Here is a 55,432-nt window from a genome sequence, read left to right as displayed (position 1 = left end):
GCGGCGGCCTATGCGCTCCTGTCGCGGCGCATCGAAGCGTCGATCGTGACGCTGCCGATGATCTTCACCGCGCTGGGGCTGGCAATCGGCTCGGCGGGTCTCGACATGGTGCCCGAGCAGATCGATCAGGATGCGATCCACCTGATCGCCGAGATCACGCTGATCCTGCTTTTGTTCTCCGACGCATCGGGCGTGCGCCGCCAGGACCTCGCCGGCAATGCGGCGATCCCCGCGCGCATGCTGCTGATCGGCATGGGCATGGCGATCGTTCTGGGCACGCTGGTTGCGCGCTGGGTGTCGCCCGACCAGCCCTGGACGCTGGCGCTGCTGGTCGCCGCCATCCTGACGCCGACCGATGCGGCGCTCGGCCAGGGCGTTCTGACCAACAGCAAGGTGCCCAAACGCATCGGCCAGTCGATCAATGTCGAAAGCGGACTCAATGACGGGCTGGCGCTCCCAGTGGTGCTGGTTGCGGCGATCATGGCCGCCGACGGCATGGCCAGCCATGCCGGCGCCGTGCCGGACAATATCGCGCTTTTCGCGCTGGGGCAGGTGACGCTCGGCCCGCTCGCAGGCCTGGTGATCGGGTTCGGCGCGGCCAGGCTGCTCGACCTGGCCGTCGACCGGAACGCGACAACGACGGTGGCGCAGGGACTGTACTTTCTGGCGGTCGCCTTTTTCAGCTTTTTTGCGGCAGAGGCGGTCGGCGGCAACGGCTTTATCGCCGCCTTCGTCGGCGGCTTTGTCTTCGGCAACACGCTGCGCGCGCCGTCCTTGTTCATCCGCGAATTCATGGAAGGCGAAGGCCAGTTGCTGACGCTGCTCACATTCCTGATCTTCGGAGCGGTGCTCGCGCCGGTCGGGCTCGAACATGCAACATGGCAGACCGCGACCCTGTCGGTCCTGTTCCTGACGGTGGTGCGCATGCTGCCGATCTGGCTGTGTCTTGCCGGCACCGGGCTCAGCACCTACGAGAAGCTGTTCCTGGGCTGGTTCGGCCCACGCGGGCTGGCATCGATCCTGTTCGCATTGCTGGTGCTGGAGCGGTTCGACATTCCCGGCGGCGAGGAACTTGTCGCCTGTGTCGTGCTGACGGTCCTGATGAGCATCGTGCTGCACGGGCTGACGGCGACGCCGCTGTCCAACCGCTTCGCAAGGACCGCCGCGCCGGCCCGATGAGCTTGCGGGGCGCCGCCAACGCAAATCGGCGCGGTTCCGCTTGAGCTTTGCTGCGCCGCCCCATACAAGCGGGCGACACCGCTTGAGGGGACGACACGCATGGCCAGGGCGATTCGCCTGCACAAGGGCGATCTGAGCGAAGAGGCGGCGGAGCGCTATGGCGACCGCATCGCCGTCGATACCGAAACGCTTGGCCTGAACCCGCATCGCGACCGGCTGTGCGTCGTCCAGCTTTCGCCCGGCGACGGCACCGCCGACGTGGTCCAGATCGCCAAGGGGCAGAAGAAGGCGCCCAACCTTGCCCGCCTGATGCGCGACCGCAAAAAGACCAAGATCTTCCATTTCGGGCGGTTCGACATCGCCGTGCTCGAACATGCGTTTGGCGTGACCACGCAGCCCGTCTTCTGCACCAAGATCGCTTCGAAGCTGACGCGGACCTACACCGACCGGCACGGCCTCAAGGAGCTGACGCGCGAATTGCTGGACATCGACATTTCCAAGCAGCAGCAATCGTCCGACTGGGCGGCCGAAACGCTGACGGACGCGCAGCTCGACTATGCGGCCAGCGATGTCCTGCATCTGCACGCGCTGATGGATGGGCTGGTCGTGCGGCTCGAGCGCGAGGGCCGGACGAAGGAGGCCGAAGCGTGCTTCCGGTTCCTGCCCACGCGCGCGCGCCTCGACCTGATGGGCTGGCCCGAAACCGACCTTTTCGCCCACAGCTGACTGGACCGATAATGGACGATCCCCTGCTGATCTTCGATTGCGACGGCGTGCTCATCGACTCCGAGGCGATCTATCTGGAGGTCGAGTTCGACTTCCTGCGCTCCAAGGACATCGAGGTCGAGCGCGACTGGTATGTCGGCCAGTTCATGGCGCTGGCGCAGGACAAGTGGCGGGCCAAACTGTCCGATCTGTTGCTCGAAAAGACCGGCACGCCGCTGACCGACGACGACTACACGGCGCTCAAAAGCGTCTCGCGCCGCCGCGTTCTGGAGGAAGTCCGGCCGATCGCCGGGGTCGACACGCTCCTGAAGGCGATGGCCGCGCCACGCTGCGTCGCCTCGTCGACGCAGATGCCCTTCCTGCCGCTTAAGCTGGAGCAGGCCGGGCTGGCGAGGTTTTTCGGCGACGGCGTGTATTCGGGCGACATGGTCGAAAACGGCAAGCCAGCGCCCGACCTGTTCGCTTATGCCGCTGAAAAGATGGGCTACGCCGCCGAGGCGTGCATCACCGTCGAGGACAGCGCCAACGGGGTGCGCGGCGCCAAGGCCGCCGGCCAGTTCGTGATCGGCTTCACCGGCGGCGGGCACTGGACTGACAAGAGCGGCGCGGCACTCAGTGACGCCGGCGCCGACCATGTGGTCACCAGCCATGCGGAACTGGCCGACTGGCTCGCCGCCAACACCGGCGCGATGCGCGCCTGAACGCCAGATCGCCTGCCCCTCGCAGCAGCCCGACCGAGAGTGCTTTGTGAGCCGTTCCGGCTCGCCGCAGCGGCCAATACTATCGGGTACATTTGGAGCTCAGGAGTATCGAGCACTGGGAAGGGCTATTTGAATTAAATCAAAAAGCCCGAGAAAGCTGCGTAGTCGCACCGGCACTGACAAGCGCATCCGAGGCGACTGGCTCCAACAACTGATCACGCAAATCCCGTTTGAATTTGCATTATTTCTGAAATACGCTCTAATACTTTATCTTTTTGTTTTATGTTTAGGGGCGCGTGATGAGAATTTTTCGTAGTCTGGCCACTGTATGCGGCACACTTGGTCTGATGGCGGTAGCCACTGCCCCGGTCGGAGCTGAGGAATCTAAGGCGATATGCCAGATCACCGCGGGTTCTTCGTCGCACAGCAAATTCGCGGTGCTGAAATGCGCGAAGGAATCCTCTCCGCGCAACTTCATTATTCGCAATACCATTTTTGAGCGCGATGACCGCGACGGGTATCGCGATCTTGCTCGCTTCGCCGGCCGATCGTTCAACTGCACACTGACACGGGCCGGCACATCATCCCGCGGCGGCACTGCGTACACTCACTACACGGTCAGCGAATGTAGATAGAGAACAACCAGTGTGCGCAAGGATCGATGGCTGCAAATCACGCCTCGCAAGCGCGATCTTTCCTGAGGCGCGCGTGAACATCTGGTCATGGATTCGTTCAAGCGGCGTGCTTGTTCAATGTGCTCCCCGAGGGCCCGTCCATCTCGATCAGCGTTGATCGCAGTGATGGACCGCCCGACGGCGCCGTCGGCCTGGACGCCAGATCGCCTGTCCTTCGCCTCGATCCGAGCGACGGTTAGGTCAAGGCAAGACCGTTAGCCGCCCCGGCGGCTTTTGGCGAAGACGCCGACCCTGATCATCACTTCACGCGGGATCTTGTAAGTGCCGGTCAGATGATGATCGGAGCGCAGGCCGAGAAAGTCGCGCTGGATGAACAGCGCCCAGGCGCAATCCGCCGCCTCCTGCACCAGTTCGTCGCGGTCGCGATTGGCTCCTGGCGTCGCATCGTGGCGTTCGAGCGCGGCGAGCGCCGCCTCCAGTTTCCTTCCGGCACGGCCGAGCGCAGCCGCCGTTTCGGCGGCGGCTTCATGGGCAAAGGCGTCAAGGGTTGCCTGGCCGTTGGCCAACCTGCGCAATTGCGGCGGCTTGAGCATCGCATCCTTTCCGGCGTGTCGTGCCGGACATAGCGGCACAGGAACCCGCGTCGAGGCAAGAAAAAACCCGCCGGTCGCAACGACCGGCGGGCTGTCTGATGGAGACAGTCAGAGGCGCTTACTTGTCGCCATCGTCCTGCTTCTTGAGGGCCGCGCCGAGAATGTCGCCCAGCGAAGCGCCCGAGTCGGTCGAACCGAACTGGGCAACCGCTTCCTTCTCCTCGGCGATTTCCAGCGCCTTGATGGAGAGCGAGAGGCGGCGGTCCTTCTTGTTGAACTGGGTAACACGCGCATCGACCCGCTGGCCGACCGAGAAGCGCTCGGGGCGCTGCTCGTCACGGTCACGCGACAGGTCCGAACGGCGTATGAAGGCGTCAAGATCGTGGTCGACCAGCTTCACCTCGATGCCGCCATCGTTCACCGCGGTGACTTCGCAGGTGACGACGGCGTTCTTGCGCAGCGCGCCGGACGAAGCCGCATCGCCAACCGCATCGCCGGTCAACTGCTTGATGCCCAGCGAGATGCGCTCCTTGTCGACATCGACGTCGAGCACGACGGCCTTGACCACATCGCCCTTGTTGTAATCCTCGATGGCGTCCTCACCGGAGCGGTTCCAGTCGAGGTCCGACAGGTGGACCATGCCGTCGACATCGCCTTCCAGGCCGATGAACAGACCGAACTCGGTCTTGTTCTTGACCTCGCCCTCGACGACCTGGCCGACCGGGAAGTGCTGTTCGAACTCTTCCCAGGGGTTGTTGAGCGTCTGCTTGAGGCCAAGCGAGATGCGACGCTTGTCCGGATCGACCTCCAGCACCACCACTTCGACTTCCTGGCTGGTCGACAGGATCTTGCCGGGATGGACGTTCTTTTTGGTCCACGACATTTCCGAGACGTGGATCAGGCCTTCGATGCCCGGCTCGACTTCGACGAACGCACCATAGTCGGTGATGTTGGTCACGCGGCCGGTGATCTTCTTGCCGATCGGGTATTTGGTGCCGATGCCGTCCCACGGGTCCGCCTCGAGTTGCTTCATGCCGAGCGAGATACGGTGCGTTTCCTGGTTGATGCGTACGATCTGGATCTTGACCGTCTGGCCGATCTGCAGGATCTCGGTCGGGTGGTTGACGCGGCGCCATGCCATGTCGGTGACATGCAGCAGGCCGTCAATGCCGCCCAGATCGACGAATGCGCCGTAGTCGGTGATGTTCTTGACGACACCCTCGACCACCTGGCCTTCTTCGAGGTTCTGGACGATTTCCGAACGCTGCTCGGCCCGGCTTTCCTCGAGAACCGTGCGGCGCGAGACAACGATGTTGCCGCGGCGCTTGTCCATCTTGAGGATTTCGAAGGGCTGCGGCGTATGCATCAGCGGGGTGACATCGCGGATCGGCCGGATATCGACCTGCGAACGCGGCAGGAAGGCAACGGCGCCGTCCAGATCGACGGTGAAGCCGCCCTTGACCTGGTTGAAGATCTGGCCTTCGACACGCTCGCCGGCCTCGAACTTGGCCTCGAGCTTGACCCAGGCTTCCTCGCGGCGGGCCTTGTCGCGCGACAGGACCGCTTCGCCAAGCGCGTTCTCGACGCGCTCGACATAGACCTCGACGGTATCGCCGACATTGAGCGTGCCGTCCTTGGCTTTCGCTCCGAATTCCTTGAGTGCGATGCGGCCTTCAACCTTCAGGCCGACATCGACAATGGCCATGTCCTTTTCGATGGCCGTCACCGTGCCGTTGACGACACGGCCCTCGATCGTATCCTGATCGGCGAACGAGGCTTCGAGGAGGCTCGCAAAGTCCTCCCGCGTGGGGTTCAGTTCTGACATTTATGCTCCTGATGCGCGGGCGGCATCGATCTGGTCATCGCCTCGCGCGGGCGCCGGGGTTTGTGTTTGTCTGCCAACAACGATCCGGCCCTTGAAGGGCGGTCCGGCGCGGGATCGATGCTGGACGGTTCAGTTGCGTTCAATTGCCCGGTCGATTTTGGCACGGGCGGCCTGAAACGCCGTCTCTATAGTCATATCGGACGTGTCAAGCAAGTGGGCGTCGATCGCGGGCCGCAACGGCGAATCGGCGCGGCCCATGTCGCGCGCGTCGCGCCGTTCGATATCGGCGAGGATTGCTGCCTCGTCCGCAACGCCGCCACCGGCCAATATCTCGTGATAGCGGCGTTTCGCGCGAACTTCCGGGCTCGCGGTGACATAGAGCTTGGCCGTCGCGTCGGGGCACACGACGGTGCCAATGTCCCGCCCGTCGAGTACGGCGCCGGGCGGCGTTTCGGCGAAGCGGCGCTGTCGTTCCACCAGAGCCCGGCGCACCGCCGGTATCACGGCCACCTTCGATGCCGCCTCGCCGACGGCGTGCGCGGCCAGGACAGTGCGATCCATGGCCGAAAGGTCGAGCCGCTCGGCTGCGGCAACCGCTTCAGCCTCATCGTCGAGCGGCTTTCCGGTGGCGACGAGCGCATGGGCAACGGCGCGATAGGTCAGGCCGGTGTCGAGGTGCCGCAGGCCGTAATGGGCCGCGATGCGGCGCGCGAGCGTGCCCTTGCCCGATGCCGCCGGACCGTCGATCGCGATGACCGGAATCATGCTCTGTCCTCCTGCGTGCGGGTATCGGCAGGCGCGCGAATATCCGTCTGACCCGTCACGGCCAGCGACCAGCGGCGATCGGTGGCGGCGATGTCGATCACGGCGCCGAACCGGACGAAGATTTCGGCCAATCCCGCAGGGTTGCGGGGCAGATGCCCGACCCGGGTGATGCCGGGCGTGCCGAGCGCAGCGAGCATGACGGCGGCAACCGCGGCATCGCTCCAACCGCCGGCGTCGTGGATGGCGGGATTGGCTGTCGCCTGTCCCGCAAAGACGATCGCGTCGCGTCCGTCCGCCTCGGCCTGAATGCCCATCGCCGCGAATGCGGCAAGCAGCGATGCAACGGCATCGCCATTCAGGCCAACGGCGCATTGGACGCGTGTTGCCATGTCATGGGGCGCGACCAAGCCTGCCACGAGCAACGCGTCTTCGGGCGAATTCAGTGCCAGCGGCGCCCCAGATTGCAGCAGGCAGCCATTGCCGGCGCCCGCGATCATTGTCGCGCCGTTCCGGCCAGCACGAATCCGCGCTCCCAGAGCATTCATGGCGCCGAGCATCGCCATGCAGTCATCGTCTGCCGGCACGTGCTCGCAGATCGTCTCGCCGGCGGCGAGGCCGGCAAGGATGATGGCAAGGTGCGTGTCGGGTGCGATCATGATGTCCATCCGGTACCGGACGAGCAGTCACGGCGTCCGGGCGCATACGCCAGCCGGTGCGGCCGGTCAAATCGCCGACCGAACGGGACATTGTGCGGCGATGTGCGGCCCGTCTTCAAATCACCGGAACCGGCGCCAGAAATGGCTTTGACAGGGTAGGTCATTGCCGTTATGGACCGGTCCACCCTGAACACCTTGCGGGATAGATGCGCAAAGGCCGTTTGCGTTTCCCATACATGTCTTGATGAGGCCCTGCCGTGGCAAAACCTGACCTTGGAACCAAGCGCGTGTGCCCCGAGACGGGCCGCAAGTTCTACGATCTGAACAAGGACCCGATCGTCTCTCCCTATACGGGCAAGTCCTACCCGCTCTCCTTCTTCGAGGATGATGGCGCCGACGTCGTCGAGGCCAAGCCCGAAAAGGTCAAAGAGGACGTCTCGGAGACAACCGAGGAAGAGACCGAGACCGAGGGCCCGGAAGTGCTGTCGCTCGAGGATGCCGACGAGGAAAACGCCGAGGAAGGCGACGACAATCTGCCGGACCTTGGCGACAATACCGACGACGAAGTCCTGGACGATGACGAGGAAGAAGACGACACGTTTCTTCCCAGCGACGATGAAGACGAGGACGATGTCAGCGGCATCGTCGAAATCAATCCGGACGAAGACGACTGATCGTCCGCTGCGGCACAAAAGACCTTGATTAGGCGCCGGTGAGATTGTATCGAGCGCCGGTTCGCTCAAGCGGACCATCCTTTACGGGGCCATAGCTCAGCTGGGAGAGCGCTTGCATGGCATGCAAGAGGTCAGGGGTTCGATTCCCCTTGGCTCCACCAATTTTTTTGCGGGTTGCCGCCCGCCAACCCAACCCGCCGGTTCGAGGATTATCCTCTCACCTCCACCATTTTCCTGATCAATCGAGCGTGCGGGTCGGGCTCAGCGCGCGCGGGTCGGTGACGATCTCGATCAGGCTGGCGCCATCGCTCGCAAGGGCGCGCTGCATCGCCTGGGCGAACTGGCCGGTTTCGGCGACGCGTTCGGCTTCAAGACCATAGGCGCGTGCAAGCGCGACGAAATCGGGATTGTCCAGGGACGTGCCCGAGATGCGGCCCGGATAGTGCATCTCCTGATGCATGCGGATCGTGCCATACATGGAATTGTTGACGACCAGAACGATGATGCCGAGCCTTTCCTGGGCCACCGTCCCCAGTTCCTGAATGGTCATTTGCAGGCATCCGTCGCCGGCCAGCGCGACCACCGGCCTGCCAGGTTCGGCGAGCTTGGCGGCGACCGCGGCCGGCAAGCCATAGCCCATCGACCCCGAGGTCGGCGCGACCTGCGTGCGGTAACGCCGGTGGCGGTAGAAGCGATGCAGCCAGGCGGCATAGTTGCCGGCCCCATTGGTCAGGATCGCGTCGTCCGGCAGGTTCTCGCGGAGCCAGATGATCGCTTCGCCCAGATTGAACGTGCCGGGCATGGCGGTGGCTTCGTCCGTCCAGCCGCGATAAGCCGCGTTGCGCTCGGCAGTCCATTTTGCCCAGACGGGATCGCGCGGCGCCTCAAGCCCTTCGGCAGCGTCGAGGAACGCGCCGACCGAAGCGGCGACCGGCAGGGCCGGCTGGAATACATGGCCCAACTCATCGGGCTCGGGATGGATGTGGACAAGCGTCTGGCGCGGCACCGGGGCGTCGAACAGCGTGTAGCCGGACGTCGTGCAGTCGCCTAGCCGCGCGCCGAGCGCTATGACCAGATCGCTGTTGCGGATCGCATCGGCCAGCGCAGGATTGATGCCGAGACCTGCGTCGCCGGCATAGTTGGCATGGGTGTTGGGAAACCGGTCCTGCGCCCGGAACGCGCAGGACACCGGCAACGACCAGCGCTCGGCGAAGGCGACAAAGCGATCGACCAGACCTGCATCCCAGCCCGGCCCGCCGGCAATGACCAGCGGCCGTTCGGCCGCGTGAAGCATTTCTCCAAGCCGTTTGATGGCGTCGGGGTCCGGATGGGCGCTGATGGGCTGTGACATGGGCGCGGCGACGGTGTCGGCGGTGCCGGACAGCACGTCCTCGGGCAACGCCAGCACGACGGGGCCGGGCCGGCCGGACTGCGCCACGGAGAAGGCGCGCGCCATGTATTCGGGCAGGCGTTCGGTCTGGTTGACCTGCGACGCCCATTTGACCTGATCGCCAAACATAGCCTTGACGTCGACTTCCTGGAACGCCTCGCGATCCATGTCGCCGCGCGCCACCTGACCCATCAGCACGATCATCGGCGTTGAATCCTGCGCAGCGGCATGCACGCCCGCATAGGCATTGGCCGCGCCCGGCCCGCGCGTCACCAGACAGATGCCGGGCCGGCCGGTCAGCTTGGCGTGCGCATCGGCCATCATCGCCGCCCCACCCTCCTGGCGGGCGATGGTCAACCGGATTTGCGGCGCATCGTGCAGCGCATCGAGCACCGGCAGGTAGCTCTCGCCGGGCACGCCAAAAACTTGCGTGACGCCATTTTCGATCAGAGCGTCGACGACCAGTTGCCCGCCGGATTTGGCCATGTCCCGATCCCGATCCTATGCCGTTGCGGCGGATGGTGTGTGCGCTCAGCCGGGATTCGTCAAGACCGGGCGCAGCCGTGCAACGGCGCCCGACAGGCGCGCACGGACCAGATGGGCCAGCGCGTCGCCCGCGATGGCGAGCGGGCCGCTATTGTCGATGGTCACCGCCGTATCGGCGCCGCGATAGGCGGGCACGGAGCGGCGGAGACGGCCGGCGATCTGTTCTGCCGTTTCGCGTCCGCGCGCGGCAAGGCGCGCTGCGATCACCTCGGGGTCGGCGACGATCTCGACCACCTGAACGTGCGGAAACCGGTCAAACAGCCGGTCGAGCGCCTGGCGCGATCCGTTGACGATGGCAACGCCGCCGGTCTCGACATGGTCGAGAACCGCCGTCGGGATGCCGTAATGCAGGCCGTGCGCCTGCCATTCGGCACAGAAGGCGCCTTCAGCCAGCAGCCGGCGAAACTGGTCTTCGGTGACCGGCTCATGGTCTTCGCCCCGGCTGTCGGCGGGACGGCTGATGACGCGGCGCACGAACAGGACACGGTGGTCGCAGGCCAGCGCGGCGCGCGCATGGTTGATGACACTGTCCTTGCCGACGCCGCTGCGCCCGACGACAGCAAAGAGCATGCCGGTCGCAGGATCGACGCCGCCCATCAGGCCACCCGGCGCCCCTCGCGCCAGACCTGGCGGACGACCGGAATCGTGTCCTGACGGCCCACACGCACCAGATCGGCGCGCAGGCCGGGCGCCAGCCGGCCCCGGTCTTCGAGCCCCACCTGACGTGCCGGATTGGCCGTCACCATGGCGATCGCGTCCGGCAGGTCGATATGGTCGATCTCCTCGGCCAGAACGAACGGCGCGTAGACCAGCGAGAACGGCACATAGTCGGACGACAGCACGTCGAGAACGCCTTCGCGCGCCAGTTCGCGGGCGGCAATGTTGCCCGAGTGCGACTTGCCGCGCACAACATTGGGCGCGCCCATCAGAACGCCCATGCCCGCATCGTGGCTCGCCTTGGCCGCGGTCATCGATGTCGGGAACTCGGCGACGGTGACGTTGAACTGCTTGGCTTCCTCGACATGATCGAGCGTCGCATCGTCATGGCTGGCAATGGCAATGCCGCGTGCCGCGCAGATCGCGGCCAGCGCGTGCCGGTGCTTGTCCGAATAGATCGCCGACTGCATCTGCCGGCGTTCGACAAAGGCGCGGAACTCCTCGTCGGACAGGCCGCGCTTGGTCTTGTAGTAGAGCTCGTACTGGTCAAGCGTCTGGAACTGACGCTGGCCGGGCGCGTGATCCATCAGCGAGATCAAGCCGACGGCCTCATCGTCCTCGAATTCGGAAAAATGGTCCATCACGTCGGCGGCGGACACCTCGCAGCGCAAATGGATGCGGTGCTCGGCGCGCAACCGGCCCTCGCGCTGCGCCTCCTGGATGGCGCCTGACATGGCCCGCATCTCGCCTTTTTCGAAGCCGCCATCCTCGTCGGAACCCAGCCGCAGGCAATCGAACACGGTGGTGATGCCGGAAGCCGCGATCTGCGAATCATGGGCCTGAATGGCGGCGGTCAGCGGCCAGCGAACGCCGGGACGCGGCGCGAAATGCTGCTCGAGATGGTCGGTGTGCAGCTCGATCAGCCCGGGGACGACATAGTCGCCATCCATGTCCTCGCCATGGGCCACGGCGCCGGCATCGATGTCGGTGATCACGCCATCTTCGATGACGATCGTGCCGTGCAGGACCTGATCTTCAAGAACGAGGTTGGCGTTGGTCAGAACGGTTTGCGGCGTCATCGGATGCGTTTCTCTTTGTCGGGGAATCGGCGCATTGGCGCCGGCCTTCCTATGGTCCGTCTTTATGACGTTTGCGTGACCGTCTCAACGCAGACACGCGGCGATCAAGCCGTCAGCCCGCCTGGCGGCCGACCAGCCGTGCCCGCAAGGCGCCGGAGACGTTGTCGAAGATGAAGACGACGATCAGGATCAGGATGACCATGTAGAAGACGTTTTCCCAGTCCTGATTGGTGCGCATGGCTTCCCAGAGCTTGAGGCCGATGCCGCCGGCCCCGACAGCGCCGATGATCGTCGCAGACCGCGTGTTGGACTCCCAGAAATAGAGCGCCTGGCTGGCAAAGATGGGCAGCACCTGCGGCACCACGCCGAAACGCTGGACAGCCGCCGGGCCCGCGCCGACCGAGCGGACGCCTTCGCGCTGCTTGTCGTCGATGTTTTCGAGCGCTTCGGAATAGAGTTTGCCGAGTGTGCCCGTGTCGGTGAAAAAGATCGCCGAGATGCCGGCCAGCGGTCCCGGCCCGAAGGCACGGGTGAAGAACAGGGCCCAGATCAGCATGTCGACCGAGCGCAGGAAGTCGAAGAAGCGTTTGAGGATCTGGTTGACGAAACGGTTCGGCGTGATGTTGCGGGCGGCGGCAAAGGACAGCGGAAAGGCGATGAAGACCGCAAAGAGCGTGCCGACGAAGGCCATCACGATGGTCTGCAGCAGTTTGATCCAGACATCTCCGTGCTGCCATTCCGCATTGTAGACGATGTTCTGCCACATGATGCCGAAATTGGACCGCCCCTCCTCGATCGGCGGGCCGAACGCCTTGCCCATGACCTCGCCGAAGCCCAGGCCCCAATAGGGCGAGGCGGGATCGAAGACGAAATTCTCCCAGCCCAGGAAGCGGCGATTGACCTTGACCTCGCGGTGACGGATTTCTGCACGCCCGTAAAAGCCGAAGTCGATGAAGACCTTGGCGCCCGGCGCGCGCTGGCTTGCCCACTCTGGCAGCGGCCCCTGCGGCAGGACCTGCTCGTTCTCCCGGTCGATCAGAACGTCAAGCGTGCCATTGTAGCGGGTAACGATGACGCGGTCGGGGGTCACGTCGATGGTTCCGCGCTCATAGATGGTCACCAGAGCGCGCGCGACGCCCTGCCGCGTTTCCGTGACGACCGCCTCGTCCGCCGCCGGCGCCGCGCCGCCAAGGGCATTGTCTTCGGCCGTCAATGTCGCATCGGAGTTGGGCGACATGAAAGAGCCCGACGCCGGTGCGGCCGATGCCGAATTGTCCGTCGGGCGGTCGACGATGACTGTGACGGTTCCCTGTTCGGTCTCGATCCAGTCGGGATCGGGGTTCTCGCCGAGCGGCGAAAAGCGCGGGAAGGTCACCTCGATCTCGCCGTCGCGATATTCGATGTCCGGCCGCACCTCATAGGACACCCAGTCGGCCAGATAGGTGCCGGCAATGTTCCAGTTGCCGTTGGCAAAGACCTGGCCGATCGAGAAGAACCAGAAGGCGTAGATGCAGTAGGCGGTCACTGCGGCGACGGCCAGCGGCGCGGCGAAACGCTTGTGGAAGGGCCGCCGGAACACGTCGGGCTGGCGAGCCATGATCTCGTCGATCCGGGCGGTGGAAAGCGGTTGGGCGGACATGGTCATGGCATCATCTCCACTAGGCGCCGAACTGGAAGGCCTGGTCGCCGACGATCTTGCGGCGCAGCCAGGCCGAAAGCTGATCGACGGCGACGATGGTGACGAAAAGAAGGAGTATGATCGCCAGCGTCTTGGCCTCGTGGCCGCGGCTGATCGACAGGCGCAGCACTTCGCCAATGCCGCCCGCGCCCACCGCACCGATGATGGTGGAGGCGCGCACATTGATCTCAAGCCGCAGCAGCGTGTAGCTGAGAAAGTTCGGCATGATCTGCGGCACGATGCCGAACCAGACGCGTTCGGTCCAGTTGGCGCCGACCGCCCGCAGGCCCTCATCGGGTTTCATGTCGGCGTTTTCGACCACCTCGAAGAACATCTTGCCGAGCGCGCCGATCGTGTGGATCGACACGGCGATGATCGCCGGCACCGGGCCAAGCGAGAAGATGGCAAGGAAGAAGCCGGCGATGACGATCTCCGGGAAGGCGCGCAGGAACTCCATGAAGCGGCGCACGACAAAGCGCAGCCAGCGGGTCGTGGTCAGGTTGGTGGCGGCCAGAAAGCAGAGAAGGAAGCCGAAGATGAAGCCGATCAGGGTCGACAGGATGGCGATGTTGAGCGTCTCGACCATCTTGTGGATGTATTCGGGGACGTACCAGGTGCCCCAGAAATAGACGCGGCCATCGGGATAATCATATTTGAACGAGCCGTCATAATAGGGGCTCTCAAGATCGAACAGCGCCCGCCACACCTCCCAGCCGTCGCGCGGGATCATGCCGCCGGCAAAGTCGAAGAAGTGCGGCAGCCGGTCGAAGAACTTGCCTGCATTGGTCTGGTTGGCGAACCATAGCGACGCGAACAGCGCAACGAACAGGATGCCCAGGCTCAACGCCGTGTAGAGACGGCGCTGGCGGACGAGATCGCGCCAGTGGCGATCGACATCGTATTGCCCGTTTCGGACATACGCGTCGGGATCGTGCAAGTCTGTCGATGCCATGGGAAAAGGTCCGCCAGATGATGACGCGCCGCGCCCCTTTCGGAACGCGGCGCGGCATGGTGTCGATCAGGCTCAGGAGCCGATCTTGGACTTACGGGCGGCGACGATGGTCTCGTAGAACGAGTGGTCCACGTCGATGAAGCCGGCGAAATCGCCGCCCTGGACCGAGCGGAAGCAGTCCGGATGGTTTTCGGGCATGGCCTTGAAGAACTCGATGAACCTGGCGCGCACGTCCTGATCGAGCTGGTTGGAGACGACGATCGGGCCGTTCGGGATCAGCGGCGAGCGCCACACTTCGTTGACCTCGTCCATGTCCAGAAGGCCCTTGTCGACCATCTTGCGGATGTTGCCCGAGGTGTAGCCGTCGGCGAACTCGCCAACGCCCGACGACCAGGTCACCTGAACGTCGAAATTGCCCTTCAGCATTTCGAGAACGCCATTCTCATGGCCGCCGCCGAAGCCGGTTTCGGAGAAGTATTCGTCGATCGGCATGCCGAGCTGTGCCGGCAGGGCGACGGACGGAACGAGGAAGCCGGAGGTGGAGTCCGGGTCGGCAAAGCCGAGCCGCTTGCCCCGTGCGTCCTCGATCGACTCGATGCCCGAATCCTTGCGGGCCAGCATGATCGAATAATAGCCGGTGGCGCCATCCACCTGCTGGGTGGTCAGGACCGGGTCAACAGCTTCGGGGTCTTCGAGATAGACCTTGGCATAGGCCGAGGCGCCCAGTTCGGCATAGTCGAGCGTGCCGCCAAGCAGGCCCTGGACGACGCCGTCATAGTCGGCGGCGGGGAAAAGCTGAACTTCCTTGACGCCGATGGCTTCGGGCAGAAGGTCGATCAGGCACTGGTTGTTGCGCAGGCGGTCGGCTTCGTTTTCACCGCCCAGAATGCCGACGCGGAACACGTCCTGTGCATGGGCGCTGGTGGCAACGAGAGCGACGGCAGCGGTCGCGAGCAGGGTCTTCTTCAGCATGTTTGGTCTCCCGGAAGTGGCATGAAGATCGGGCATGGCCCGGTTGGCCGTGTTGAAACAAAAAACCGCCCGTCCGGCCCGGCGAGCGGCTAAACCTGTCAGGCGCCAACCAGCGCCGGTTCCTTGGTTTCCTTGGCGCGTGCGGGCCTTGCCGGCGCGAGGCTGGTCGAGGTGACGGCTTCGGAGAACGCATCCTCGAGCCCGTCCGCGCCATAGATCGAACGGGCGGCGGCCTCTGTCAGATCGTCCGGTCCGCCATCGAACACGACCTTGCCCGCCTGCATGCCGATGATGCGCTCGCAGAAGGTGCGGGCGGTGTCGAGCGTGTGCAGATTGGTGACGACGGTGATGCCGTCATTGCGGTTGATGTCGCGCAGCGACTGCATGACGATCTGAGCGTTGCGCGGATCGAGCGACGCGATCGGCTCGTCGGCGAGAATGACCTTGGGCTGCTGCATCAGGGCGCGGGCGATCGCGACCCGCTGCTGCTGGCCGCCCGACAGGGTTCCGGCGCGCTGCATCGCGGCGCGCTCGATGCCCAGCCGTTCGAGCGCCGCGATCGCCATGGCGCGTTCCTGATCGGAGAAGATGTTCAACAGGCTTGCCACCGACGAGCGGTGGTTGAGCCGCCCGAGCATCACATTGGTCAGAACGTCGAGGCGTGGCACCAGATTGAACTGCTGGAAGATCATGGCGCAGTCGCGCTGCCAGTTGCGCAGCTTCTGCCCGCGCAGCGCCGACACGTTCGTGCCGGAGAAGACGATCTTGCCCTCGGTCGTGTCGATCAGCCGGTTGATCATCCGCAGCAGCGTCGACTTGCCCGCGCCAGAGGCGCCGATAACGCCCACCATCTGCCCTTCGGGAATGCCGATCGTCACATTGTCGACGGCGACATTGGTCCCGAAACGACGGGTGACCTGGCTGACTTCGAGCATTCGCAAAGGACCTTTTCGCAACCGCACACGTTTCGCGGCCTATCGGCCCGATGTGAATGTCCAATGTCAGTTCGGTGTCAGTTGTGTAACAGTCCACAGCCCCGAACCAGGCTTGTCAGCCGCCATGTCTGGCGAGAAAGGCCTCGGCCTCAAGCGTCCGGAAATCGTCGAGTGCGCCGCGCAGATCGGCATGGCTCCAGTCCCACCAGGCCAGTTTCTCCATGCGTTCGGCGATGTTCGGGGTGAACCGGTCGCGGATCGGCCGGGCGGGCACACCGCCGACGATGGCGTAGGATGCAACGTCTTTGGTGACCACCGCGCCGGAGCCGACGACGGCGCCGTTGCCGACCGTGACGCCGGGCAAAATGATCGCGCCGTGGCCGATCCAGACATCGTGGCCGATCACGACCCGGTGGTCGCGGCGCCAGGCGAAGAACTCGGGTTCGTTGTCGGCGTCGTCGAAATAGTCGCCCGCCCGGTAGGTGAAATGGTGCTGGGTCGCCCGCCAGGTCGGATGGTTGGTGGCGTTGATGCGCACATGACTGGCGATGTTGGCGAACTTGCCGATGGTTGCGCACCAGGCCTCGGTCTGGCGGATCAGATAGGAATAGTCGCCGATCTCGCACTCGGTGACGACGCAACCCTCGTCGATCTCGGTGTAGCGGCCAAGCGTCGAGCCGGTGACGCGCGCTGTTGCATGGACCATCGGCTGTTCGGACAGTTTGGGCATTGGCTCAGGCGGCCTTTTGCGGGGCAAAGCCGGTGACGTCGATGATCCGGTCCGCCACCGCCTCGCGCAGGTCGGCGTCGTGGAAGATGCCGAGGAGAGCGACGCCGTCGGCCTTCTTCTCACCGATCATCGCAACGACGACGGCGCGGTTGGCGGCGTCGAGCGATGCAGTCGGCTCGTCCAGCAGGAGGATCGGATGGTCGGTGATGAAGCCGCGGGCGATGTTGACCCGCTGCTGCTCGCCGCCCGAGAAGGTGGCCGGCGGCAAGTCCCACAGCTTTTCGGGCAGATTGAGGCGGGCAAACAGGTCCGCGGCGCGGCGGCGCGCCGTATCGGGATCGGCGCCGCGCTGCACCAGCGGTTCGGCGGCGACATCGAGCGCGGAAACGCGCGGCACTGCGCGCAGGAACTGGCTGACATAGCCGATCGTGTCGCGCCGCACGGCCATCACCTGACGCGGCTCGGCCCGCGCGAGGTCGATCAGCGTGCCATTGTGGCGGATCAGGATCTGGCCGACATCGACGGCATAGTTGCCATAGAGCATCTTCAGGATGGACGACTTGCCGACGCCGGACGGCCCGCTCAGCACCGCGCACTGGCCGGTCTCGATCGAGAAATGCACCGCGTCGACCACCGGAATGCGGACGCCGCCGCGCAGATGCATGGTGAAGCTCTTGGAGACACCGGAAACGATCAGGGGAACGGCCATCGCATCATGCCTGCAGGATCGAGGAAACGAGAAGCTGGGTGTAGGGCGCGCGCGGATCGTCGAGCACGCGGTCGGTCAGGCCGGTCTCGATGACCCGGCCGTCCTTCATGACGACCATGCGGTGCGACAGGAGCCGCGCGACGGCCAGATCGTGGGTGACGACGACGACCGCCAGACCCAGATCGGTGACCAGCCCTCGCAACAGGTCGAGAAGGCGCGCCTGCACCGACACGTCGAGGCCGCCGGTCGGCTCGTCCATGAAGACAAGGCGCGGACCCGTGACCAGATTGCGCGCGATCTGAAGGCGCTGGCGCATGCCGCCCGAAAAGGCGCGCGGCTGGTCGTCGATCCGATCCTCGGCAATTTCGACGCGGCCGAGCCAGTCGCCGGCGGTGGCGCGGATGTCGCCATAATGCCGGGCACCGGTCGCCATCAGCCGCTCACCGACATTGGCGCCCGCCGACACGGTCATGCGCAGGCCGTCCGCGGGGTTCTGGTGGACAAAGCCCCAGTCGGTGCGCATCAGGAAACGCCGTTCCGCTTCGCCCATCCGGTAGAGATCGCGGATGTGGCCGTCGCGCATGCGGTAGGTCACCGTGCCCGTCGTCGGCATCAGCCTTGTCGAGATGCAGTTGAGCAGGGTCGTCTTGCCCGATCCGCTCTCGCCGACCACCGCCAGAACCTCGCCCGGCCAGATGTCGATGCTGACATCCTCGCAGCCGATGCGGCTGCCATAGAATTTCGACACGCCGCTGGCGGACAGAAGCGGTTTGTCTTCATCGAAGGCCGGCAAGCCCTTACCCTGCGCTTGTTGAAGGGGCGGGTTTGCGGTTTCACCTCGTCCATTGGCCGGCTCAGGGTAAGGTGAAACACTGTCGCTTTGTGTCATCATGTTGCCGCTCCTTCACTTGCCATCGAGCCTTTGTGGCCGGCGGCACGGCGCTTTTCGCAATGGTCGGTGTCCGAGCACGCGAACATGCGCCCGCCGCGATCGTCGAGAACCACCTCGTCGAGATAGACGCCTTCGGCGCCGCACAGGGCGCAGGGCTGGTCGAACCGGTTCACCTCAAACGGGAAATCCTCGAAATCGAGACTGACGACGCTTGTGTAAGGCGGCACCGCATAGATTCGCTTTTCGCGTCCGGCGCCAAAGAGCTGCAGCGCTTCGGACTGGTCCATCTTGGGATTGTCGAATTTGGGCGTCGGCGACGGGTCCATCACATAGCGGCCCTCGATCTTGACCGGATAGGCATAGGTGGTCGCGATGTGGCCGTTGCGCGCGATGTCCTCATAGAGCTTGACGTGCATGAGCCCGTAATCCTCGAGCGCGTGCATCTTGCGCGTTTCGGTCTCGCGCGGTTCCAGAAAGCGCAAGGGCTCGGGGATCGGCACCTGATAGACGAGGATTTGTCCTTCGACGAGCTTCTCCTCGGGAATGCGGTGGCGCGTCTGGATGATGGTCGCGTCGGCGGTGCTGGTCGTGGTGTTGACCTCGGCGACCTTGGCGAAAAAGGCACGGATCGAGACCGCGTTTGTCGTGTCGTCGGCGCCCTGGTCGATAACCTTGAGCGTGTCGTCAGGGCCGATGATCGAGGCGGTGACCTGCACGCCGCCCGTGCCCCAGCCATAGGGCATCGGCATCTCGCGCGAGGCGAACGGCACCTGATAGCCGGGAATGGCGATCGCCTTGAGGATCGCCCGGCGGATCATCCGCTTGGTCTGTTCGTCCAGATAGGCGAAATTGTAGGTGGCGAGTTCGGCGGGTTGGGTGGTCATTCGGCGGCCCTTCTTCCCTTCGCGTAGCGCGCCAGACGTTCGGCCAGCGTACCCGTATGAAGCTCGAACATGTGGTCGTCCTCGTCGTAGAAGTAGATTGAGCGGCCTTCGCCGGGAACGCGGGGGCGCGGCGGCTTCATGTCGAGGCCCAGTCGGCGGACGCGCTCCACGCAGGCATCGAAATCGGCCTCGTCAATCTTGAAGGCCACATGGTCGTAGCTGCGCTCGCACCGGCGCTCGCCCTCCATGATCGCGATCCAGACGCCTCCGGCCAGAAAGAACTTCTCGCGCGACAGCGAGAACGTTTCCTCGCCGCTTGCGTAGACCTCTTCGGCGCCCAGCACCTCGACGAGGATGCGCGTCATCCGTTCGAGATCGGAGACGATGAAGGTCACATGAGACAGCCCCTCGATCATTCGGCTGCCTCCGCTGCGGTTTCGCCCGCATCGCGCCGGCTCTCATGTTCGACGCGCATGGTGCGGACCAGCTCCAGTTCGGCCTGGAAGTCGACATAATGCGGCAGTTTGAGATGCTCGACGAAGCCCGAGGCCTGGACGTTGTCGCAGTGGGAGATGACGAACTCCTCGTCCTGGGCCGGCGCGACGATGTCCTCGCCCAGTTCGCGCGCCCGCATGGCGCGGTCGCACAGGGCCATGGCCATCGCCTTGCGCTCGGACTGGCCGAAGACGAGGCCGTAGCCGCGCGTGAACTGCGGCGGCGCCTTGGACGAGCCCTTGAACTGGTTGATCATCTGGCATTCGGTGAGCTGGACGCGCCCGATGGTCACCGCAAAGCCGAGCTCGGGCATATCGACAGCCACCTCCACTTCGCCGATGCGGATCTCGCCGGCGAACGGGTGAGAGCGCGCATAGCCGCGCTGGGTGGAATAGGCGAGCGCCAGCAGGAACCCCTCATCGCCGCGCGAGAGGGATTGCAGGCGCGTGTCGCGCTGCATCGGAAATTCCATCGGTTCGCGGGTGATGTCGCCGGGCATCTCCGTTGCCGCATCGCCGTCGCCCTCGATCAGCCCGTCCTCGGCCAGAATGTCCGAGACGCGCATGGCGCGGGCCGGTTCGCCCTGGCGGCGCGCGGCATCCGGCACTTCGGCATCGCCGGCAAGCTCAGGGTCGAGAAGCCGGTGGGTGTAATCGAAGGTCGGCCCGAGCATCTGGCCGCCCGGCAGGTCCTTGTAGGTCGCCGAGATGCGCCGTTCGATGTGCATCGCGCCGGTGTTGACCGGCTCGGAATAGCCGAAACGCGGCAGCGTGGTGCGATAGGCGCGCACCAGGAAGATCGCCTCGATCATGTCGCCGCGCGCCTGCTTGACCGCCAGCGCGGCCAGGTCGCGGTCATAGAGCGCGCCCTCGCTCATCACCCGGTCGACAGCGAGCGCCAACTGGCCTGCGATCTGCGCCAGCGTCAGCGCCGGAACGGACCGGTCGCCGCGCCGGCAATCGGCGAGCAGCCGGTGCGCATTGCGGATCGCCTTTTCGCCGCCTTTGACCGCCACATACATGTCAGTTCTCCGTCGCCTGGATGCGCGTCGTGCGCGGCAGCGCGGCGACCGCGCCGGGCGTGGCCAGCACGATGTCGATGCCGCGCGGGAACAGCGCATTGTTGTCGGCCCAAAGGGCCGCAAACCGTGCCGGAAGCCCGCTCGGCGCCAGCGTTGCGCTCTGTTCGATGCCCGGCCCGGTCAGCGTCAGCGCCGGGCCGCCCGTCAGCTCCGGCACCTGGACGATCAGCGTCGCCGACCGGTCCGGGTATTCCTGCGTACCGCGGGCAAAACGGTCGAACGAGCCGAGCGACGGGCCGTAGCCGATCAGCGCAAAGGCGGCCTCGGCGGGATCGCCCGTGACCGGTGCGCCGGCGTGAAAGCCGAGCCAGCGCGCCACGGCACCGTCCGTTGCCAATGCCGCATCGAGCCAGACCGGCGTGTCGGCATCGCACAAGGTGAGCGCGGCGGCGGCGGCGACCGGGCCCAGCGGCGGCGGGGCGGAAGCGCGATGGCTGACGGCCTGCACTGTGCCGGGCCGGGCCATGGCGTCCATGAGTGCGTGGAAGACCGATTGGGCATCGAAGACGGGCGAGCCAAAGCCGCCGGTGACGATCGCGTCGTTGGATTGCATCGCCATCAGTCGTCTCCCCGCACCATGGTGAAAAAGTCGACCTTGGTCGCCGTGGTCTCGGCGGCGCGAGCGGCATCGCGCGCTGCGATCGCCGCTTCGAGTGGCGCTATGACGGCCTCGTCGAGCCGGGCGGCCATGATGTCGTCTTGGGCCAGCGCATCGATGACGGCGGCAAGCTTGGCCTTGGCCTTGTCGCGGCCGAGCGCCATGGCATGACCCGTCGCGCCGTCGGAAAGACGGACCGTGGCGCGGGTTGCCGTCGCCTCGCCCAGATTGAACGCCGCGCCACCGCCGCCCATGCGGCCGCGCAGCGCCACCAGTCCGATTTCAGGCCCGCGCACCAGTTCGCATTCGGGATCGATGCCAAGGCCGTTCCAGCATTCGGCCAGCAGCGCAGCGTCGCCCTGGGCGAGGACGGACAGGCGATGCCGGCGCGCCCGGGCGCGGTCGTCGGTGGGCTCGGATACAGGCATCAGTGTCTCCAAATTTGTCTATTGTTATAGACAACCAGATAAGATATTGTCACGCCTAGGCGTCCGCTGTGACAGAGTTATGACAAGGCCGGAAAATGACGGGGCAACCCGACCGAATCGAACGCCAATCGGGCATCGCCATGTGGCGGCAGATCGCCGATGCCATCCGCGCCGGGCTGTCGGGGCCGCTCGTCGATGCGGACGGAAAACTGCCGCCGGAAAAGGTGCTGGCCGAACGGTTCGGCGTCAACCGCCACACGGTACGCGCGGCGATAAGGGCGCTGGCGCATGAAGGGGCCGTCCAAAGCCATCAGGGGCGCGGCACCTTCGTGCGGCGCAAGCCGCGGCTGACCTATCCGATCGGCCGGCGCACGCGATTTTCGGAAGGGCTGGAGGGCCAGGCGGCGAACCGCGGCGCCGAACTGATTGCCCACCGGAAGGAGAGCGCCCCGGCCGACATCGCCCGTGCGCTCGATATCGCAACGGGCGCACCGGTCATCCGCCTTGAAAGCCTTGGTCTTGCGGACGGCATGCCGGTGTCGCGCGCGACATCGTGGTTCGACGCAGGCCGTTTCGGCGCGATCGCCGACATCTTTGCCCGGTCCCGGTCGGTGACCCGCGCTTTGGCGCAACTGGGCGTGACCGATTATGTGCGGGCATGGACGCGGATCGAGGCACGGCACGGCACAGCCGACGATCTCGACCATCTGCGTCTGTCGCCGGGCGCGATCGTGCTGGTTGCCGAGGCGGTCAATGCCGACATGGACGGACGGCCCGTCCAATATTCGCTGTCCCGCTTTGCCGCCGACCGGGTGAGCCTTCAGGTCGACGGCGGCTGACCCCTACCTGCCGATCATCCAGTCGGTCAGCCAGCGCATGCGGCGGCCGGAGGGGCGAATGATGGTGTCGCGCAGGATCGGCCATTGCGGCAGGACGAGCACCGAGCGCGCATGGGTGAATTCGGCAAAGCCTCGCTTGCCGTGATAGGCGCCATAGCCGGACGTGCCGACCCCGCCGAATGGCAGGTGCTCGACCGCAAGGTGAACGATGGCGCCGTTGACGACCGCGCCGCCCGATGTGGTCCGGGCCACAAGTTTTTCCGCCGCGCGCGCATCGCGCCCGAAGGCATAAAGCGCGAGCGGATGATCGCGCCCGGTGATGAAACGCACCGCATCGTCCAGATCGTCATATTCAAGGATCGGCAGGATCGGCCCGAAAATCTCCTCGGTCATCAGCCGGCTGTCCGGCGCCGGGCCGACAACGACGGTCGGCGGGATGCGGCGGGCTTCCGGCGCCGTGTCGCCGGCGGTCAGAACGGTCAGACCGGCGTCCCGCGCTGCTTCGATCATCGCGGCCAGGCGGTCATGATGCCGTTCGGTGATGATCGATGTGTATCCGTCTCCGGTCGCCGGATCGGGATGGGCGCGCCTTACCGCGGCGATGATCGCCTCTCCGAATGCCGCCGCCTGCCCCGTGGGGACGAGCAGATAGTCGGGCGCAACGCAGGTCTGGCCGGCACTGTAGAACTTGCCGAAGGCGACGAGCGGCGTGTGCTTTTCCGGATCGGCGTCCGGCATCATCACGCAGGGGCTCTTTCCGCCCAGTTCCAACGTCACGGGCGTCAGGTTTTCCGCCGCCGCCATGGCGATCTTCCGGCCAACCGCGGTCGAGCCGGTGAAAAAGAGATGGTCGAAGGGCAGTTCGGAAAAGGTTTTGCCGATTTCGGGCCCGCCGGTCACCACAGCCACCTCGTCCTCTCCATAGACATCGGCGAACAGCCGCGCCAGAAGGTCTGCGGTGCGCGGCGTGAATTCCGATGGCTTGATCAGCACCCTGTTGCCCCCGGCGAGCGCTGTGGCCGCCGGTATGACGGCAAGCTGGAACGGATAGTTCCAGGGCGAAATCACACCGACGACGCCCTTGGGTTCGTGGCGCACATAGGTGCGGCCCGGAATCGGAATGCCCAGATTGAACATGCGGGTCGGGTTCGCCCAGCGGTCCAGGTGGCGGCAGGTGTGCTCGATGCTGCCTATCGTCACGGCAACTTCCGCCGACAGGGTCTCGTCGGCCGACCGGTTGCCGAAGTCGTCGCTGATCGCGTCGACGATCTCCGACCGGCGGGCGCGGATGGCACGGAGCAGATCGCGCAGCTTCATGCGCCGCGCGCTGATACCGGGCACCGAATCGAACGAAAAGGCCGACCGCTGCACGTCGAAGGCCGCCTGAAGACGGTCGTTATCCGGTTTTTGGGGTGCGTTCATGACGGCAATATAAGCGTGCGACCGCGCTTCGTCATCGGGCCCGTCATGCATACTTGACGGCGCGGGCGCGGACGCAGCACGGTGCCGCTGCGGGCGCCGGACAACGGAGGAAATGCGGCCAATGGAAATGCTGACCCCCACGGCGGCCTGGGCCGCGGACGAACACCGCATGTTCACCGACGCGGTGCGGCGCTTTTTCGCCGACGAGCTGGTGCCCAACATGGAGCGCTGGACCGAACAGGGCGTCGTCGAACGCGGCTTCTGGGAGAAGGCCGGAGCGCACGGGATCATGGGTGGCGCGGTGCCCGAAACCTATGGCGGCGCCGGCGGCGGCCTGGCGTTCGATGCGATCACGCTCTACGAACAGGGCAGGGTCGGCGATGCCGGCTGGGGCTTCGGCATCCAGTCGATCGTCATCCATTATCTGCTCGCCTATGGCAGCGAGGAGCAGAAGCAGCGCTGGGTGCCGGGCCTTGTCAGCGGCGACAAGGTGGCGGCGCTTGCCATGACCGAACCGGGCACGGGCTCGGACCTTCAGGCGATCCGCGCCTTCGCCGAGAAGGACGGCAACCAGTACAGCCTGAACGGCTCGAAGATCTTCATCACCAACGGCCAGACGGCCGACCTGATCGTCGTCGCCGCCAAGACCGACAAGAGCGAAGGCGCCAGGGGCATGTCGCTGATCGTGCTCGAAACCGAGGGCGCGGAGGGGTTCCGGCGCGGCAAAAACCTCAAGAAGCTAGGCATGAAGGCCAACGACACGTCGGAGCTGTTCTTCGAGGATGTGAAGATCCCGCGCACCAACCTTCTGGGCGCCGAAGAGGGCCAGGGCTTCTATCAGTTGATGAAGCAATTGCCGTGGGAGCGGCTGGTGATCGCGCTGACGGCGCTGGGCTATATCGACTATGCGCTTTCGGAGACCATCGGATACGTGCAGGAGCGCAAGGCATTCGGCCAGCGCATCATGGATTTCCAGAACACCCGGTTCAAGCTCGCCGAGATGAAGACGAAGGCGGAGATGCTGCGCGCCTTCGTCAATGACTGCATCGTCAAGGCCGAGGCCGGCACGCTCGATCCGGCCACCGCGTCCATGGCCAAATATTGGGGCAGCGAGGTGCAGAACGAGGTGATGCACGAGTGCCTGCAACTCTTTGGCGGCTATGGCTACATGATGGACTATCCGATCGCCCGGCTCTATGCCGATGCGCGCGTGCAGATGATCTATGGCGGCTCGAACGAGATCATGAAGGAGCTGATCGCCCGGTCGATCGACGTCTGAGGGGTCGCGTCAGACCGGATCGTGCACGATCAGCGTGCCGGCGCCATGCTCGGTGAAGAGTTCGAGCAGCACCGCATGCGGCGTCTTGCCGTTGAGGATCACGACGCCCTTGACGCCGCGGGTCAGCGCCGCGATGCAGGTCTCGACCTTGGGGATCATGCCGCCCGAAATCGTGCCGTCGGCGATCAGGTCGCGCGCCTGACTGACTGTCAGTTCCTTGATCAGCGTGCCGTTCGTGTCGAGGACGCCCGGCACGTCCGTCAGGAACAGGAGCCGCTGCGCGGCCACGGCGCCGGCAATGGCGCCCGAGAACGTGTCGGCATTGATGTTGTAGGTGTGGCCGTCCCGGCCCGGCGCGACCGGCGCGATCACCGGGATCATGCGCGAGGTGGCCAACTGGTCGAGCAGCGTGCGGTCCACCTTGGCCGGTTCACCGACAAAGCCCAGATCGACGACGCGCTCTATGTTGCTGTCGGGATCCCTGACGGTCTTCTGCGCCTTTTCGGCGAAGACCAGATTGCCGTCCTTGCCGCACAGGCCGATCGCCCAGGCCCCTTGCGCGTTGATCAGCGCGACGATCTCCTTGTTGATCGAGCCGGCGAGCACCATCTCGACGATCTCGACGGTCTTCTCGTCGGTGACGCGCAGGCCGCCCTCGAAGGTCGATTCGATGCCCATCCGGTCGAGCATGGCACCGATCTGAGGCCCGCCCCCGTGAACGACGACAGGGTTGACGCCGGACTGTTTGAGAAGCGCGATGTCCTGGGCGAACGCCTTGCCGAGCGCCGCATCGCCCATGGCGTGGCCGCCATATTTGACGACCACCATCTTGCCCGCATAGCGCTGCATATAGGGCAGCGCATCGGCGAGGATCGCCGCCTCGGTGGCGGGGGTCGAAATGTCTTTGGAGGCCATGGCGGACGCCCTTGAATGTGGTCGGAGCCCTCATAAACCCCTCGCCCGCATAAGAAAAGGCGCGGGACGGATCCCGCGCCTTCGATTGTGCAGGCCGACCGTGTCAGACGGCGATCTTGCCGCCGCCCTGCTTGGTCACGACAACCACGGACGGACGCGGCGGCATGGCCGGATCGAAGTCGGGCCAGCGGGTCGCCGGGTCCTCGAAGGTCGAATCCTTGGCAAAGCCCACCAGATCCTTCGTGCCGTCCGTGCCGGGATGCTGGACTGCGAGGAACAGCGTTTCCGCATCGTCGGTGAAGTAGGGGCCGCACAGTTCGCCGCCGACAGGGCAGCGGAAGAACAGTTTGGAGTGGCCGCGCAGTTCGCCTTCGGTCTCAAGGCTGTAGAGCCCGTCCGACTTGCCGGTCTTGGCCCAGTTCGATCCCTGGTCGGTGGAAATCCACAGACGGCCGTCGGCGTCGATGGCGCAGTTGTCGGGCGAACCGAACCAGCCATGTTCGGAGGTTTCCGGGTGCCATTGGGCGCCCACCTCGGCGATCGAGGGATCGCCGCATTTGACCAAGATCGACCAGGTGCCGGTCGTCGCCGAGTGGTTGCCGCCCTCTTCCTTGATCTCGATGATGTGGCCGAAGTTCGATTCCGGACGCGGGTTGGCCGCATCGACCTGCTCGGGCGTGCGGCGGCTGTTGTTGGTCAGCATGATGTAGGCCGTGCCGTCGCCGCGCGGCTGGGCGTCCTCAGGACGATCCATCGGCGTCGCGCCCAGAAGATCGGCGGCAAGGCGCGTGTCGATGGCGATGTCGGCCTGGCTTTCAAAGCCGTTCTCGGCGGTCAGCGGGCCTTCGCCATGAACCAGCGGCAGCCAGTCGATGGTGCCGTCATCGTTGAAGCGCGCCACATAGAGCGTGCCTTCGGACAGGAGCGAGGAGCCGAACACCGAGTTTTCGTCGGTCACGGCATCGGCCGACACCCATTTGTACTGATAGTCGAAACGGTTGTCGTCGCCCGAATAGATGACCAGGCGGCCATCGGACGCAACGGTTGTCTCGGCGCCTTCGTGACGGAAGCGGCCGAGCGCCGTGTGCTTGATGGGTGTCGCGTCCGGGTTCATCGGATCGACTTCGACAATGTAGCCGAAACGGTTCGGTTCGTTGGGCTCCTTGTCGATGTTGAACCTGTCGTGGAACTTGCCCCACGCATACCAGCGGCCCGGCACGCCATAGCGTTCCATCGAGGCGGCCTCGGGCTGGGCCGAAAGGTCGGGATCGCCTTCGGCGTCGAGCGTGTCGGTCCAGAAATAGCCGTGGAAGTTCTCCTCGGCCATCAGATAGGTGCCCCAGGGCGTCATGCCGCCGGCGCAATTGTTGATCGTGCCCAGCACGTTCATGCCGGTGGGATCGGCGCTCGTTTTCAGGCGGTCATGGCCGGCAGCCGGACCCGAGAAGGTGATCGGGGTTTCGGCGGTGATGCGGCGGTTGTTCGGATTGTCGCGGTTGACCGACCATTTGCCGTCCTCACCGCGCACGATCTCGAAGACCGAGCCGCCATGAGCGGCCATTTCGATGTCGACGAGTTCCTTGGTCATTTGCTCGAAGCCGGACCGGTCCTGGCGGCCAATCCCGGGGAACATCACTTCTTCATTGGTGTACTCGTGATTGACGCAGAGCATGCCGCGGCCGGGCTCGATCTCGGCAAAGCCGACATAGTCATTGTTGTAGCCGAACTGTTTGGCCTGGGCTTCGGCGGTCTGGTTCATGACGTCGAATTCAGGCGAATCGGCCATGATGGGATCGCCCCAGCGGATCAGCACGTCCGCATCGAAGCCGTCGGCGATGTGATGGGTCTGGTCGTTGCCCCAGCGCAGTTCGGTGAAGTTGAAGCGGTCGCCCTCGGTCATTGCGAGCGCCTGTCCGGGCGCGGTTAGGGCCGAGGTGCCGAACAGGGCCGCAGTGGCCGTCACGCCCAGCACGCCGCGCAGAACGTCGCGGCGGCCATAGCGGCGGTTGATCACATCGCCGATCGTGTTGCCGAGATTGGGGTTGGTCGGGATGTCGTCGAATGCCTCGAACGCCTCGGCACGGTTGCCGTGCGCAGGGTCGTTGATGATCTGCTTGCGATCCATGGAAGTCCTCCGGGTGTCATTTTTGACGTGTGTGCGCGCATCCGGCTTTGGGCGCAGCCGCGGCACCAAACCTTGCTTGCAACTTTTGTGTGACAGGCATGTTTCGATCTGGAAGGATTCCAAGCTCGTGCCCCATTCCTTGCTGCGCGAATTGTCGCATCGGCACAGGGCTTACCTCGCGTTCACGAAATCGTGGACGAAGGTGAGATGCAAACCGCCGACACGACCGCTATCTTCACGTTCGACACGGGAGTTTGCCATGGTGACGAAACGATCATTCCTGACGCTGGGCCTCGGCGGCGCCGCTGCCGCCGGCATCTTCAAATGGTGGGGCGCAAACCCGGCGACAGCTGCCGCGGACGGCGCTTTCGAAATCGTCAAGACCGAGGAAGAATGGCGGGCGCAGCTGACGCCGATGCAGTATGCGGTGTTGCGCGAAGAGGCGACCGAACGCCCGTTCACCAGCCCGCTCAACGACGAGAAGCGCGCCGGCGTCTTCCATTGCGCGGGATGCGACCAGGAACTGTTCCTGTCGGAGACCAAATATGACAGCGGCACAGGCTGGCCGAGCTTCTGGCAGGAGATCGAGGGCAAGGTTGCCTACAGGACCGACTACAAGCTGCTGATCCCGCGCACCGAGGAGCATTGCAGCCGCTGCGGCGGTCATTTGGGCCATGTCTTCAATGACGGCCCGCAGCCGACCGGCAAGCGCCACTGCATCAATGGCGTGGCGCTGAAGTTCACGCCCGCCGACGGCTCCGAGCCGGTCTACGGCTGACGGCACTTACGCCAGACAGCACGCAAAGAAAAAAGGCCGATCCGGTTTCCCGGATCGGCCTTTTTGATGGCGTGAACGAAGGCGAGCGGCTTACGACGCCTTCTTCTGGTCCTCGTCGTCGTCGATTTCCTCGAAATCGGCATCGACCACATCGTCAGAGGCGGCGTCGGCTTCCGCATCGCCTTCGGCGGCGGCCTGTTCCTCGGCCTGGGTGGCTTCATAGATGGCCTGTCCGAGCTTCATCGAGGCTTCTGCGAGCGCTTGCGTCTTGGCGGTGATCGCCTCGGCGTCGGGGGTCTCGGCGGCGGTCTCTTCCTTGAGCGCGGCGATCGCGTCCTCGATGGCCGTCTTGTCTTCCTCGGACACCTTGTCGCCATGCTCGGACAGCGACTTTTCGGTCGAGTCGATCAGCGACTCGGCCTGGTTCCGCGCTTCGACCGCCTCGCGGCGCTTCTTGTCCGCCTCGGCATTGGCCTCGGCGTCCTTGACCATCTGTTCGACTTCCTCGTCGGACAGTCCGCCCGAAGCCTGGATGCGGATCTCGTGCTCCTTGCCGGTGCCCTTGTCCTGGGCCTTGACGTTGACGATGCCGTTGGCGTCGATATCGAAGGTCACCTCGATCTGGGGGATGCCGCGCGGCGCCGGCGGAATGCCGACCAGATCGAACTGGCCGAGCAGCTTGTTGTCGGCGGCCATTTCGCGCTCGCCCTGGGCGACGCGGATGGTCACGGCGGACTGGTTGTCCTCGGCGGTCGAGAAGACCTGGCTCTTCTTGGTCGGGATCGTCGTGTTGCGGTCGATCAGGCGGGTGAAGACGCCGCCAAGCGTCTCGATGCCCAGCGACAGCGGCGTGACATCGAGCAGCAGGACGTCCTTGACGTCGCCCTGCAGCACGCCGGCCTGAATGGCGGCACCCATGGCGACCACTTCGTCCGGGTTGACGCCCTTGTGCGGCTCCTTGCCGAAGAACGACTTGACCGTCTCCTGGACCTTGGGCATGCGCGTCATGCCGCCGACCAGAACCACCTCGTCGATCTCGCCGGCCTTCATGCCGGCATCCTTGAGGGCGGCTTCCATCGGCTTGACGGTGCGCTTGACCAGATCGTCGACAAGGCTTTCGAACTTGGCCCGTGTCAGCTTCATCGTCAGGTGCTTGGGACCGGACGCATCGGCGGTGATGAAGGGCAGGTTGATTTCGGTCTGCGCCGAAGAGGACAGTTCGATCTTGGCCTTTTCGGCCGCTTCCTTGAGGCGCTGCAGGGCCAGCTTGTCGCCCTTCAGGTCGATGCCCTGATCCTTCTTGAACTCGGCCGCGAAGTAATCGACCAGACGCATGTCGAAGTCTTCACCGCCAAGGAAGGTGTCGCCGTTGGTGGATTTGACCTCGAAGACACCATCGCCGATCTCGAGGACCGAAACGTCGAACGTGCCGCCGCCAAGGTCATAGACCGCGATCGTCTTGCCGTCGCGCTTGTCCAGGCCATAGGCCAGAGCAGCAGCGGTCGGCTCGTTGATGATGCGCAGAACTTCCAGACCGGCGATCTTGCCGGCGTCCTTGGTGGCCTGGCGCTGGGCGTCGTTGAAGTAGGCCGGCACGGTGATGACGGCCTGCTGCACGGTCTCGCCCAGGTAGCTCTCGGCGGTTTCCTTCATCTTCTGAAGGACCATGGCGGAGATTTCGGCCGGCGAACGCTTGTCGCCGCCCGCTTCGACCCAGGCATCGCCGTTCTTGCCCTCGACGATCTTGTAGGGGACCATCTTCTTGTCTTTTTCGACGGTCGGATCTTCATAACGGCGGCCGATCAGGCGTTTGACCGCGAACAGCGTGTTCTCGGGGTTGGTGACCGCCTGACGCTTGGCCGGCTGGCCGACGAGGCGCTCGCCGTCATCGGTGAAGGCCACCATGGACGGCGTGGTACGCGCGCCTTCCGCATTCTCGATGACCTTTGCGTCCTTGCCATCCATGACGGCGACGCAGGAGTTGGTCGTTCCCAGGTCGATGCCGATAACTTTTGCCATGTCTAACCTCTTCTTTCAGCGAACCGCACGGACCCGTTATGGCGTTCGTGTGCGCGGCCCCTCTTCGTTGGCAGATCGATTGTTTCCGGACGGCGCAAAAGGCGCCTTCCGCGCTGGCGGGTATATAAGGAGGGCGCATTTTGCGTGCAAGGCGGGTGTTTTGGAATGTTTTCGGTGTGAGGTCGCCTGTTGGGCCTACTGGCCCAAAATCACGTCGAGAACCGTTCCGGTCTGCCCCTGCGACACACCGACATCGGTTTGAGGGCGCGGAGCACCCGTCGACGAGGTGATCGTCCGGTCCGGTGGCGGCAGGGCGACGCGATCGCGTGCCACGGCACCCGATGGCGGCGACCTGTCGCTTGCGACAGGTGTGCCGCCGTCGACAGGCGCGGAAGGCCGCCCGCCGGGACCGAACGGGAAGCCCTCGGGGCGCGGCTTGGGAATGACGTTGAACGGCATGTAGCCGGGCAGGTCGGCGATGGCGACGCCTTGGTGAGCAGCCACCATGAAGTCGCGCCAGGCCTCGGCCGGCAGCGTGCCGCCGGTGACGTTCTTCATCGGCTTGCCGTCGTCATTGCCGAACCAGACCCCGGTCACCAGATGGGCCGTGTAGCCGACGAACCAGGCATCTCGGGCGTTCTGGGTGGTGCCGGTCTTGCCGGCGGCGGGATGATCGAACCGGGCCGCGCGGGCAGTGCCGGCGCGCACGGTCTGGCTCATCATCTGGTTCATCATGCCGGCGAGATCGGGCGCCAGCACGCGGCTGCGGCTGTCTTTTCGCTCGTAAAGAACCTCGCCCTCCATGGTCGTCACCCGGCGGATCAGGTGCGGGTCGGCGCGATAGCCGCCGGACGCGAACGGCACATAGGCCGATGTCAGCTCGTACAGCGTGACTTCGGACGTGCCGAGCGACAGCGAGGCGTTGGCTTTCAGCGGCGAGGCGATGCCCATTTTCTGCGCCGTGCGCACAACGGTACCCGCGCCGCTTTCCATGATCAGTTGCGCCGCCACCGAATTGAGCGATCTGGACAGCGCGGTCTCCAGCGTGACCGGGCCGTGATATTTGCCGCGATAATTCTCCGGCGCCCAATTGCCGAACCGAACCGGCGTGTCGTTGCGCACCGACGAGGGCAGCGCGCCTGCTTCGAGCGCGGCAAGGTAGACGAACGGCTTGAACGCAGAACCGGGCTGGCGCTTGGCCTGACTGGCCCGGTCGAATTGGGAGGCGGCATAGTCGACGCCGCCGACCATGGCGCGGACGGCGCCGGCCGGATCGATCGCCACAAGCGCGCCCTGGCTGACGACGCGCTCGGCGCCATGTTCGGCGATCGCGGCGCGGATGGCCGTTTCGCCGGCGGTCTGCAGGTAGAGATCGACCGTGGTATCGACGATCACGTCCTGCCGGACTTCGCCGATCAGTTGCGGCAGTTCCTCCATGACGGCGTCGGCGACATAATGGTGCGCGCCGGACCAATAGCGGTTGGCGCGGGCGGCCGGGCTGGCCAAGGCCGCGGTCATTTCCGTGTCGGACACAAGCCCCTGTTCGCGCATCACCGAAAGAACCACCTGCGCGCGACTTTCGGCCCGTTCGGGATTGCGGTTCGGCGACAGGCGCGACGGCGCTTTCAAAAGCCCGGCGAGGAGCGCCGCTTCGGGCAGGGACACATCGCGCGCCGACTTGCCGAAATAGCGGCGCGCCGCCGCCTCGACGCCATAGGAGCCCGAGCCGAAATAGACCCGGTTCAGATAAAGTTCGAGGATCTGCTCCTTGGAGTATTCATGTTCGAGCCAAAGGGCCAGCAGCACCTCCTGCACCTTGCGGCCGACGGTGCGCTCAGGCGTCAGGAACAGGTTCTTGGCGAGCTGCTGGGTCAGCGTCGAGCCGCCCTGCACCAGCCCGCCAGCCATCACGTTGCGGGCCATGGCGCGGGCCAGCCCGATCGGGTCGACGCCGAAATGGGAGAAGTAGCGCCGGTCCTCGATGGCGATGACGGCCTTGGGAATATAGGGGCTCATCTCATGCAGGCCGACCGCCGCGCCGCCGGTCGCGCCGCGATTGGTCACCAGCGTTCCGTCGACCGCGACGATCTTGACATTGGGCGGCCGGTCGGGAACCGCCCATGCGCTGGCCGAGGGCAGTTGCGCGCCGTACCATGCGATGATGCCGGCCAGCGCGACACCGCCCCAGATGCAGGCGATGAACGACCAATAGACGAAGCCGCGCACGAAACCGCGCCCGCTTGTCCTGCGGCGTCCGCCGGATGAGCCGCGTGCGGCCGGTTTCCGGCGCGCGCCCGATGCGGCCTTGGCCCCCGGCTTTTTGGACGACGGTTTGCGCTTGCGCGCCGGCGGGGGCGCCGCGCGATCGGCCGCCGTCACCGAGAAGTCGGCGGCCGACTTTCGACCGCCGCGATCCTCGAACCGCGGCTCGACGCGCGTCTTGCGCTTCTTTCGTCTTGAAAACATGCGGGCCCGCACAACCGTGACACCAAACAAACGAACGGCCCGATGAGCCTAGAACGCGGCCATTTAAGGTGCGGTTAACCGCGCGGGCCCGCCGGTTTCACGGCTTTGCCCGATCGGCGATCATGTGGAGGCCAGAGCATCGAGAATACGCGCCCAGGAGCGCTGACCCTTGGTGAACGAGGCCAGATTGTACTTCTCGTTCGGTGAATGGATGCGGTCGTCCGACAGGGCAAAGCCGACCAGCAGCGAATCCATGCCGAGCATGCGCTTGAAGTCGCCGACGATCGGGATCGAGCCTCCCATGCCGATCACGGCGGCAGGCATGGGCCACTCGTCGGACAATGCCGCCTTGGCGGCCAGCACGGCCGGTGAATCGGCGGCGAGGATATTGGCCGGTCCGGCGCCGTGCTCGGCGAATTCAACCGAACAGTCGCCGGGAATGCGCGCGCGCACGAAGGCCCGGAAATTGTCGCGGATCGCCTGCGGGTCCTGACCGGCGACCAGGCGGAACGACACCTTTGCCGATGCCTTGGCAGGAATGACGGTCTTGAACCCCTCGCCCGTATAGCCGCCGATCATGCCGTTGACCTCGGCGGTCGGCCGCGCCCAGGTCAGTTCCAGGACGCTGCGGCCACGCTCACCGGACGGGTGTTTCAGGCCGATCTCGCCGAGAAACGCCTCGTCCGTCATGCCCAGCGCTTTCCAGCTTTCAAGCTGTTGCGCCGGCACCTCTTCGACGCCGTCGTAGAAATGCGGAATGGTCACTCGGCCGGTCTCGTCGTGCATGGCGGCGAGAACGGCGCTCAATATGTGCAGCGGATTGGCCGCCGCACCGCCGAAATAGCCCGAATGAAGATCGCGATCGGCTGCGTGGATCGTGATTTCCTCGCCGACCAGCCCGCGCAGGCTGCCCGAGATGGACGGTGTTTCGGCGTTCCACATGGACGTGTCGCAGACCAGCGCCACATCGGCCTTCAACTCGTCGGCATTGGCTTTGAGGAAGGGTTTGAGCGAAGGCGATCCGCTTTCCTCCTCGCCCTCGAACAGGATGGATACGCGGCATGGAAGGGCACCATGAACGGCCTTGTAGGCCCGGCAGGCCTCGACAAAGGTCATCAACTGCCCCTTGTCGTCCGACGCGCCACGAGCGGAGATCACGTCCGTGCCGCCGATGGTTTTCACCCTGGGATCGAACGGATCGTCGTGCCACAGGTCCAGCGGGTCGACCGGCTGGACGTCGTAATGGCCGTAGAAAAGGACATGCGGCGCATCGGCGGACGGGCCATCATGGTGGGCGACGACCATCGGGTGGCCATCCGTGTCGCGCACCGACGCGTCAAAGCCGATCGATGCCAGATCGCCGGCCAACCAGTTCGCCGCGGCACGGCAATCGTCCTTGTAGGCCGGGTCGGTGGAGATCGACCGTATCCGCAACAGCGAAAAGAGCCGTTCGATGCTGTCGTCCACGGCGCTGTCGAGCGCGTCGAGAACGGGTTCCAGGCTCAATGCCGGTTTGGTCACGGGTCGCCTCCCTGCGTGTACGGTTGCGGTCGCGATTGATGGGTGCGCGCGCCGATCGTGTCAAAACCATAAACACGGTACGGCACAAAAAAAGCCATCATGCGGAGGTCACGCATGATGGCTCAAGAACGAAAGTGGCAGCCCGGAGAGGGGGATTAGGCTGCCACTAGTCCGGATCGGCGGGGGACGGGCCTTAGCCGGACAACGGCGTTTTGCCGTTAATGGTAAATTAACAGAGCGTTTGCGGCGAAATATTGGCAGAGGCGGGCCGATTTCACGAAATCACACAAATGTCATGGAGCGTGTACGTTTACGGTGCCGGCAATCGCGCAATGACATAGGTCCGTCGTGGCCGTATAGATGCGCCCGTTACGCGTTGATGCACGATGTGACCAGGTGGCGGCGATTCGCCCTTGCACCTCCTGTGCGCTGCGTTTCAAAGCAATTTCGGCTGCGGCGCATACCACCGCCGGGACCATGCGAGGGGATCAGGACCATGTGCGGCATCGCCGGATACGTGACGGACGAGTTTTCCACAGACCTGCCCGACAGCGGGTTCGTCAGCGGGCTGACCGACAAGATCGCCAGCGCCGGAGCAGGCGACCGCGCGGTCGGGACGCTCGGCGACGTCATCGGCGTGCTCAAGAAGCGCTTCGGCGAGATGATGGCGATCGGCTTCGTGCGCGCGGTGGCGCTGGACGCCGATCTCGAGGCCGCGTTGCGCGGCCTTGCCGCCCGCCTCGGCGAGCACGAGACCGCGCTCACTGCGCTGTCGGAAGCCGGGCGCACCGATCTCGACCCGCTGATAGAGGGCCTGCGGGACTTCGGCTGGCAGCTTGAGGCGGAGCTGGCCGACCATGCGGCGACCGCCCGCGGACTGGTCGGACCCGGCATCGATCTGAACACGACGACCGCACTTCATGTGGCCATCGCCACCGAATATGTGTTGCGGGCCAATGACCGGCTGGAAGTGCGCGGCCGGGATTCGGCCGGGATCGCCATCCAGCTGGACGTGCCCGCCGAGGCGCCTGGCTCGCTGCCCGACAGCGAGGCCAGGGCGCTGACGGTCCGGGCGGCCGACATCCATGCCGGACACGATGCGGTCTATGTGACGCCGCGCGATGCCGGCGGAACCACCGTCACCTTCATCTACAAGACGGCCAATCTGGTGGGCCGGCTCGGCGACAATGGCGCCGCGCTGCGCGATGCGCTGCGCGATGACTCCCTTTACTGGGCGCTCGCATCCCGGGCACGTCGCGTGTCGATCCTGTCGCATACGCGCTGGGCTTCGCACGGCGTCATCTCGGTCGCCAACTGCCATCCGCACAACCCGTCCCTGAACGGCGACGCGCCCGGCGATGCCAAGGCCGCGCTCGGTGCGATGTATGCGCTCAACGGGGATGTGGACAATCACGTCGAACTGATGACCGAACTGGTCACCAACCGGCAGAGCGCGGTCGACGCCGCGATCACCACCGACGCCAAGGTCATCCCGCTGGCCGACCGGCTTGCCGACGCACCGTCGGACGACCGGATGGAGCGGTTCCGCGCCGCGACGCGACGGCTCGACGGCTCGGTGGCCGTCGGCTGCATCGACCCGATGATGCCCGGCGAAGCGCTTCTGGCGCAGAAGGGGTCGGGCCAGGGCCTTTACGCCGCCCGGCTTGCCGACGGGTTCATGTTCGCCTCTGAGAGCTACGGGCTTTGCAACGCGGCCCGCGAGGCAGCCAACCTTGCCCGCTCGGTCGCCGGCGGTTCAGTGATCCACCTCGATGCCAACAGGGGCGACGCGATCATGCGGACCGTCAATGACGGCACGCCGGCCAAGATCAAGTATGACCCGATCCAGATCTATGCGCGCGACATCTATCGCGGCGATTTCGACACATTCCTCGAAAAGGAAATCCATGACGGGCCGGCCAGCGTCGCCAAGACGCTGCGCGGCCGGTTCCGGCGCGAAAAGGGCCTGGTCGCCTTCGACAAGCTGCCCTACGACATCTGGGCGGAATTGCGCGAAGCGCTCAAGGGCGGGTTGTCGCGGATCTATGTGATCGGCCAGGGCACGGCAGGCGTGGCGGCGGTCGGCATCGGCCATCTGGTCGAAAAGGCCATCGCCCGGGACAGCCGCCTGCGCATTCCGGTCGAGGCGGTGCGCTCGTCGGAACTGTCGGCCGATATCGACGCCTATGATTTCAAGCGGGCCCTGGTGATCGCAGTCTCGCAGTCGGGCACGACGACCGACACCAACCGTGCCGTCGACCTTGCCCGCGAGCGCGGCGCGTTCGTGCATGCGATCGTCAACCGGCGCAGTTCCGATCTCGTCCGCAAGGCGCAGTCGGTTCTCTACACATCCGACGGGCGCGACGTGGAAATGTCGGTCGCCTCGACCAAGGCGTTCTATTCGCAGATCACCGCCGGCAAGCTGACCGCGCTGTTTCTCGCCGCCCAGCTCGGCGCGATGACCGATGTGGAACTGGCCTACGAGATGGGCGAACTGGAAAAGCTGCCCGGGCACATCGCGGCGGTCCTTGCGGACGAAGCCCATATCGGCCAATGCGCCCGCGATCTTGCCCCCTATTCCCGCTACTGGGCGGTCACCGGCTCGGGCGTCAATCACGTGGCGGCGCTGGAAATCCGCATCAAGCTGTCAGAGCTTTGCTACAAGTCGATCCCGGTCGATTACACCGAGGACAAAAAGCACATCGACCTGTCGACAGAGCCGCTGACGCTGGTGGTCGCCAACGATCTGCCGGGCGATCTGGTCGGCGACGTCGTCAAGGAAGCGGCGATCTTCAAGGCGCACAATGGCCGTCCGGTCGTCTTCGCCACAAAGGGCGCCGATGCGGATGCCTTTGCCGGTTATGCCGAACGGGTCATCGCGCTGCCCGATGTCGGCGCCGATCTTGCCTTCGTCCTGGCCACGGTGGCCGGCCATCTGTTCGGCTTCCACGCGGCCAAGGCCATCGACGAGGGCGCGCAGAAGCTCAAGCCGATCCTTGCCGGACTGGGGCTGGTGGCGATGGGCGAACAAAGCGCCGATCCGGAAGCGGTCGTGGCGGCCCTTGAAACATTTGTCGACGAGGCGGCCGACGGCGCCTTCAATTCGGGTCTCGGCGCCAGTCACCTGGCGCAGATTGCGCGCCTTGCCCGGCGGATGCGCGAAGGGTCCGATGTCGCAGGGCTGGCGCAGGGCGCACTGCCGCTCGTCCGCGATGCGTTCGAAGAGACCTCGCGCCCCGTCGATACGATCCGCCACCAGGCCAAGACGGTTACGGTCGGCACGAGCCGCCCCGAGGATGCACTGTCATCGGCGATCCGCGATGCGCTCGCCGGGCTCGGGCTTGCCGACAGCCGCATGTCGTTCGACAACCGCAAGACGCTTGCCGTGGTGTCGCGTCTGATCGACAGGATCGAATGGGCGACGCTGCTCGATGTCGAGGAAACGCAAGGCACGACGCTGGTGCGCCTTGCATCGGGCGCCAACGCTCCCGAAGCGCTTTCCGGCTACGGCGAACAGCGAACCGGCATCGGCGTGATCGGCACGGCGCTCGACACCAATGCGACCGCCTGCGGCTTCATCGGGCGGGAAGCGGTGATCGCCGTGCCGGTTACAGGCGCTTCCTTCTCCGGGACAGAGCAGGTGCTCTGCCTGTCGGTTACCATGCTTGCCCACGCATCGCGCGACCGCAAGACGGCGGTGATGAACGCGCTTGGCACCTACCGCACGACGCTGCGCGACTGGGAACAGACGCTTGGCGCCGACGCCGATGCCGCGCTCCAGCGCCGCCTCGCCAGCGAGGACCCGCTGACCGTAACCTTCCGGCCCGGCGCCCTGGTGCCCGGCACGGACGAGGGCCGTCAATCCGCCTGAAGGTGTTCGGCCAGCGCGCAGACGACGTGATAGAGCGTGCTCGCCGGCATGTCGGCGGCGATTGGTTTGCCGTTCGGATCGATCGCATCGACCCAGCCACCGGAGACCGGTTGGGCGAGATAGTGATCGAACAGCACATCGATCATCTGCCGGCGTAGCGCGGTCGCGCCCGATACGCCCCGCTTTTCAAGGGCGATGGCGGCCTTGAGCGCTTCGGTCTGTGGCCAGCAGCGTGCCGTTGCCGACTGACCGGCGCCATCGGGCCGCATGGTGTCGGCCACCGCGCCCGTCGCGGGATGATGGCCGAATGCGCGGGCGGTCGCGAACAGCACGCGTGCCTTGTCCTCAAGCCCCGGCCTTGACCGTCTGTCCGCAAAGCGCAGAAGCAGCCATGCCCATTCATAGTGATGGCCCGGCTCGACGGCGGTGTGCGCCGGATCGTCAGACAGCGGCGTCCAATCGTCGGCGAAAAACTCGCGCACCGTGCCCGCTGCCGCATCGAAAAAGCGGGCGTCGAACAGTTCGACCATCGCTTCGGCGCGATCGAGAAATCCGGTCTCACCCGTCGCGTCATACCAGGCGAGCATGGCTTCGAGCATGTGCATGTGCGGATTGGCGCGCCGCGGCGCGCTGCCGGACGTGTCTTCAACAAAACCGCCATGGCGGCGATCGGCGAGGCGGGCATCCATGAAGTCGAGCGTCCGGTCGGCCCATGCGCGGGCATCGTCAAACCCGCCGGCCTTGTGGAGCCACGCCAGCGCCAGCAGCACGAAGGCCTGATCGTAGGTGTCGCGCCGGCCGTCCTGCACGGTTCCGTCCGGGTTGAAGCGGTGGATCCAGCCGCCATCGGTGGTGTCCCAGGCCGTTGACACGAGCGTTTCGAACAGGGTTTCGAGCAGGCCGCCGGGCGCATTGTTCCAGCCCAGCGCCCCTGCATGGACGAAGCTGTAGATCTGGCGCGGCAGCACGCGCATCCTCTTGGAGGCATATGTGCCCGGCGCGCCATCGAGGCCGAGGCCCTCATGCACACCGCCATGGACGTCATCGATGCCGGGTCCGGCCCAGAACGGCAGACATGCGTCGAACAGCCATCGCCGGATTGCGGCCTCGGAGCGGTCATGGGCGACAGAGCCGACGAACCGCTCCTTGAAAAGAGCCGTCACGTCCTTGACAAGATGCGTGCGGTCCCGGCGGGTCACGAGCACCTTGTTGTCTTCGGCAACCACCACCAGATCGTCGACGCCGGCGACAGCGACGATGGCATCGCGCGCGCGAATGTGGTTGCCGGCGCTGTCGACGGCGATAATGTCCCCGTCGAGCGCATTGCCCTTGTCATCCTTTGGCGCGTGATCGTGGAGCTGGGCCCAGGAACCCAGATCGTCCCAGTCGAAACCGGCCCGCACCACGCCGATATTGTCCGCCTTTTCCATGATGGCGTAGTCGACCGACAGTTTTTCGGCGGCCGAAAAGGACGGCGCATCGAGCCACAGCCTGCAGCCGTCGATCCGCGCGGCGCGCACGGCCTGCGATGCGCAATCCCATATCTGCGGCTGATGCTTTCTGAAGGCCTCCGCCAAGCGGCCGGGCCGGAACAGGAACATGCCGGCATTCCACAGAAAACCGCCCTGATGGATATAGTGCCGCGCGGTGTCCGCGTCAGGCTTTTCGCGAAACCGGCGCACGGCGTGCCCCTCGCCCAGCGGTTCGCCCGTCTCGATGTATCCGTACTGGGTTTCCGGCCGGGTCGGCGCGATGCCGATCAGCATGATCGCATCGGTGGCCGCCGCGGTGCGCGCCGCCCGGGCCACGGCGGTGCGGAAGGCGGCGTGATCCTCGATCAGCGCGTCGGACGGCACGACGAGCAGCAGATCATCGCCCGGGCCCGCTTCGTGCAGCGCGGTGATTGCGGCGATCGCGGCGGCCGTGTCGCGGATCGCCGGCTCCAGCACCAAACGGAAATCGCCCGTGCCGGCCAGTTCGGCTTCAAGCAGCGGCGCCAGCGCGGCGCTGCCGATGACGCAGGGCGCGCCGAACGCGACATCGTCGACGATGCCCTGCGGCATGCGCGCCAGCGTCTGGCGCAACAGGCTGGCATCGCCGGCCAGCGTATGGAACTGTTTGGGCTTGTCGTCGCGCGACATCGGCCACAGGCGCGAGCCGGCGCCGCCGCACAAAATCACCGGGATGACACGTTGGATACTGGTCGACACCGGTCGCCCCTGTTCGATGAGGTGCGCCTGCTGCCTAGAACGGCGGCCCGGCATTGGCAAGGTCGCGCGCGACGGGCGACCGCGCCCGCGGCGCTCAAAGCAAAGCGGCCCGCTCGGTCGAGCGGGCCGTCTTCTTGTTGGGTCGAAATCCCTGTGGCGAGGCTCGCGGCCTCAGCAAGATGGCCGTTATCAGCCAGCGAGCTCCGAGGAGATTTCGTCGAACTTGGCGTTCAGTTCGGTACCCAGGGCCGTTGCGCCGGTGATGATGGCAACAGCGATCAGAGCAGCGATCAGACCGTATTCGATGGCAGTCGCACCCGACTCGTCTTTCAGAAAACGTGCAAACATTGGTGAGCTCCTTACTCGTGTCAAACAGCACTCTGTCGGGTTTCTCTCCGGCCCGATCAGTAACGCCAACCTACACGGGGCCCATTGCCAGCCGCTTAAGCTTTAGGGTTTCGCATTGGTAAACGCCGCCATGGTGAAGAAAGGGTTGATCCGGCGGCTTCTGACCGCCTTGCTTGCCTGCGACGCCCCACCGCCGACGGGCGCAGCCCGCAAGCGCGACTGCGCGTCGCCGACTTTTCGGCGGGCACGCGCAGCCGTCCCGCGCCAGCGGGAGTGGCGTGAGCGCAATGGAAGGACCAACGGGCGATCCGGAAACCGCGCATTGCTATGTTGGGTGCGGTCGCCGGACCGCCCGTTCGACGGGCTTGCGGTGATCGTCATGGGTGGCGCCGGCGCGAGGCTTTCGCCCTGCCGTGGCCGCCCCGCAACGCCGGGAGGGTTCGGCCGGCCCCGCCCATCCCTGATCACCGGCCGGGTCTGGCCGATGGCAGGCACGGATGGACGCCGCACATCATCATTCCGCACGCCTGCGCCCGGATCGGCTCGGCCGATCCGGAAAGCTTGCAGGCGATTCAAAGGGGGGCGTTTGGAACCTTTCCGCAGCATCAAGGATGCTGCGGGGCCAAACGCGGCTTGGGGGCTCATCGCCCAGCGGGGCACCTCTGCACCGCCAACCGCGCCATCGTCCCCTTCCCCGCCGGCACGGTACGCCGCCGGGTTTCCGCGAAGGGGATGGGAGGGAGTGCAAGGGCGGTTTGGGGGAAGGGGGTAAGTCTTTGTTGGCACCCACCCCTGCCGTCATCCCTGCGGTCTTATGTAGCAAGCGCACCAAGCGCTAGCTCGTAAGCCCAAAGAAATGGTGACAACAGAACATGACTAGCTATTCTCAGCGAATGAATGAGGGGCAAGCTTACATCACGATTACGCTTGATTTGCGTGATCCGATTGAGATCAATGACTTCGCGGCAATGTTTGCGGGGGTTGGCGCCCAGTTTGAAGCATACCTGAAGCGCCATCATCCCGACCTAAAGGGAAACGCCCGCCTTTATGTCAGGGAAGTGCGTCATGGGTCGGTCGTTGCCGACCTGTTTCCGAACATCCCCGATCTAATTGGCATCATGGATGGCGCACTAATTGTCATGGGCTTTGGAGCGCTGTTCAGCAAGCGTATCCGCAAACTGATTTCCGGCCAGTTCATCGAAGATGGCAGCAAATCCGATATCAAAGAAATTGGCGAAACCATCCGTGCTGTCTCTAACGACAACGGCGGCAAGATGACGATTGAGAGCGTCACCTATGACAAGAACGAAAAGAACACCAAGCTAGAGATTGTTTTCGATGCGAGTGAAGGGCGGAAGGCCGTCGAAACGCTAAACGAGCAAAAGAAGGCGTTGGACGCAATTGAACATGTGGACTTTTCCCGCGTTCTCATGGTTTTCGAGCGGTCCCGCAAATCAGGCGCGGATGTCGGCAAATCAACGGGAGAACTGGTGGTTATTCCTGAGATATCGGATAAACCGAAAGCGCTCGTTTACGCCTCTGCGGGCGCAGAACAGATCATCAAAACCGAGATCAGGGATGCGCCCGATAACGTCTACAAAAAGGGCTTTGTCGTAGATGCAAATGTCCGGAAGTCTGGAACGCGAGTTGTGGCCTACGCCGTCACGCATGTTCACCAAGTCGTTGACCTGCCCGACGATGACTAAATCCGAACTTCGCGCTCTCCTATCGCCGCCAAACACTGCAACATAAAAGCTGCCGTGAATTTGCCCCGTGACAGCTTGTTCTTGATGTTCGCTTCTTTCTCGTCAACGCCGATCTCAGACAGCTTCTCGACAAGCTGGGCGTAGGTCACTCCCTTCCGTTTCAATTCGGCTTTCAAAAGGTTGGATGCTTTCGCTTCCCAGTCCGTTCGCTCCGGCATGGTCTCACCTATACGCAAAAAGGTATCATTTGTGAGACTTAGGGTATTGCAGGCAGTACGTCAACGTACTATGTACGATACGAAAGGTATCGGAGATAGTACGAATGGCACAGCACTTCCTTCTCTCGGCTCAAGCCCGCACCCTCTCGCTCAAGGCGATCTACAAGGCTGGCGAGCAAGCGGCCTATGAGACGTTCTGCAAGCTGCGCTGGCAGGACACCGGCGGCAAGGCCGTGTGCCCCCGTTGCGGATGCACCGAGACGTATTCGATCAGCACCCGCCGCAAATTCAAGTGCAAGGCGTGCCATCACCAATTCAGCGTCACGTCCGGCACGATCTTCGCCAGCCGCAAGCTGGACTTCACCGACATTCTCGGCGCTATCGCCATCTTCGTGAACGCGGTCAAAGGCGTGTCGGCCCTGCAACTGGCTCGCGATCTGGACGTCCAGTACAAGACCGCATGGGTGATGGCGCACAAGCTGCGCGAGGCCATGGCCAAGGACGTGCACACAGGCGAAATCCTGCAAGGCGAAGTCGAGATGGACGGCGCATACTTTGGCGGCAAAATCCGTCCGGCCAACGCCAAAAAGGACCGCAAGGACCGTCGCCTTGCCAAGCACCAGACCGGCAAGCGCCGCGTCGTCGTCGCCATGCGTGAGCGCCGTGGCCGCACACTGCCCTTTGTCGAACTGTCGGAAGCCCGTGGCGTCGAACTGGCAAAGCAGCACATTGACCGTATGGCCATCGTGTCAGCCGATGAAGCCTCGCACTGGGACATGCTGCATGCGGGCTGGCAGGTCGAGCGCGTCAACCACAGCGAAGCCTACAGCGATCACGGCAAGCACACGAATTGGGTCGAGAGCTTCTTTTCCCGCCTGCGTCGCATGGTCAGCGGCCAGCATCACCATGTGTCGCCGCAGTACCTCTATCAGTACGCCAACCATGCCGCGTGGTGCGAGGACAACCGTCGTAACAGCAACGGTGCGAATGCCGCCGGGCTACTGGAAAACGCGCTGACATCGCCGGTCAGCCGGGCTTGGAAGGGGTATTGGCAGCGGGCAGCCTCTTAGGTCGGAACGGAGCGCGGCCCAATCATTCGGGCGAAAAGGTTGAGCAAATCCACACCGCTCGCCGGCGAAGCGGCTTTGGCAAGTATGTCAAATGCGCCTGTTGTGGTATCTTCCAGCACGACAAAAAGGCCGCTGTCATTCTCCAGTGATTCGAGGCCCTGCCCGAAGAATGTTTCTCGCGATACTTCTGTCAGCCAGAGTGTACGCGAACCATCAATCTGAACCGAAAGGTCAATATCCATGGCGAAGGTCTACAAGCTGCACCCAAAGGTCCGCGAGCGTGTTGCGCCGAAGATATCTGCCGCCGCGCTTGCCGAGTACCTGATCATGAAAGCTGATCAGCAAGATACAGTCCTCCACAATTCGCGCTACTCGACCCCGCCAGTGGTGACGCCGCATTCCGGTGCATTGCGCCCCATCCGGGCTTACAACGCTGACCCGTACCGAAACAAGAATGTGCTCGAAGCGGCAAAGGAAGCGTTAACGCAGCGCTCGCGAGATACTTCTATCACACCGAAGGGCCGGGAGGAATCCCTTCGCTGCATTGAAACCATTGAGCTTTTCGAGCGTGCTGAGAATGCCTTCGGCCTCAAGTCTCTCAAGCTGGAAGAATCACAGCGGTTTTCGCCTCTGGATGTAAACGGTGTTCTGGTGACCGTCCAGCCTGACCTGATTGTGCGCACCGGCGGACAGTCGGGCGCTGTTGGTGTGATCTTCTTCCGGCCACAAAAGGCACCCGACCCAGCGGCGTGCCAGATGGAAGAAACCCGCCGCGCCAGAGGCGAGCATCGTCGTGAGATGGCTAGGTACATGCTCGCCATGGCTGAAATGAGCTGGGAAAAACAGCCAACCGATTTTGATCGAGCAACTTCTTTCGTTGCGGACATTAGGACCGGCGAACGCATCGATTTTTCGACCAGCGATCATGCCGCCCGCGTCCGCGCTGTCCGTGCCGCCTGTGATCACATTGCCCGGCTTTGGGATACAATCGAACCGAGAGCGTCAATTCGCGCAAAAAACTAGACGCTCCACACCACATTCCCCTTGCCGTCCGTAGCCTTGCGCGCGGCATCGGACGCACGCAGGCACTTTCCTACCCGTTTGGTCAGATCGGACACGTATCGCCTGTCTCTGGCGTCCTGACCGCTCTGTGAGACGATCTCCTGCGCGATCTGGCGTGAGGTCATCGGGCCGTCAGCTTGGCGCAGCACGTCCATGCAGGCCCGGAACAGTTCACCCCTGCCAAACACGACATGGCGCTTCTGGCGGGGCATGGCGGCGTCCAGATCGCCGTCATAGCCGAGCACGCCTAGCGTGCGGTCCAGTGCGTCGATATCGTTCTTGATCTCGGCTAGGCGGTCGCGGATGGATTGCGCCTCGTTCCACAGATCGGCGCGCTTGGTCAGCAAGCCCGATATGGTGTGGTCGAAGGTGTCAGTGCGGGCAGGTCTCATTGTGCTAGCCTGTCGTTGGACTAGCAGGGAGGAAGATATGCCGCTCGGAATAGACTATTTCAGCTTTGACGAAATGTTTGTCTCCAACGACGAGCGTATGGCTTGGGTCAAGATGCGCTTTTCCCGCGACGATACTCTCAATGACGGGACGGACGTTTCTCACAACATCGACATCAGGGTGCGCGTCAATCTTCATGAAGGCGCAACCATTCAAGAATTGCGGGAAGCCGGCCTTTCGGCAGCGGTAGCCGAGCTACGCCACGCTCTTTAAGTGTGCGACGGTAAGTCCGCACAAGAGCTAGTTCGCGAGGCGATGGCCGATACGGAGCGCCGGCAGAAAGAGGCTGACGCCCAATGGAAACAAAATCTGACGGATTCCCTGAATGACGGGTCATGATGCACCTCTAGGTGAATTGTAGGGGAATCAGCGCTCTGGCCGTAGTCTGGTGTTGGTGCGCTTGCTACATAAGGCCGCATCCCTGTGCTTGTCACAGGGATCCATTCCGGCTGGTTCGCCGGTTTGCCCAGAAACAAACGCGTGACTGACCGTCACGATCAAGCCGGCCGCGCGCGCGCCTCGCGCCTCATCGTCAACGCCGACTCTCTTGGCGATAGAATGCGGTGTGTTCCGAGCGCTTGATCGTCAAGGCCGCAGGAATGGATCCCGGGGTCAAGCCCAGGGATGACGCAGGCAGGGGCGGCAAGACGGTTTGGGCAGCCCTACCCATCCACCTTCAGCACCTGGATGAACGCTTCCTGGGGGATTTCGACGCGGCCGAACTGGCGCATCTTCTTCTTCCCCTCCTTCTGCTTTTCCAGCAGCTTGCGCTTGCGCGTCACGTCGCCGCCATAGCATTTGGCGGTCACGTCCTTGCGCATCGCCGAGATGGTCTCGCGTGCGATCACCTTGCCGCCGATCGCCGCCTGGATGGGGATCTTGAACATGTGGCGCGGGATCAGGTCCTTGAGCTTTTCGCACATGACGCGGCCGCGCTTTTCGGCCGCCGAGCGGTGCACCAGCATGGACAGCGCGTCGACCGGCTCCTCGTTGACGAGGATCGACATGCGCACCAGATCGCCCTCGCGATAGCCGTCGATCTGGTAGTCGAACGAAGCATAACCCTTGGAGATCGATTTGAGCCGGTCGTAGAAATCGAACACGACTTCGTTCAACGGCAGCTCATAGGTGACCATGGCGCGGCTGCCGACATAGGCAAGGTCGGTCTGGATGCCGCGCCGCTCCTGACAGAGCTGCAATATGGCGCCCAGATAATCGTCCGGCGTCATGATGGTCGCCTTGATCCACGGCTCCTCGATGGTCGCGATCTTGACCACGTCGGGCATGTCGGCGGGGTTGTGCAGTTCGGTGACCGTGCCGTCGGTCAGCGTCATGCGGTAGACGACCGACGGCGCGGTGGCGATCAGGTCGAGATCGAATTCGCGCGCCAGCCGCTCCTGGATGATCTCGAGATGCAGAAGGCCCAAAAAGCCGCAGCGGAAGCCGAAGCCGAGCGCGGCACTGGTCTCCATCTCGTAGGAAAAGCTCGCATCGTTGAGGCGCAGCTTGCCGATGGCGGCGCGCAGATCCTCGAAGTCGGCGGCATCGACCGGAAACAGGCCGCAGAAGACGACCGGCTGGGCCGGCTTGAACCCGGGCAGCGCCACGGCGGTGGGGCGCTTGTCCTCGGTGATCGTGTCGCCGACGCGGGTGTCGGCGACTTCCTTGATCGACGCCGTGAAGACGCCGATCTCGCCGGGGCCGAGTTCGGGCACGGTGACGAGCTTGGGCGTCAGCACGCCGACGCGATCGACCTGATACCTGGCGTCCGTGCCGATCATGCGGATCGTCTGGCCGCGTTTCATCCGGCCGTCGATGATGCGCACCAGGACGACGACGCCGAGATAGGCGTCGTACCATGAGTCGACCAGAAGCGCCTTGAGCGGCTCGGCCCCCTCTCCTTCGGGCGGCGCCGGCAGGCGGGTGACGATCGCTTCAAGCACCTGGTCGATGCCTTGGCCGGTCTTGGCGGAGATCTCGACGGCGTCGGACGCATCGAGCCCGATCACCTCCTCGACCTGCGCCTTGACGCGGTCGATGTCGGCGGCGGGCAGGTCGACCTTGTTGAGAACGGTGACGATCTCATGGTCGTTGTCGATCGCCTGATAGACGTTGGCGAGCGTCTGCGCCTCGACGCCCTGTGAGGCGTCGACCACCAGAAGCGAGCCCTCGCAGGCGGCGAGCGACCGCGAGACCTCGTAGGCGAAATCCACATGGCCGGGCGTGTCGATCAGGTTGAGCACATAGTGCTCGCCGTCCGCCGCGTCATATTCGAGCCGGACGGTGTTGGCCTTGATGGTGATGCCGCGCTCGCGCTCGATGTCCATCGCATCGAGCACCTGATCCTTCATCTCGCGCTCTTCCAGCGAGCCGGTCATCTGGATCAGCCGGTCGGCGAGCGTCGATTTGCCATGGTCGATATGGGCGACGATGGAGAAATTGCGGATGTGGGAACGCGGGGTCTTGGTCATGGCGCTGATATAGGGGCGAACGCCTTGCCGGGAAAGCGGAATCGCGATGCGGGGACGGCGGCGGGGCCGCATGGCCAGGGGCAGCGCACCGCCGGTACGGATCATCGGATCCGTCTCGCCAATTCTTGGCGACTGCCAATAATGGACCCGATCTGCTATGATGTTCCACGTATTTTCTTTTCTTTCGGGAGCCCCCATGAACACCGGCTTTGTAAAACGAAACGAGAAAAGCGGTCCAACCTGGCTCTACTCCAAAAAGAGCAGGGCCCGCGGCGCCCGCGCAAGGGATGTCCGCTGGGGCGATTTCCTCAACATCGAATCGATCGACCAGGATGGATGGGCGAAGATAAAATGGGGCAGCAAACGCTACTTCCTGCCGGTCGAGGACATTGCCACCGAACGTCCGCTGGAGGTCATGTTTCTCGATGTCGGCCAGGGCGACGGCTGCGTCGTCGTTTCGCCGGAAGCGCGCACGGATGCGGGTGCGGCGGACCATGAGCGCGAACGGATCATGGTCATCGACGCCGGCATATCCGACAACATGTTCGGCTTCCTGCGTTGGCGCTTCGGCAAGCTAAAGAGGGCATTCCGGTTCCACGCGGCGATCATCACGCATCCCGATGCCGACCACTATCGTGGCTTCCAGAAGATCTTCTCGCACAAGAACATCGAATTCGACCGCATCTATCACAACGGTCTGATGGAGCGCACCGGCAACGATCTGCTCGGGCCGACCGATGCGAGCGGGCGATATCTGACCGGCATCGTCGCGTCGGACACGGCGGTGCGCACGCTGTATGGCGATCCGGCGGTGCGGGGCCGGAAATGGTATCCAAGGCTTTTGCACACGGCGATGACGAGCGGCCGCGTCGGCCAGATCGAAATGCTGTCGACCGAGCATGGCGAGTCCGAGGCCGGGCGCCAGTGGATCCCCGGCTTTGCGCCGAGCTCCGGGCGGGACGTTGCCATCGAAGTCATCGGTCCGGTGGTCGAGCGCGACGCGGCTGGCAACGACCGTCTGCGCTGGTTCGGCGACGGAATCGGCTCGTCGGCCAAGAACACCGGCAAGACAAAGAACGGGCACTCCGTGCTGCTGCGGCTGACGCTCAGATCGTTCAAGCTGTTCTTCGGGGGCGACCTGAACGCGCCCGCCGAGGACTTTCTGCTGCGGCACTATGGCGGGATCGGAGACGCGCAGGCGCTGGCGGACGCCGTACCGCAGGCCAGCACCCGGCTGTCGGCGGACGTCATGAAGAGCTGCCATCACGGCTCCAACGACGTCACCGACGAGTTGCTCAAGGCCGTCAACCCGTTTGCCTTCGTGATTTCGTCGGGTGACGAGGAAAGCCATGCCCATCCGCGACCGGACCTTCTGGGGCGGCTGGGCAAGTTCGGCCGGGGCGATGCCCCTCTGCTGCTGTGTACGGAACTGCTGCGATCGACGCGCGAGGAAGGCCGTGCGGCCGACTTCAAGAAGCTCGCTTTGCTGAACAAGAAGATCGAAGCCCCGACGACATCGGACGCCGACAGGAAAAAGTTGCGGCAGGAACGCGCGCGGCTGACGAAATTCATCCAGCAGCGCAATGTCGGCGTCTATGGCGCGATCACGGTGCGGACCGACGGCCACCATATGGAGATCTCCTTCAAACTGGAGTCGCCCCGGGGCAAACAGTCCTGGCAGCGCTACGGGTTCCGCCAGGGCGCCCACGACGAGTGGGTTCCCACGGGCGGCCTGACTTCCCACTGACCGGACCACGGCCGGCGCTGCCGGCGGCAGCACCAGACGCCCTGATCGAAACGGTCAGATTGTGCGCTTTATGCACACGTGCCGCGAGCAGGCTTTCCTACGGGCAAACGCCGCCGACCGAGATGTACTTGCCGTAGACCCAGCCTTGTGCGTTGGGCTGTCCCCAAAGCGGGTTGTTGCAGCGGCCCGACATGCACATGGCCGCATACCAGTTGCCCCGGCGGTCCCACACGGCGATCTCGTCGCCCAGGTAGAATTCGCCGATCTGCTGGTAACCCGATCCCGGCCCGCTGCGCACGGCGAGAAACCCGTTTCCTGCGGCGTGGTTGTACTGGCTGATCGGCCGCACCCCGACGATATGGCCGGTGCAGTCGCCGGCCTGGGCCGGCACGCTTGCGGACAGTCCGCCAAGCGCCAGAACGGTCGCGGCGACAAGGGTGTTCAGGGATCGGTGCGCTTTCATCATCTGTCTCCCGATGCGGTGGCTCGTGTCACGGGCCGGCGCGCCACCGGCTGCCGGCGGCGGCACTGAAGACCCGTGCGGGGGCCTGTGCATTGACGGCGGTCAAGTACGCTTCGGATCGCGCTCAGCGGCGCATGGCGACCGGCTCGGCCGGCGGTGTTGCGGCTTCGGGCGCCGCGTCGCCGGGTTTGGACGGTTCGCGCCACTGAAGACGCTTGTAGTCGAAGCCGAAACGCAGGGTCGGCTTGACGATCTCGAAATAGGGCGAGGAATCGAAGTCGCGCGGCGTGAACAGCGAGTGATGGCGGATGTGAAGGATCTCGCGGCGCGAATAGTCCGAGACGGCACGGGCGCGCCCCCTGGCCAGCGTGATTTCGGGCAGGATCGGGTAACGGATCTCCTGGAACGCCTGGGCGATCAGCGTCGAACAGATGGCGCGGGTGGGATCGCCCGAACCGAACTGGATCATGCGGCGGCGCCAGCGCACCGGAACCGGCGGCGTCGGCAGGAAATAGCGCAGCATGTCCAGGATGTTCTTGTTGTCGTATTTCAGGCCGATCTTGCCGATCATGAAATCGACGACGACCTGCCGGTCGGACGGCGTCAGGCCGACGGGCCGGCAGATGCGCGTGTTGTAGGTCTCGTATTTCTCCAGCGGCTCGGCGGTGCAGCCCGTGCCCAGATTGACCTCGACCAGGCGCCTGCGGCGGCCCGAGGCGTCGACCTCGTCGATCGCGTCGCCGACATAGAGCGCCGCATGGCTCCAGGTCGACTGGGTCAGATATTTGATCGCCGCCGAAATCTGCCGGTTGCCCTCGACCAGCAGCACGTCGCCCGGCTCCAGCGTGCGGTAAAGCGTGTGCGGATCGGACGGCGTGTAGGGCCTGTAGCCCGATGATTCCGCTTCCAGCCGGCCCGCCAGCCAGTGCCCGATGTTGTCCAATATCGTATCGCGCTGTTCGGTCATCTCATTGCGCCCACACCGCATGCGCCCTGTCGCCGAAACAGCCTATCACCGCTTCGGTGAAACCTTGCTTAAACCCGATGCACATTGGCGTGAGCAAATTTGTGGCGGCGCGTGGCGTTGCGCGGCTTGCCCCCGGAGCGCGAAAGGCTTAGTTTAGAATTATTCCAAATTGGTGATTTCCATGCTCAACAAATTCTTCGTATCCAACCGGCGCGACTTCTCGTCCCTTTCCGAACAGGAAGTGCTTGCGCTTGCGATCTCGTCGGAAGAGGACGATGCGCGCATCTACCTGGCCTATGCGGACGGGTTGCGCGAGGACTATCCGCAATCAGCGAAGATCTTCGAGGACATGGCCGCCGAGGAAGGCGAGCACCGCACCCGGCTGATCGAATTGCACAAGAAGCGCTTCGGCGACACCATTCCGCTGATCCGGCGCGAACATGTGCGCGGCTATTACGACCGCAAGCCGGACTGGCTGGTGCGTCCGCTGGGTCTCGACAAGGTGCGCGGCCAGGCCGCCGAGATGGAGGCGCAGGCGCAGCGCTTTTATCATCGCGCGGCGCAGCAGTGCACGGATGCGGACACGCGGGCGCTGCTCGGCGATCTGGCGCTCGCCGAGAGCGGGCACGAGCAAAAGGCGGTGCAGTTGGAAGCCGAGCATCTGCCAGAGGATGCGCGCCAGGAGGAGGACGATGCCGAGCGCAAGCAGTTCATTCTGACCTATGTGCAGCCCGGTCTCGCCGGGCTGATGGACGGATCGGTATCGACGCTGGCGCCGATCTTCGCCACCGCGTTCGCCACCCAGGACACATGGACGACTTTCCTGGTCGGCCTTGCCGCCTCGGTCGGCGCGGGCATTTCGATGGGCTTCACCGAGGTGGCCTCCGACGACGGCGTGATTTCCGGGCGCGGCTCGCCGATCAAGCGCGGGCTGGCAACCGGCATCATGACGACCGTCGGCGGCCTAGGCCATGCGCTGCCCTATCTGATCCCGCATTTCTGGACCGCGACGATCATCGCCATGGTCATCGTCGTCATCGAACTGTGGGCGATCACCTGGACGCAGAACCGCTTCATGGAAACGCCGTGGGGACGGGCGATCTTCCAGGTGGTGCTGGGCGGCACGCTGGTCTTCGCCGCCGGCATGCTGATCGGCAATGCTTAGCCGCCGCGCGGGCAGCGGCGCCCGGAGGTTAATGCGGCATTAACCAAGATGAACGATAGTGGTTGCATTGCGGGTTCGGGTGGTTCGGAGGGCGTCGAATCGGGTGATCCGTTCACGCCGAATTCATCTGTAGCGGGCTAGTCTTGGACCCATCGCACACGGCAGGGGCGCCGTCAGAAAGGGGACAAGACCAATGCGTGCCATCCAAGTCCAAATCCGGTCCATCCGCGAGTTCATCTGGCCGAGCTACCAGCCCGAGCGCCACTATATGCGCGGCCCCGGCCCGGCCTGCGCGCGGCGCGGCGGCGTCAACCTGATCGACGCCGGCTGATCACGGACCGAAGAACGGAAACGACCGCCGCACCTCGCGGCTGCCAGGGATCAGCGCGCGGAGACGGTCGGCGCGGCGGGTTCGACCGATCCGACGACCATCCGGTCGGGCATCTCGATCGACACCCAGTGCCCGGCATGACGCTCGGACTGGCGCTTGAGATAGGTGTACTCGGTGTCGCTCCAGAGCCGGACCTCGGACCTGAGATTGTCGAGCACGAAGTCGCCGCGGTCGGTGCGCACCGTCAGCACCGCGTGCCCCTCACCATCGGGCTTGCGCACGACGGTGATCAGAAGGCCCGAGGGCGGCAATCCCTGACCGATCAGCATCTGCCGCTTGAGCAGGACATAGTCCTCGCAATCGCCGGCCGCGTCGGGAAACGTCCACACCTCCTCGCGGCCGTAAATGTCCATGTCGCTGCGCGGTTCGATCACCATGTTGACCGCCGAATTGACGTTGAGGATCTGCGCCCAGATCTCGCGCGTGATGGTGATCGGCTTGTAGGAACCGCGCTTCTGGCGGCATTCCTCGGTGTAAAGGCGGCAGAACTCGTAATGGCCGATCGGCTGGGAGGTCAGTCCGCCGGTCTTCATCGCGCCGGCATCGGCCGGTCCGGCCAACGCCGCCAAGCCCGCGGAAACCGCGGCAATCCACCCGAAACGCATACGCACGCGCCCCACTCCCTGTCCCGTTCGCCGGCGGGGTCTCACCGGTTAACAAACAGTTAATCACGCGGGCCGGCGACCGGCAACGGGCATAGGTTCACGGGTCGGTGACATGGTTAACGGTTGGGGGCGATGGACGGTCAGGGTGCCCAAAGGGCGGGGTCGCTCCAGGGCTCGGGCACCGAAAGCGTGCCGCGCGGCGGCCTGGCGGCGGCGGCAAGGGCGAGCGACTGCCATGCGTCCCGCCATGAGACAGGCAGTTCGAACGGCGTTGCGACGCCGGTCTCGGGGGCAAAGCCGAAGCGGGCGTAATAGGCGGGATCGCCCAGGACGAAGACATGGGTGATGCCGGCCTGTCTCAGCCTTTCGCGGCCATCGCGGACGAGCGCGCTGCCGATCCCCTGCCCCTGCCGTGCGGATGCGACGCCGAGCGGACCGAGGAGCGCAAGGCGCGCATCGGCATCGCTGAGGCCGCAATCGGTGAAGATGACATGTCCGACGAGCGCGCCGTCCTCCACCGCCACCAGCGACAGGACGCCGGACGGCATGTCCAGCAGCTTGCGAACCACCGGCAGCAGATCCTCGTCCGGAAAGGCATCGGGATAGAGCGCCTCGATGCCGTTGCGGTCGTCGGGCGCGCCCGGACGGATCGCGACGGATGCGGTCATGAACAGTCAGACGAAACGCGATCAGGCGACGGCCCTGATCTTGCCGCGGCGTTTGACATTGGACTGGGCGCGCATGAAGTTCAGCATGCGCGGGGCGACCTCGGTGCGGAAGCGCGAGCCGTTGAAGACGCCGTAATGGCCGACGCGCGGCTGCTCGTAATGAACCTTCATGTTTTCCGGCAGGCCGGTGCACAACGCATGTGCGGCCCTGGTCTGCCCGCGTCCGGTGATGTCGTCATTCTCGCCTTCGACGGTGAACAGCGCCACGCGGCTGATGGCGCCCGGATCGACGGGCTCGCCGCGATGGGTCATCGTGCCCTTGGGCAGTGCATGCTCGATGAAGACGGTCTCGACGGTCTGGAGATAGAATTCCGCCGTCAGGTCCATGACCGCGAGATACTCGTCGTAGAACTCGCGGTGCTTTTCGGCCGAATCGCCATCGTCGCGCACCAGATGCATGAAGAAGTCCTTCTGCGCGATCATGTGCCGGTCCATGTTCATCGACATGAAGCCGGTCAGCTGCAGAAAGCCCGGATAGACGGGCCGGCCGAATCCCGGATTGGGAAACGGCACATGCATGATGACATTGTCGCGGAACCAGTCGAGGTCCTTTTCCTCGGCCAGCTGGTTGACGGCGGTAGGATTGCAGCGCGTGTCGATCGGACCGCCCATCAGCGTCATCGAGGTCGGCGAATTGGGGCTGCCATGCTGCTCCATCACCGAGACCGCCGACAGCACCGGAACCGATGGCTGGCAAACGCCGACAATGTGCGTGTCGGGGCCAAGATGGTTCAGCATCTCGATCAGATAGTCGATATAGTCGTCCAGATCGAAATGGCCCTCGGACATGGGCACGTGGCGCGCATCGACCCAGTC

51 protein-coding genes and 1 tRNA gene (2 of these 52 running past the window's edge) are annotated in these 55,432 nt (G+C 64.5%); 16 read left to right on the top strand and 36 right to left on the bottom strand.

Annotated elements, in window-relative coordinates:
• The 3 genes from ACOQOU_RS12360 to ACOQOU_RS12350 form a co-directional block, all read left to right on the top strand.
• Positions 1 to 1,179, top strand: the 3' portion of a protein-coding gene (locus ACOQOU_RS12360) for a cation:proton antiporter (protein WP_306026192.1). The gene continues 39 nt to the left of window position 1, outside the view; only the last 1,179 of its 1,218 coding nucleotides appear in the window; its start codon lies off the left edge, out of view; its stop codon occupies positions 1,177 to 1,179.
• 99 nt (positions 1,180 to 1,278) lie between these two features.
• Complete coding sequence (locus tag ACOQOU_RS12355) at positions 1,279 to 1,905, top strand: ribonuclease D (protein ID WP_306026191.1); 627 nt, start codon at positions 1,279 to 1,281, stop codon at positions 1,903 to 1,905.
• Between the two features lie 11 nt (positions 1,906 to 1,916).
• Positions 1,917 to 2,606 (top strand): HAD family hydrolase, encoded by a 690-nt coding sequence (locus ACOQOU_RS12350; protein ID WP_109766757.1) that lies wholly within the window; start codon positions 1,917 to 1,919, stop codon positions 2,604 to 2,606.
• A gap of 889 nt (positions 2,607 to 3,495) precedes the next feature.
• Here the strand turns inward: ACOQOU_RS12350 and ACOQOU_RS12345 are convergent.
• The 4 genes from ACOQOU_RS12345 to ACOQOU_RS12330 form a co-directional block, all read right to left on the bottom strand.
• On the bottom strand, positions 3,496 to 3,834 hold the full coding sequence (locus ACOQOU_RS12345) for a DUF6665 family protein (protein WP_109766756.1): 339 nt from the start codon (positions 3,832 to 3,834) through the stop codon (positions 3,496 to 3,498).
• 118 nt (positions 3,835 to 3,952) lie between these two features.
• Positions 3,953 to 5,659 carry a 30S ribosomal protein S1 gene (rpsA, locus tag ACOQOU_RS12340; protein ID WP_109766755.1) on the bottom strand — a complete coding sequence of 569 codons (1,707 nt, stop codon included), beginning with the start codon at positions 5,657 to 5,659 and terminating at the stop codon, positions 3,953 to 3,955.
• Between the two features lie 129 nt (positions 5,660 to 5,788).
• On the bottom strand, positions 5,789 to 6,424 hold the full coding sequence (gene cmk / locus ACOQOU_RS12335) for a (d)CMP kinase (RefSeq protein WP_306026190.1): 636 nt from the start codon (positions 6,422 to 6,424) through the stop codon (positions 5,789 to 5,791).
• Complete coding sequence (locus ACOQOU_RS12330; protein ID WP_306026189.1) at positions 6,421 to 7,080, bottom strand: hypothetical protein; 660 nt, start codon at positions 7,078 to 7,080, stop codon at positions 6,421 to 6,423. The genes cmk and ACOQOU_RS12330 overlap by 4 nt, the downstream gene beginning before the upstream one ends.
• A 257-nt stretch (positions 7,081 to 7,337) precedes the next feature.
• Between ACOQOU_RS12330 and ACOQOU_RS12325 the strand changes: the two genes are divergently transcribed.
• Together ACOQOU_RS12325 and ACOQOU_RS12320 are read left to right on the top strand one after the other, a co-directional pair.
• Positions 7,338 to 7,754, top strand: coding sequence for a TIGR02300 family protein (locus ACOQOU_RS12325; RefSeq protein WP_306026188.1), 417 nt, complete (start codon positions 7,338 to 7,340; stop codon positions 7,752 to 7,754).
• A gap of 85 nt (positions 7,755 to 7,839) precedes the next feature.
• A tRNA-Ala gene (locus tag ACOQOU_RS12320) sits at positions 7,840 to 7,915 on the top strand.
• A gap of 77 nt (positions 7,916 to 7,992) precedes the next feature.
• On the opposite strand, the gene ACOQOU_RS12315 is transcribed toward ACOQOU_RS12320, so the two are convergent.
• The 15 genes from ACOQOU_RS12315 to phnG form a co-directional block, all read right to left on the bottom strand.
• Positions 7,993 to 9,630 carry a thiamine pyrophosphate-binding protein gene (locus tag ACOQOU_RS12315; protein WP_306026187.1) on the bottom strand — a complete coding sequence of 546 codons (1,638 nt, stop codon included), beginning with the start codon at positions 9,628 to 9,630 and terminating at the stop codon, positions 7,993 to 7,995.
• 45 nt (positions 9,631 to 9,675) lie between these two features.
• Entirely contained in the window at positions 9,676 to 10,287 is a 612-nt protein-coding gene (gene phnN / locus ACOQOU_RS12310) for a phosphonate metabolism protein/1,5-bisphosphokinase (PRPP-forming) PhnN (protein WP_306026186.1), read from the bottom strand.
• A complete protein-coding gene (locus ACOQOU_RS12305) occupies positions 10,287 to 11,426 on the bottom strand; it encodes an alpha-D-ribose 1-methylphosphonate 5-triphosphate diphosphatase (RefSeq protein ID WP_306026185.1) in 1,140 nt (379 codons plus the stop codon). Before ACOQOU_RS12305 ends, phnN begins: the two co-directional genes overlap by 1 nt.
• A gap of 112 nt (positions 11,427 to 11,538) precedes the next feature.
• Positions 11,539 to 13,071, bottom strand: a complete 1,533-nt coding sequence (gene phnE / locus ACOQOU_RS12300) for a phosphonate ABC transporter, permease protein PhnE (protein WP_306026184.1) — start codon at positions 13,069 to 13,071, stop codon at positions 11,539 to 11,541.
• A 13-nt stretch (positions 13,072 to 13,084) separates the two neighbouring features.
• Positions 13,085 to 14,056, bottom strand: a complete 972-nt coding sequence (gene phnE / locus ACOQOU_RS12295; RefSeq protein ID WP_306026183.1) for a phosphonate ABC transporter, permease protein PhnE — start codon at positions 14,054 to 14,056, stop codon at positions 13,085 to 13,087.
• A 72-nt stretch (positions 14,057 to 14,128) separates the two neighbouring features.
• Positions 14,129 to 15,028, bottom strand: a complete 900-nt coding sequence (gene phnD, locus ACOQOU_RS12290; RefSeq protein ID WP_306026182.1) for a phosphonate ABC transporter substrate-binding protein — start codon at positions 15,026 to 15,028, stop codon at positions 14,129 to 14,131.
• 98 nt (positions 15,029 to 15,126) lie between these two features.
• Positions 15,127 to 15,963 carry a phosphonate ABC transporter ATP-binding protein gene (gene phnC, locus ACOQOU_RS12285; protein ID WP_109766747.1) on the bottom strand — a complete coding sequence of 279 codons (837 nt, stop codon included), beginning with the start codon at positions 15,961 to 15,963 and terminating at the stop codon, positions 15,127 to 15,129.
• A gap of 115 nt (positions 15,964 to 16,078) precedes the next feature.
• A complete protein-coding gene (locus tag ACOQOU_RS12280) occupies positions 16,079 to 16,693 on the bottom strand; it encodes a DapH/DapD/GlmU-related protein (protein ID WP_306026181.1) in 615 nt (204 codons plus the stop codon).
• A gap of 4 nt (positions 16,694 to 16,697) precedes the next feature.
• Positions 16,698 to 17,402 (bottom strand): phosphonate C-P lyase system protein PhnL, encoded by a 705-nt coding sequence (gene phnL / locus ACOQOU_RS12275; protein WP_306026180.1) that lies wholly within the window; start codon positions 17,400 to 17,402, stop codon positions 16,698 to 16,700.
• A gap of 4 nt (positions 17,403 to 17,406) precedes the next feature.
• On the bottom strand, positions 17,407 to 18,195 hold the full coding sequence (gene phnK / locus ACOQOU_RS12270) for a phosphonate C-P lyase system protein PhnK (protein ID WP_245412709.1): 789 nt from the start codon (positions 18,193 to 18,195) through the stop codon (positions 17,407 to 17,409).
• Positions 18,196 to 18,290: 95 nt separating this feature from the next.
• Positions 18,291 to 19,178, bottom strand: coding sequence for an alpha-D-ribose 1-methylphosphonate 5-phosphate C-P-lyase PhnJ (locus ACOQOU_RS12265; RefSeq protein WP_306026179.1), 888 nt, complete (start codon positions 19,176 to 19,178; stop codon positions 18,291 to 18,293).
• Positions 19,175 to 19,594: a FosX/FosE/FosI family fosfomycin resistance hydrolase gene (gene fosX / locus ACOQOU_RS12260; RefSeq protein WP_109766743.1), complete on the bottom strand. Its 420-nt coding sequence runs from the start codon at positions 19,592 to 19,594 to the stop codon at positions 19,175 to 19,177. Before fosX ends, ACOQOU_RS12265 begins: the two co-directional genes overlap by 4 nt.
• On the bottom strand, positions 19,591 to 20,694 hold the full coding sequence (locus ACOQOU_RS12255) for a carbon-phosphorus lyase complex subunit PhnI (RefSeq protein ID WP_306026178.1): 1,104 nt from the start codon (positions 20,692 to 20,694) through the stop codon (positions 19,591 to 19,593). Before ACOQOU_RS12255 ends, fosX begins: the two co-directional genes overlap by 4 nt.
• A 1-nt stretch (position 20,695) precedes the next feature.
• A complete protein-coding gene (gene phnH, locus ACOQOU_RS12250; RefSeq protein WP_420578887.1) occupies positions 20,696 to 21,307 on the bottom strand; it encodes a phosphonate C-P lyase system protein PhnH in 612 nt (203 codons plus the stop codon).
• A 5-nt stretch (positions 21,308 to 21,312) separates the two neighbouring features.
• Entirely contained in the window at positions 21,313 to 21,780 is a 468-nt protein-coding gene (phnG, locus tag ACOQOU_RS12245) for a phosphonate C-P lyase system protein PhnG (protein ID WP_306026177.1), read from the bottom strand.
• Positions 21,781 to 21,875: 95 nt separating this feature from the next.
• Between phnG and phnF the strand changes: the two genes are divergently transcribed.
• Positions 21,876 to 22,619, top strand: a complete 744-nt coding sequence (gene phnF / locus ACOQOU_RS12240) for a phosphonate metabolism transcriptional regulator PhnF (RefSeq protein WP_306026176.1) — start codon at positions 21,876 to 21,878, stop codon at positions 22,617 to 22,619.
• Positions 22,620 to 22,622: 3 nt separating this feature from the next.
• Here phnF and ACOQOU_RS12235 read toward each other — a convergent pair whose 3' ends face one another.
• On the bottom strand, positions 22,623 to 24,041 hold the full coding sequence (locus ACOQOU_RS12235; protein ID WP_306026175.1) for a coniferyl aldehyde dehydrogenase: 1,419 nt from the start codon (positions 24,039 to 24,041) through the stop codon (positions 22,623 to 22,625).
• 112 nt (positions 24,042 to 24,153) lie between these two features.
• Here ACOQOU_RS12235 and ACOQOU_RS12230 point away from each other — a divergent pair, with 112 nt between their 5' ends.
• Positions 24,154 to 25,320, top strand: coding sequence for an acyl-CoA dehydrogenase family protein (locus ACOQOU_RS12230; protein WP_306026174.1), 1,167 nt, complete (start codon positions 24,154 to 24,156; stop codon positions 25,318 to 25,320).
• A 9-nt stretch (positions 25,321 to 25,329) separates the two neighbouring features.
• Here ACOQOU_RS12230 and argB read toward each other — a convergent pair whose 3' ends face one another.
• Together argB and ACOQOU_RS12220 are read right to left on the bottom strand one after the other, a co-directional pair.
• Positions 25,330 to 26,235 (bottom strand): acetylglutamate kinase, encoded by a 906-nt coding sequence (gene argB / locus ACOQOU_RS12225; RefSeq protein ID WP_306026173.1) that lies wholly within the window; start codon positions 26,233 to 26,235, stop codon positions 25,330 to 25,332.
• Positions 26,236 to 26,338: 103 nt separating this feature from the next.
• Complete coding sequence (locus tag ACOQOU_RS12220) at positions 26,339 to 28,360, bottom strand: PhoX family protein (RefSeq protein WP_306026172.1); 2,022 nt, start codon at positions 28,358 to 28,360, stop codon at positions 26,339 to 26,341.
• Positions 28,361 to 28,619: 259 nt separating this feature from the next.
• On the opposite strand from ACOQOU_RS12220, the gene msrB reads away from it, so the two are divergent.
• On the top strand, positions 28,620 to 29,138 hold the full coding sequence (msrB, locus tag ACOQOU_RS12215) for a peptide-methionine (R)-S-oxide reductase MsrB (RefSeq protein WP_109766734.1): 519 nt from the start codon (positions 28,620 to 28,622) through the stop codon (positions 29,136 to 29,138).
• A gap of 90 nt (positions 29,139 to 29,228) precedes the next feature.
• On the opposite strand, the gene dnaK is transcribed toward msrB, so the two are convergent.
• From dnaK to ACOQOU_RS12200, 3 genes are all read right to left on the bottom strand, one after another.
• Positions 29,229 to 31,157, bottom strand: coding sequence for a molecular chaperone DnaK (gene dnaK, locus ACOQOU_RS12210; RefSeq protein WP_109766733.1), 1,929 nt, complete (start codon positions 31,155 to 31,157; stop codon positions 29,229 to 29,231).
• Positions 31,158 to 31,352: 195 nt separating this feature from the next.
• Entirely contained in the window at positions 31,353 to 33,623 is a 2,271-nt protein-coding gene (locus tag ACOQOU_RS12205; protein WP_306026171.1) for a transglycosylase domain-containing protein, read from the bottom strand.
• Positions 33,624 to 33,743: 120 nt separating this feature from the next.
• The gene (locus tag ACOQOU_RS12200; protein WP_109766731.1) at positions 33,744 to 35,144 is read right to left on the bottom strand and encodes a M20/M25/M40 family metallo-hydrolase; all 1,401 of its coding nucleotides are present in this window, start codon (positions 35,142 to 35,144) and stop codon (positions 33,744 to 33,746) included.
• A gap of 496 nt (positions 35,145 to 35,640) precedes the next feature.
• Here ACOQOU_RS12200 and ACOQOU_RS12195 point away from each other — a divergent pair, with 496 nt between their 5' ends.
• A complete protein-coding gene (locus tag ACOQOU_RS12195; protein ID WP_306026170.1) occupies positions 35,641 to 39,015 on the top strand; it encodes an SIS domain-containing protein in 3,375 nt (1,124 codons plus the stop codon).
• On the opposite strand, the gene ACOQOU_RS12190 is transcribed toward ACOQOU_RS12195, so the two are convergent.
• A complete protein-coding gene (locus ACOQOU_RS12190; RefSeq protein WP_420578724.1) occupies positions 39,003 to 41,279 on the bottom strand; it encodes an AGE family epimerase/isomerase in 2,277 nt (758 codons plus the stop codon). The two genes, ACOQOU_RS12195 and ACOQOU_RS12190, sit on opposite strands and share 13 nt — an antisense overlap.
• 135 nt (positions 41,280 to 41,414) lie before the next feature.
• Entirely contained in the window at positions 41,415 to 41,573 is a 159-nt protein-coding gene (locus ACOQOU_RS12185; RefSeq protein ID WP_109766729.1) for a Flp family type IVb pilin, read from the bottom strand.
• Between the two features lie 872 nt (positions 41,574 to 42,445).
• Here ACOQOU_RS12185 and ACOQOU_RS12180 point away from each other — a divergent pair.
• On the top strand, positions 42,446 to 43,279 hold the full coding sequence (locus ACOQOU_RS12180; protein WP_306026630.1) for a hypothetical protein: 834 nt from the start codon (positions 42,446 to 42,448) through the stop codon (positions 43,277 to 43,279).
• Here the strand turns inward: ACOQOU_RS12180 and ACOQOU_RS12175 are convergent.
• A complete protein-coding gene (locus ACOQOU_RS12175) occupies positions 43,276 to 43,497 on the bottom strand; it encodes a DUF6471 domain-containing protein (protein WP_306026629.1) in 222 nt (73 codons plus the stop codon). The two genes, ACOQOU_RS12180 and ACOQOU_RS12175, sit on opposite strands and share 4 nt — an antisense overlap.
• A 104-nt stretch (positions 43,498 to 43,601) precedes the next feature.
• Here ACOQOU_RS12175 and ACOQOU_RS12170 point away from each other — a divergent pair, with 104 nt between their 5' ends.
• A complete protein-coding gene (locus tag ACOQOU_RS12170) occupies positions 43,602 to 44,567 on the top strand; it encodes an IS1595 family transposase (protein WP_306026628.1) in 966 nt (321 codons plus the stop codon).
• Here the strand turns inward: ACOQOU_RS12170 and ACOQOU_RS12165 are convergent.
• Positions 44,564 to 44,809 (bottom strand): hypothetical protein, encoded by a 246-nt coding sequence (locus tag ACOQOU_RS12165; RefSeq protein WP_306026627.1) that lies wholly within the window; start codon positions 44,807 to 44,809, stop codon positions 44,564 to 44,566. The genes ACOQOU_RS12170 and ACOQOU_RS12165 overlap by 4 nt on opposite strands.
• Here ACOQOU_RS12165 and ACOQOU_RS12160 point away from each other — a divergent pair.
• Positions 44,808 to 45,590, top strand: a complete 783-nt coding sequence (locus tag ACOQOU_RS12160; protein ID WP_306026626.1) for a hypothetical protein — start codon at positions 44,808 to 44,810, stop codon at positions 45,588 to 45,590. The two genes, ACOQOU_RS12165 and ACOQOU_RS12160, sit on opposite strands and share 2 nt — an antisense overlap.
• On the opposite strand, the gene ACOQOU_RS12155 is transcribed toward ACOQOU_RS12160, so the two are convergent.
• Positions 45,587 to 46,021 (bottom strand): hypothetical protein, encoded by a 435-nt coding sequence (locus tag ACOQOU_RS12155; protein WP_306026625.1) that lies wholly within the window; start codon positions 46,019 to 46,021, stop codon positions 45,587 to 45,589. The genes ACOQOU_RS12160 and ACOQOU_RS12155 overlap by 4 nt on opposite strands.
• Positions 46,022 to 46,058: 37 nt before the next feature.
• Here ACOQOU_RS12155 and ACOQOU_RS12150 point away from each other — a divergent pair, with 37 nt between their 5' ends.
• On the top strand, positions 46,059 to 46,292 hold the full coding sequence (locus ACOQOU_RS12150; protein WP_306026624.1) for a hypothetical protein: 234 nt from the start codon (positions 46,059 to 46,061) through the stop codon (positions 46,290 to 46,292).
• Between the two features lie 449 nt (positions 46,293 to 46,741).
• On the opposite strand, the gene lepA is transcribed toward ACOQOU_RS12150, so the two are convergent.
• Positions 46,742 to 48,550, bottom strand: a complete 1,809-nt coding sequence (lepA, locus tag ACOQOU_RS12145) for a translation elongation factor 4 (protein ID WP_109766848.1) — start codon at positions 48,548 to 48,550, stop codon at positions 46,742 to 46,744.
• Between the two features lie 196 nt (positions 48,551 to 48,746).
• Between lepA and ACOQOU_RS12140 the strand changes: the two genes are divergently transcribed.
• Positions 48,747 to 50,297, top strand: coding sequence for a ComEC/Rec2 family competence protein (locus tag ACOQOU_RS12140; protein ID WP_109766726.1), 1,551 nt, complete (start codon positions 48,747 to 48,749; stop codon positions 50,295 to 50,297).
• A gap of 97 nt (positions 50,298 to 50,394) precedes the next feature.
• Here ACOQOU_RS12140 and ACOQOU_RS12135 read toward each other — a convergent pair whose 3' ends face one another.
• Positions 50,395 to 50,763: an SH3 domain-containing protein gene (locus ACOQOU_RS12135; protein ID WP_420578723.1), complete on the bottom strand. Its 369-nt coding sequence runs from the start codon at positions 50,761 to 50,763 to the stop codon at positions 50,395 to 50,397.
• A 121-nt stretch (positions 50,764 to 50,884) separates the two neighbouring features.
• Positions 50,885 to 51,727 carry a lipo-like protein gene (locus ACOQOU_RS12130; protein WP_306026161.1) on the bottom strand — a complete coding sequence of 281 codons (843 nt, stop codon included), beginning with the start codon at positions 51,725 to 51,727 and terminating at the stop codon, positions 50,885 to 50,887.
• A 181-nt stretch (positions 51,728 to 51,908) separates the two neighbouring features.
• Between ACOQOU_RS12130 and mbfA the strand changes: the two genes are divergently transcribed.
• A complete protein-coding gene (gene mbfA / locus ACOQOU_RS12125) occupies positions 51,909 to 52,892 on the top strand; it encodes an iron exporter MbfA (RefSeq protein WP_306026160.1) in 984 nt (327 codons plus the stop codon).
• A gap of 193 nt (positions 52,893 to 53,085) precedes the next feature.
• On the top strand, positions 53,086 to 53,223 hold the full coding sequence (locus ACOQOU_RS12120; RefSeq protein WP_306026159.1) for a hypothetical protein: 138 nt from the start codon (positions 53,086 to 53,088) through the stop codon (positions 53,221 to 53,223).
• 50 nt (positions 53,224 to 53,273) lie between these two features.
• On the opposite strand, the gene ACOQOU_RS12115 is transcribed toward ACOQOU_RS12120, so the two are convergent.
• The 3 genes from ACOQOU_RS12115 to ACOQOU_RS12105 all read right to left on the bottom strand — a co-directional run.
• Complete coding sequence (locus ACOQOU_RS12115; RefSeq protein ID WP_109766723.1) at positions 53,274 to 53,888, bottom strand: transglutaminase-like cysteine peptidase; 615 nt, start codon at positions 53,886 to 53,888, stop codon at positions 53,274 to 53,276.
• Between the two features lie 140 nt (positions 53,889 to 54,028).
• Positions 54,029 to 54,556, bottom strand: coding sequence for a GNAT family N-acetyltransferase (locus ACOQOU_RS12110; RefSeq protein ID WP_306026158.1), 528 nt, complete (start codon positions 54,554 to 54,556; stop codon positions 54,029 to 54,031).
• Between the two features lie 21 nt (positions 54,557 to 54,577).
• Positions 54,578 to 55,432: the 3' portion of a polyhydroxyalkanoate depolymerase gene (locus ACOQOU_RS12105; protein WP_109766721.1), read on the bottom strand. Its footprint extends 408 nt past the window's final position; only the last 855 of its 1,263 coding nucleotides appear in the window; its start codon lies beyond the right edge, outside the window — the gene reads right to left on this strand; it ends in the stop codon at positions 54,578 to 54,580.

The organism is Oceaniradius stylonematis (assembly GCF_965223445.1).
GTDB classification, from domain to species: Bacteria; Pseudomonadota; Alphaproteobacteria; order Rhizobiales; family Rhizobiaceae; genus Roseitalea; species Roseitalea stylonematis.
This window is presented reverse-complemented; position numbering and strand designations above follow the sequence as displayed.

What these genes read in the sequence shown, in the direction of transcription:
- ACOQOU_RS12355 (WP_306026191.1), top strand. Translation starts at nt 1,279, where the DNA reads ATGGCCAGGGCGATTCGCCTGCACAAGGGCGATCTGAGCGAAGAGGCG.
- ACOQOU_RS12350 (WP_109766757.1), top strand. Translation starts at nt 1,917, where the DNA reads ATGGACGATCCCCTGCTGATCTTCGATTGCGACGGCGTGCTCATCGAC.
- ACOQOU_RS12345 (WP_109766756.1), bottom strand. Translation starts at nt 3,834, where the DNA reads ATGCTCAAGCCGCCGCAATTGCGCAGGTTGGCCAACGGCCAGGCAACC.
- rpsA (WP_109766755.1), bottom strand. Translation starts at nt 5,659, where the DNA reads ATGTCAGAACTGAACCCCACGCGGGAGGACTTTGCGAGCCTCCTCGAA.
- cmk (WP_306026190.1), bottom strand. Translation starts at nt 6,424, where the DNA reads ATGATTCCGGTCATCGCGATCGACGGTCCGGCGGCATCGGGCAAGGGC.
- ACOQOU_RS12330 (WP_306026189.1), bottom strand. Translation starts at nt 7,080, where the DNA reads ATGATCGCACCCGACACGCACCTTGCCATCATCCTTGCCGGCCTCGCC.
- ACOQOU_RS12315 (WP_306026187.1), bottom strand. Translation starts at nt 9,630, where the DNA reads ATGGCCAAATCCGGCGGGCAACTGGTCGTCGACGCTCTGATCGAAAAT.
- phnN (WP_306026186.1), bottom strand. Translation starts at nt 10,287, where the DNA reads ATGGGCGGCGTCGATCCTGCGACCGGCATGCTCTTTGCTGTCGTCGGG.
- ACOQOU_RS12305 (WP_306026185.1), bottom strand. Translation starts at nt 11,426, where the DNA reads ATGACGCCGCAAACCGTTCTGACCAACGCCAACCTCGTTCTTGAAGAT.
- phnE (WP_306026184.1), bottom strand. Translation starts at nt 13,071, where the DNA reads ATGACCATGTCCGCCCAACCGCTTTCCACCGCCCGGATCGACGAGATC.
- phnE (WP_306026183.1), bottom strand. Translation starts at nt 14,056, where the DNA reads ATGGCATCGACAGACTTGCACGATCCCGACGCGTATGTCCGAAACGGG.
- phnD (WP_306026182.1), bottom strand. Translation starts at nt 15,028, where the DNA reads ATGCTGAAGAAGACCCTGCTCGCGACCGCTGCCGTCGCTCTCGTTGCC.
- phnC (WP_109766747.1), bottom strand. Translation starts at nt 15,963, where the DNA reads ATGCTCGAAGTCAGCCAGGTCACCCGTCGTTTCGGGACCAATGTCGCC.
- ACOQOU_RS12280 (WP_306026181.1), bottom strand. Translation starts at nt 16,693, where the DNA reads ATGCCCAAACTGTCCGAACAGCCGATGGTCCATGCAACAGCGCGCGTC.
- phnL (WP_306026180.1), bottom strand. Translation starts at nt 17,402, where the DNA reads ATGGCCGTTCCCCTGATCGTTTCCGGTGTCTCCAAGAGCTTCACCATG.
- ACOQOU_RS12265 (WP_306026179.1), bottom strand. Translation starts at nt 19,178, where the DNA reads ATGACCACCCAACCCGCCGAACTCGCCACCTACAATTTCGCCTATCTG.
- fosX (WP_109766743.1), bottom strand. Translation starts at nt 19,594, where the DNA reads ATGATCGAGGGGCTGTCTCATGTGACCTTCATCGTCTCCGATCTCGAA.
- ACOQOU_RS12255 (WP_306026178.1), bottom strand. Translation starts at nt 20,694, where the DNA reads ATGTATGTGGCGGTCAAAGGCGGCGAAAAGGCGATCCGCAATGCGCAC.
- phnH (WP_420578887.1), bottom strand. Translation starts at nt 21,307, where the DNA reads ATGCAATCCAACGACGCGATCGTCACCGGCGGCTTTGGCTCGCCCGTC.
- phnG (WP_306026177.1), bottom strand. Translation starts at nt 21,780, where the DNA reads ATGCCTGTATCCGAGCCCACCGACGACCGCGCCCGGGCGCGCCGGCAT.
- phnF (WP_306026176.1), top strand. Translation starts at nt 21,876, where the DNA reads ATGACGGGGCAACCCGACCGAATCGAACGCCAATCGGGCATCGCCATG.
- ACOQOU_RS12235 (WP_306026175.1), bottom strand. Translation starts at nt 24,041, where the DNA reads ATGAACGCACCCCAAAAACCGGATAACGACCGTCTTCAGGCGGCCTTC.
- ACOQOU_RS12230 (WP_306026174.1), top strand. Translation starts at nt 24,154, where the DNA reads ATGCGGCCAATGGAAATGCTGACCCCCACGGCGGCCTGGGCCGCGGAC.
- argB (WP_306026173.1), bottom strand. Translation starts at nt 26,235, where the DNA reads ATGGCCTCCAAAGACATTTCGACCCCCGCCACCGAGGCGGCGATCCTC.
- ACOQOU_RS12220 (WP_306026172.1), bottom strand. Translation starts at nt 28,360, where the DNA reads ATGGATCGCAAGCAGATCATCAACGACCCTGCGCACGGCAACCGTGCC.
- msrB (WP_109766734.1), top strand. Translation starts at nt 28,620, where the DNA reads ATGGTGACGAAACGATCATTCCTGACGCTGGGCCTCGGCGGCGCCGCT.
- dnaK (WP_109766733.1), bottom strand. Translation starts at nt 31,157, where the DNA reads ATGGCAAAAGTTATCGGCATCGACCTGGGAACGACCAACTCCTGCGTC.
- ACOQOU_RS12205 (WP_306026171.1), bottom strand. Translation starts at nt 33,623, where the DNA reads ATGTTTTCAAGACGAAAGAAGCGCAAGACGCGCGTCGAGCCGCGGTTC.
- ACOQOU_RS12195 (WP_306026170.1), top strand. Translation starts at nt 35,641, where the DNA reads ATGTGCGGCATCGCCGGATACGTGACGGACGAGTTTTCCACAGACCTG.
- ACOQOU_RS12190 (WP_420578724.1), bottom strand. Translation starts at nt 41,279, where the DNA reads ATGCCGGGCCGCCGTTCTAGGCAGCAGGCGCACCTCATCGAACAGGGG.
- ACOQOU_RS12185 (WP_109766729.1), bottom strand. Translation starts at nt 41,573, where the DNA reads ATGTTTGCACGTTTTCTGAAAGACGAGTCGGGTGCGACTGCCATCGAA.
- ACOQOU_RS12180 (WP_306026630.1), top strand. Translation starts at nt 42,446, where the DNA reads ATGACTAGCTATTCTCAGCGAATGAATGAGGGGCAAGCTTACATCACG.
- ACOQOU_RS12175 (WP_306026629.1), bottom strand. Translation starts at nt 43,497, where the DNA reads ATGCCGGAGCGAACGGACTGGGAAGCGAAAGCATCCAACCTTTTGAAA.
- ACOQOU_RS12170 (WP_306026628.1), top strand. Translation starts at nt 43,602, where the DNA reads ATGGCACAGCACTTCCTTCTCTCGGCTCAAGCCCGCACCCTCTCGCTC.
- ACOQOU_RS12160 (WP_306026626.1), top strand. Translation starts at nt 44,808, where the DNA reads ATGGCGAAGGTCTACAAGCTGCACCCAAAGGTCCGCGAGCGTGTTGCG.
- ACOQOU_RS12165 (WP_306026627.1), bottom strand. Translation starts at nt 44,809, where the DNA reads ATGGATATTGACCTTTCGGTTCAGATTGATGGTTCGCGTACACTCTGG.
- ACOQOU_RS12155 (WP_306026625.1), bottom strand. Translation starts at nt 46,021, where the DNA reads ATGAGACCTGCCCGCACTGACACCTTCGACCACACCATATCGGGCTTG.
- ACOQOU_RS12150 (WP_306026624.1), top strand. Translation starts at nt 46,059, where the DNA reads ATGCCGCTCGGAATAGACTATTTCAGCTTTGACGAAATGTTTGTCTCC.
- lepA (WP_109766848.1), bottom strand. Translation starts at nt 48,550, where the DNA reads ATGACCAAGACCCCGCGTTCCCACATCCGCAATTTCTCCATCGTCGCC.
- ACOQOU_RS12140 (WP_109766726.1), top strand. Translation starts at nt 48,747, where the DNA reads ATGAACACCGGCTTTGTAAAACGAAACGAGAAAAGCGGTCCAACCTGG.
- ACOQOU_RS12135 (WP_420578723.1), bottom strand. Translation starts at nt 50,763, where the DNA reads ATGATGAAAGCGCACCGATCCCTGAACACCCTTGTCGCCGCGACCGTT.
- ACOQOU_RS12130 (WP_306026161.1), bottom strand. Translation starts at nt 51,727, where the DNA reads ATGACCGAACAGCGCGATACGATATTGGACAACATCGGGCACTGGCTG.
- mbfA (WP_306026160.1), top strand. Translation starts at nt 51,909, where the DNA reads ATGCTCAACAAATTCTTCGTATCCAACCGGCGCGACTTCTCGTCCCTT.
- ACOQOU_RS12120 (WP_306026159.1), top strand. Translation starts at nt 53,086, where the DNA reads ATGCGTGCCATCCAAGTCCAAATCCGGTCCATCCGCGAGTTCATCTGG.
- ACOQOU_RS12115 (WP_109766723.1), bottom strand. Translation starts at nt 53,888, where the DNA reads ATGCGTTTCGGGTGGATTGCCGCGGTTTCCGCGGGCTTGGCGGCGTTG.
- ACOQOU_RS12110 (WP_306026158.1), bottom strand. Translation starts at nt 54,556, where the DNA reads ATGACCGCATCCGTCGCGATCCGTCCGGGCGCGCCCGACGACCGCAAC.